49 protein-coding genes and 2 pseudogenes (2 of these 51 cut by a window edge) are annotated in these 56,128 nt (G+C 65.1%); 31 read left to right on the top strand and 20 right to left on the bottom strand.

Annotation, left to right across the window (positions count from 1 at the left end; genetic code table 11):
* Positions 1-1,354, bottom strand: the 5' portion of a protein-coding gene (locus BLR94_RS00495) for an MATE family efflux transporter (protein WP_084306478.1). 47 nt of this gene lie to the left of the window's left edge; only the first 1,354 of its 1,401 coding nucleotides appear in the window; it begins with the start codon at positions 1,352-1,354; its stop codon lies off the left edge, out of view.
* 169 nt (positions 1,355-1,523) lie between these two features.
* On the opposite strand from BLR94_RS00495, the gene pdxB reads away from it, so the two are divergent.
* Positions 1,524-2,675, top strand: coding sequence for a 4-phosphoerythronate dehydrogenase PdxB (pdxB, locus tag BLR94_RS00490; protein ID WP_084306563.1), 1,152 nt, complete (start codon positions 1,524-1,526; stop codon positions 2,673-2,675).
* 13 nt (positions 2,676-2,688) lie between these two features.
* Here pdxB and BLR94_RS27440 read toward each other — a convergent pair whose 3' ends face one another.
* A complete protein-coding gene (locus BLR94_RS27440; protein ID WP_167359689.1) occupies positions 2,689-2,865 on the bottom strand; it encodes a PA1571 family protein in 177 nt (58 codons plus the stop codon).
* A gap of 66 nt (positions 2,866-2,931) precedes the next feature.
* On the opposite strand from BLR94_RS27440, the gene BLR94_RS00485 reads away from it, so the two are divergent.
* Positions 2,932-3,618, top strand: a complete 687-nt coding sequence (locus tag BLR94_RS00485) for a DUF1287 domain-containing protein (protein ID WP_084306477.1) — start codon at positions 2,932-2,934, stop codon at positions 3,616-3,618.
* Positions 3,619-3,677: 59 nt separating this feature from the next.
* Here BLR94_RS00485 and BLR94_RS00480 read toward each other — a convergent pair whose 3' ends face one another.
* Both BLR94_RS00480 and BLR94_RS00475 read right to left on the bottom strand, forming a co-directional pair.
* A complete protein-coding gene (locus BLR94_RS00480) occupies positions 3,678-3,965 on the bottom strand; it encodes a DUF3509 domain-containing protein (RefSeq protein ID WP_084306476.1) in 288 nt (95 codons plus the stop codon).
* 117 nt (positions 3,966-4,082) lie between these two features.
* Positions 4,083-4,304, bottom strand: a complete 222-nt coding sequence (locus BLR94_RS00475) for a hypothetical protein (RefSeq protein ID WP_084306475.1) — start codon at positions 4,302-4,304, stop codon at positions 4,083-4,085.
* Positions 4,305-4,752: 448 nt separating this feature from the next.
* Between BLR94_RS00475 and dnaX the strand changes: the two genes are divergently transcribed.
* The 6 genes from dnaX to BLR94_RS00445 all read left to right on the top strand — a co-directional run bounded on the left by dnaX (position 4,753) and on the right by BLR94_RS00445 (position 12,205).
* A complete protein-coding gene (gene dnaX / locus BLR94_RS00470; RefSeq protein WP_084306474.1) occupies positions 4,753-6,849 on the top strand; it encodes a DNA polymerase III subunit gamma/tau in 2,097 nt (698 codons plus the stop codon).
* Between the two features lie 17 nt (positions 6,850-6,866).
* Positions 6,867-7,193, top strand: coding sequence for a YbaB/EbfC family nucleoid-associated protein (locus BLR94_RS00465; RefSeq protein ID WP_042555660.1), 327 nt, complete (start codon positions 6,867-6,869; stop codon positions 7,191-7,193).
* Positions 7,194-7,377: 184 nt separating this feature from the next.
* Entirely contained in the window at positions 7,378-7,977 is a 600-nt protein-coding gene (recR, locus tag BLR94_RS00460; RefSeq protein ID WP_084306473.1) for a recombination mediator RecR, read from the top strand.
* 113 nt (positions 7,978-8,090) lie between these two features.
* A complete protein-coding gene (locus BLR94_RS00455; protein WP_244158039.1) occupies positions 8,091-8,597 on the top strand; it encodes a sigma-70 family RNA polymerase sigma factor in 507 nt (168 codons plus the stop codon).
* A gap of 3 nt (positions 8,598-8,600) precedes the next feature.
* On the top strand, positions 8,601-9,548 hold the full coding sequence (locus BLR94_RS00450; RefSeq protein ID WP_084306471.1) for a FecR domain-containing protein: 948 nt from the start codon (positions 8,601-8,603) through the stop codon (positions 9,546-9,548).
* 128 nt (positions 9,549-9,676) lie between these two features.
* Positions 9,677-12,205, top strand: coding sequence for a TonB-dependent siderophore receptor (locus tag BLR94_RS00445; RefSeq protein ID WP_084306470.1), 2,529 nt, complete (start codon positions 9,677-9,679; stop codon positions 12,203-12,205).
* Positions 12,206-12,396: 191 nt separating this feature from the next.
* Here the strand turns inward: BLR94_RS00445 and BLR94_RS00440 are convergent, their stop codons facing one another.
* A complete protein-coding gene (locus BLR94_RS00440) occupies positions 12,397-13,308 on the bottom strand; it encodes an AraC family transcriptional regulator (RefSeq protein ID WP_084306561.1) in 912 nt (303 codons plus the stop codon).
* Positions 13,309-13,656: 348 nt separating this feature from the next.
* Here BLR94_RS00440 and BLR94_RS00435 point away from each other — a divergent pair, with 348 nt between their 5' ends.
* Positions 13,657-13,932 carry a putative quinol monooxygenase gene (locus tag BLR94_RS00435; RefSeq protein ID WP_084306469.1) on the top strand — a complete coding sequence of 92 codons (276 nt, stop codon included), beginning with the start codon at positions 13,657-13,659 and terminating at the stop codon, positions 13,930-13,932.
* Positions 13,933-13,995: 63 nt separating this feature from the next.
* On the opposite strand, the gene BLR94_RS00430 is transcribed toward BLR94_RS00435, so the two are convergent.
* Together BLR94_RS00430 and BLR94_RS00425 are read right to left on the bottom strand one after the other, a co-directional pair.
* The gene (locus BLR94_RS00430; protein ID WP_084306468.1) at positions 13,996-14,424 is read right to left on the bottom strand and encodes an organic hydroperoxide resistance protein; all 429 of its coding nucleotides are present in this window, start codon (positions 14,422-14,424) and stop codon (positions 13,996-13,998) included.
* A 207-nt stretch (positions 14,425-14,631) separates the two neighbouring features.
* Complete coding sequence (locus tag BLR94_RS00425) at positions 14,632-15,081, bottom strand: MarR family winged helix-turn-helix transcriptional regulator (protein ID WP_084306467.1); 450 nt, start codon at positions 15,079-15,081, stop codon at positions 14,632-14,634.
* A 196-nt stretch (positions 15,082-15,277) separates the two neighbouring features.
* Between BLR94_RS00425 and BLR94_RS00420 the strand changes: the two genes are divergently transcribed.
* Positions 15,278-15,667: a flagellar basal body L-ring protein FlgH gene (locus BLR94_RS00420; protein ID WP_084306466.1), complete on the top strand. Its 390-nt coding sequence runs from the start codon at positions 15,278-15,280 to the stop codon at positions 15,665-15,667.
* A gap of 49 nt (positions 15,668-15,716) precedes the next feature.
* On the opposite strand, the gene BLR94_RS00415 is transcribed toward BLR94_RS00420, so the two are convergent.
* Both BLR94_RS00415 and BLR94_RS00410 read right to left on the bottom strand, forming a co-directional pair.
* Positions 15,717-15,983: a YgaP-like transmembrane domain gene (locus BLR94_RS00415; RefSeq protein WP_084306465.1), complete on the bottom strand. Its 267-nt coding sequence runs from the start codon at positions 15,981-15,983 to the stop codon at positions 15,717-15,719.
* A gap of 28 nt (positions 15,984-16,011) precedes the next feature.
* Complete coding sequence (locus tag BLR94_RS00410) at positions 16,012-16,389, bottom strand: Rho termination factor N-terminal domain-containing protein (RefSeq protein ID WP_084306464.1); 378 nt, start codon at positions 16,387-16,389, stop codon at positions 16,012-16,014.
* A 229-nt stretch (positions 16,390-16,618) separates the two neighbouring features.
* Between BLR94_RS00410 and BLR94_RS00405 the strand changes: the two genes are divergently transcribed.
* Both BLR94_RS00405 and BLR94_RS00400 read left to right on the top strand, forming a co-directional pair.
* On the top strand, positions 16,619-17,017 hold the full coding sequence (locus tag BLR94_RS00405; protein ID WP_084306463.1) for a DUF2513 domain-containing protein: 399 nt from the start codon (positions 16,619-16,621) through the stop codon (positions 17,015-17,017).
* A gap of 20 nt (positions 17,018-17,037) precedes the next feature.
* Positions 17,038-19,494, top strand: coding sequence for a glycogen/starch/alpha-glucan phosphorylase (locus tag BLR94_RS00400; protein ID WP_084306462.1), 2,457 nt, complete (start codon positions 17,038-17,040; stop codon positions 19,492-19,494).
* Positions 19,495-19,664: 170 nt separating this feature from the next.
* On the opposite strand, the gene BLR94_RS00395 is transcribed toward BLR94_RS00400, so the two are convergent.
* The 3 genes from BLR94_RS00395 to BLR94_RS00385 are packed head-to-tail and all read right to left on the bottom strand — an operon-like array spanning position 19,665 to position 20,803.
* Positions 19,665-19,958: a hypothetical protein gene (locus tag BLR94_RS00395; protein WP_084306461.1), complete on the bottom strand. Its 294-nt coding sequence runs from the start codon at positions 19,956-19,958 to the stop codon at positions 19,665-19,667.
* Positions 19,955-20,575: an NAD(P)H-binding protein gene (locus BLR94_RS00390; protein WP_084306460.1), complete on the bottom strand. Its 621-nt coding sequence runs from the start codon at positions 20,573-20,575 to the stop codon at positions 19,955-19,957. Before BLR94_RS00390 ends, BLR94_RS00395 begins: the two co-directional genes overlap by 4 nt.
* A gap of 9 nt (positions 20,576-20,584) precedes the next feature.
* Positions 20,585-20,803, bottom strand: coding sequence for a hypothetical protein (locus BLR94_RS00385; RefSeq protein WP_084306459.1), 219 nt, complete (start codon positions 20,801-20,803; stop codon positions 20,585-20,587).
* A 274-nt stretch (positions 20,804-21,077) separates the two neighbouring features.
* Here BLR94_RS00385 and BLR94_RS00380 point away from each other — a divergent pair, with 274 nt between their 5' ends.
* The 7 genes from BLR94_RS00380 to glgB all read left to right on the top strand — a co-directional run bounded on the left by BLR94_RS00380 (position 21,078) and on the right by glgB (position 33,301).
* Positions 21,078-21,569: an MgtC/SapB family protein gene (locus BLR94_RS00380; RefSeq protein ID WP_084306559.1), complete on the top strand. Its 492-nt coding sequence runs from the start codon at positions 21,078-21,080 to the stop codon at positions 21,567-21,569.
* 80 nt (positions 21,570-21,649) lie between these two features.
* On the top strand, positions 21,650-21,892 hold the full coding sequence (locus BLR94_RS00375; protein ID WP_042555677.1) for a hypothetical protein: 243 nt from the start codon (positions 21,650-21,652) through the stop codon (positions 21,890-21,892).
* A 168-nt stretch (positions 21,893-22,060) separates the two neighbouring features.
* Positions 22,061-22,888 carry a non-homologous end joining protein Ku gene (ku, locus tag BLR94_RS00370; RefSeq protein WP_084306458.1) on the top strand — a complete coding sequence of 276 codons (828 nt, stop codon included), beginning with the start codon at positions 22,061-22,063 and terminating at the stop codon, positions 22,886-22,888.
* Between the two features lie 11 nt (positions 22,889-22,899).
* Entirely contained in the window at positions 22,900-25,443 is a 2,544-nt protein-coding gene (gene ligD, locus BLR94_RS00365; RefSeq protein ID WP_084306457.1) for a DNA ligase D, read from the top strand.
* 286 nt (positions 25,444-25,729) lie between these two features.
* On the top strand, positions 25,730-27,754 hold the full coding sequence (locus tag BLR94_RS00360) for an alpha-1,4-glucan--maltose-1-phosphate maltosyltransferase (protein WP_084306456.1): 2,025 nt from the start codon (positions 25,730-25,732) through the stop codon (positions 27,752-27,754).
* 13 nt (positions 27,755-27,767) lie between these two features.
* Complete coding sequence (gene treS, locus BLR94_RS00355) at positions 27,768-31,100, top strand: maltose alpha-D-glucosyltransferase (RefSeq protein WP_084306455.1); 3,333 nt, start codon at positions 27,768-27,770, stop codon at positions 31,098-31,100.
* Entirely contained in the window at positions 31,097-33,301 is a 2,205-nt protein-coding gene (gene glgB / locus BLR94_RS00350; RefSeq protein ID WP_084306454.1) for a 1,4-alpha-glucan branching protein GlgB, read from the top strand. Before treS ends, glgB begins: the two co-directional genes overlap by 4 nt.
* A gap of 38 nt (positions 33,302-33,339) precedes the next feature.
* Here the strand turns inward: glgB and BLR94_RS00345 are convergent, their stop codons facing one another.
* Positions 33,340-33,624 (bottom strand): hypothetical protein, encoded by a 285-nt coding sequence (locus tag BLR94_RS00345; protein WP_084306453.1) that lies wholly within the window; start codon positions 33,622-33,624, stop codon positions 33,340-33,342.
* A 191-nt stretch (positions 33,625-33,815) separates the two neighbouring features.
* Between BLR94_RS00345 and BLR94_RS00340 the strand changes: the two genes are divergently transcribed.
* From BLR94_RS00340 to BLR94_RS00330, 3 genes and pseudogenes are all read left to right on the top strand, one after another.
* The gene (locus BLR94_RS00340) at positions 33,816-34,904 is read left to right on the top strand and encodes a DUF1615 domain-containing protein (RefSeq protein WP_090423632.1); all 1,089 of its coding nucleotides are present in this window, start codon (positions 33,816-33,818) and stop codon (positions 34,902-34,904) included.
* A gap of 434 nt (positions 34,905-35,338) precedes the next feature.
* Positions 35,339-36,088 (top strand): annotated as a pseudogene (locus tag BLR94_RS00335) (AraC family transcriptional regulator); the annotation flags it as partial.
* Positions 36,089-36,134: 46 nt separating this feature from the next.
* Positions 36,135-36,747: pseudogene (locus BLR94_RS00330) on the top strand (LysE family translocator).
* A gap of 34 nt (positions 36,748-36,781) precedes the next feature.
* On the opposite strand, the gene codA reads toward BLR94_RS00330, so the two are convergent.
* The 4 genes from codA to BLR94_RS00310 all read right to left on the bottom strand — a co-directional run bounded on the left by codA (position 36,782) and on the right by BLR94_RS00310 (position 41,346).
* The gene (codA, locus tag BLR94_RS00325) at positions 36,782-38,017 is read right to left on the bottom strand and encodes a cytosine deaminase (RefSeq protein ID WP_084306451.1); all 1,236 of its coding nucleotides are present in this window, start codon (positions 38,015-38,017) and stop codon (positions 36,782-36,784) included.
* Entirely contained in the window at positions 38,014-39,255 is a 1,242-nt protein-coding gene (locus BLR94_RS00320; RefSeq protein ID WP_084306450.1) for a PucR family transcriptional regulator, read from the bottom strand. The genes codA and BLR94_RS00320 overlap by 4 nt, the downstream gene beginning before the upstream one ends.
* Positions 39,252-40,514 carry a cytosine permease gene (codB, locus tag BLR94_RS00315; protein WP_084306449.1) on the bottom strand — a complete coding sequence of 421 codons (1,263 nt, stop codon included), beginning with the start codon at positions 40,512-40,514 and terminating at the stop codon, positions 39,252-39,254. The genes BLR94_RS00320 and codB overlap by 4 nt, the downstream gene beginning before the upstream one ends.
* A gap of 361 nt (positions 40,515-40,875) precedes the next feature.
* Positions 40,876-41,346: a MaoC family dehydratase gene (locus BLR94_RS00310; RefSeq protein WP_084306448.1), complete on the bottom strand. Its 471-nt coding sequence runs from the start codon at positions 41,344-41,346 to the stop codon at positions 40,876-40,878.
* Between the two features lie 325 nt (positions 41,347-41,671).
* On the opposite strand from BLR94_RS00310, the gene fadD2 reads away from it, so the two are divergent.
* The 6 genes from fadD2 (at position 41,672) to BLR94_RS00280 (ending at position 50,499) form a co-directional block, all read left to right on the top strand.
* Complete coding sequence (fadD2, locus tag BLR94_RS00305) at positions 41,672-43,360, top strand: long-chain-fatty-acid--CoA ligase FadD2 (RefSeq protein WP_084306447.1); 1,689 nt, start codon at positions 41,672-41,674, stop codon at positions 43,358-43,360.
* Between the two features lie 235 nt (positions 43,361-43,595).
* A complete protein-coding gene (gene fadD1 / locus BLR94_RS00300) occupies positions 43,596-45,284 on the top strand; it encodes a long-chain-fatty-acid--CoA ligase FadD1 (RefSeq protein ID WP_084306446.1) in 1,689 nt (562 codons plus the stop codon).
* A 103-nt stretch (positions 45,285-45,387) separates the two neighbouring features.
* A complete protein-coding gene (locus tag BLR94_RS00295; RefSeq protein WP_084306445.1) occupies positions 45,388-46,299 on the top strand; it encodes a LysR family transcriptional regulator in 912 nt (303 codons plus the stop codon).
* Positions 46,300-46,455: 156 nt separating this feature from the next.
* Complete coding sequence (locus BLR94_RS00290) at positions 46,456-47,988, top strand: MFS transporter (protein WP_084306444.1); 1,533 nt, start codon at positions 46,456-46,458, stop codon at positions 47,986-47,988.
* Positions 47,989-48,002: 14 nt separating this feature from the next.
* Entirely contained in the window at positions 48,003-49,061 is a 1,059-nt protein-coding gene (locus tag BLR94_RS00285) for an HlyD family secretion protein (protein WP_084306553.1), read from the top strand.
* 1 nt (position 49,062) lies between these two features.
* Positions 49,063-50,499: an efflux transporter outer membrane subunit gene (locus BLR94_RS00280; RefSeq protein WP_084306443.1), complete on the top strand. Its 1,437-nt coding sequence runs from the start codon at positions 49,063-49,065 to the stop codon at positions 50,497-50,499.
* A gap of 90 nt (positions 50,500-50,589) precedes the next feature.
* On the opposite strand, the gene BLR94_RS00275 is transcribed toward BLR94_RS00280, so the two are convergent.
* The 3 genes from BLR94_RS00275 to BLR94_RS00265 form a co-directional block, all read right to left on the bottom strand.
* Positions 50,590-51,615: an apurinic/apyrimidinic endonuclease family protein gene (locus BLR94_RS00275; RefSeq protein ID WP_084306442.1), complete on the bottom strand. Its 1,026-nt coding sequence runs from the start codon at positions 51,613-51,615 to the stop codon at positions 50,590-50,592.
* Positions 51,616-51,685: 70 nt separating this feature from the next.
* Positions 51,686-52,837: an MFS transporter gene (locus BLR94_RS00270; RefSeq protein ID WP_084306441.1), complete on the bottom strand. Its 1,152-nt coding sequence runs from the start codon at positions 52,835-52,837 to the stop codon at positions 51,686-51,688.
* Positions 52,834-53,736, bottom strand: a complete 903-nt coding sequence (locus tag BLR94_RS00265) for a DMT family transporter (RefSeq protein WP_084306440.1) — start codon at positions 53,734-53,736, stop codon at positions 52,834-52,836. Before BLR94_RS00265 ends, BLR94_RS00270 begins: the two co-directional genes overlap by 4 nt.
* An 83-nt stretch (positions 53,737-53,819) precedes the next feature.
* Between BLR94_RS00265 and BLR94_RS00260 the strand changes: the two genes are divergently transcribed.
* The 3 genes from BLR94_RS00260 to BLR94_RS28135 form a co-directional block, all read left to right on the top strand.
* Positions 53,820-54,320: a MarR family winged helix-turn-helix transcriptional regulator gene (locus BLR94_RS00260; protein ID WP_084306439.1), complete on the top strand. Its 501-nt coding sequence runs from the start codon at positions 53,820-53,822 to the stop codon at positions 54,318-54,320.
* Between the two features lie 103 nt (positions 54,321-54,423).
* Positions 54,424-54,639, top strand: a complete 216-nt coding sequence (locus BLR94_RS00255; RefSeq protein WP_084306438.1) for a hypothetical protein — start codon at positions 54,424-54,426, stop codon at positions 54,637-54,639.
* Positions 54,640-54,858: 219 nt separating this feature from the next.
* On the top strand, positions 54,859-56,128 hold the 5' portion of the coding sequence (locus BLR94_RS28135) for a methyl-accepting chemotaxis protein (protein WP_084306437.1). The gene runs 38 nt beyond the window's last position; 1,270 of the gene's 1,308 nt are visible here — the first part of the coding sequence; it begins with the start codon at positions 54,859-54,861; the stop codon falls past the right edge of the window.

Here is a 56,128-nt window from a genome sequence, read left to right as displayed (position 1 = left end):
GCCGCTTGGCGCTGCTTTTCAGGCGCAGGGTCAGCATCAGGGCGGCGCAGGTCAGGCCGACGATCAATCCTTCCCAGAGTCCAGCCGGGCCGCTGGCCGTGCCGAACAGGTCGGTCAGGCCCAGCAGGTAGCCCACCGGCAGGCCAATGCCCCAGTAGGCGAACAGGGTCATGACCATGGTCGCCCGGGTGTCCTGATAACCGCGCAGTGCGCCTGCGGCGGTGACCTGCAGGGCGTCGGAGAACTGAAACAGAGCGGCGTAGACGATCAGGCTCGCGGCCAGGGCGATCACTTCAGGTGCGGGGGTGTAGATCTGTGCGATCTGCTCGCGCATCAGCAGCATGCAACTGGCCGACACACAGGCATAAGCCAGCGCGGTAACCATGCTAACCCCGGCGGCGAAACGCGCCTCACGCGGCTCGCCACGGCCGAGGGCCTGGCCCACGCGCACCGTGGCGGCCATGCCGATGGAGTAGGGGATCATGAACACCAGCGAGGCGAAGTTCAGGGCGATCTGATGCCCGGCGACCACCGTGGCGCCCAGCCCACCGATCAGCAACGCAATCACCGCGAAGATGCTCGATTCAGCGAATACCGAGATGCCGATTGGCAAGCCGATACCCAGCAGGCGCTTGATCAGCGGCCAGCTCGGCGGGTCGAAGCGCTGTAGCGGCGTGGTGTCTCGATAGGCCGCTGCGCGGCGAATCCACCAGATCATGCCCGACAGCATGAACAGCATCACCAGTGCCGTGGCCCAGCCGCAGCCGATGCTGCCCAGTGGCGGCAAGCCAAGCTTGCCGTAGATGAGTACGTAGTTCAGGGGGATGTTCAGCAACAGTCCGAACAAGCCCACCACCATGGCCGGGCGGGTACGGCCCAGGCCGTCGCTGTAGCAGCGCAGCACATGGAACAGCGCCACGCAGGGGAAGCCGAACGCCACGCCGTGCAGGTAGCCCATGGCAGGCTCGATCAGGTCCGGATCGACCTTCATCAGGCGCAGGACGAACTCCGCATTCCACAGCACGATGCCAGCGATGCAGCCCACCGCGAGGGCCAGCCACAGTGCCTGGCGCACCAGCGGGCCGATCTCCCCGTGCTGCCCGGCGCCAAAGCGTTGCGCCACCTTCGGCGTGGTGGCCAGCAGGATGCCGGTCATCAGCAGGAACACCGGCACCCAAATCGAGTTGCCCAATGCCACTGCAGCCAGATCGCGGGCACTGAAGCGGCCGGACATCACCGTATCGACGAAGCCGATGGAGGTGTACGCCAGTTGCGCGATGATGATCGGGGTGGCCAGGGCCAGCAGCGTGCGCAACTCGGTGCGCACGCGCTGCAGGCGGGAAGGGACAGGCATCGGGGTTCCGTGATCCATGGAAAACCGCACAGTCTACGCGTTGACGGTTCGGTCAGGAAAGGCGCCGGAGCACTGTTTCCGGCGCTGCACAGCCGAAGCCCGGTTGTTTTTCATGCAGAGCCCGGGCAGTGCATCCGGTTATAATGCCTGCCTGATTGCGGAGATTCCCATGCGCATAGTCGCCGACGAAAACATACCCCTGCTCGATGAGTTCTTCGCCGGTTTCGGCGAGATTCGCCGCTTTCCCGGTCGTGCCATCGACCGTGCCGCCCTTGGCGATGCCGAGCTGTTGCTGGTGCGTTCGGTGACCAACGTCGACCGCGCGCTGCTGGAAGGCAGCCAGGTGTGCTTCGTCGGCACCTGCACCATCGGCACCGACCATCTGGATCTGCAGTATTTGGCCGAAGCCGGCATCGCCTGGAGCAGCGCACCGGGTTGCAACGCCCGTGGCGTGGTGGACTACGTGCTGGGCAGCCTGCTGGTGCTCGCCGAACGCCTGGGCGCCGACCTGGCGCAGCGCACCTACGGGGTGGTCGGCGCAGGCCAGGTCGGCGAGCGGCTGGTGCGTGTGCTGCGCGGCCTGGGCTGGCGGGTGCTGGTCTGCGATCCGCCACGCCAGCGCGCCGAAGGCGGGGGCTTCGTCGACCTGCAGCAGATCGTCGAGCAATGCGACGTGATCAGCCTGCATACGCCGTTGACGCGCGACGCTGAGTTCGCCACCCGGCATCTGATCGATGCGCACTGCTTGCGGCGGCTGCGCCCCGGCGCCTGGCTGATCAACGCGAGTCGCGGTGCGGTGGTGGATACCGCTGCGTTGCGTGAGCATCTGCAGCAAGGGGCCGATCTGCACGTGGTGCTGGACGTCTGGGAAGGCGAGCCGCTGGTGGAGCCAGCCCTGGCTGCGCTGTGCCATATCGCCACCCCGCACATCGCCGGTTACAGCCTGGACGGCAAGCTGCGTGGCACTGCGCAGATCCATGACGCGTTCTGCCGACACCAGGGCATCTCGCCGCAGGTGCAACTGGACGCCCTGACGCCCGGGCGCTGGTTGCCGCGCCTCAGCATCGGCGCCGGAAGCGAACCGGCCTGGGCGTTGGCGACGCTGTGCCGTGCGGTCTACGACCCACGCCGCGATGACGCTGACCTGCGTCGCAGCCTGGTCGCCGACGTGCAGGCACGCAAGGCCGGCTTCGATCTGCTGCGCAAGCAGTATCCGATGCGGCGCGAAATACAAGGGTTGGAAGTGGAGCTACGTGGCAGTGACCAGGGGCTGCACGCGCTGATCACGGCGCTGGGGGCGCGCGTGATCAGCACGCGTTGACAGGCGGAGGTGGTCAGGAAGGATTTTCGTCCCCAGGCTTGACCCACTGCTTGTCCAGCTCGCTGCAGGCTTGCTGGATCATGCTTTCGGTGATCGGGATTTCCCGGCCGCGAAGGTCGATCACCGCACCATGGGTATTCTCCGGCTCTGCACTGGCTCGATTGGCGTGTTGCTCGTCAGGGCTGCTCATCGTGGTTTCCTCATCAGGTGTTCGCACTGTCTACCGGGCATCTACGCTTGGCGACGTTATCTGGTGATGTGGGCATCCCGATATGGCTTCAACCTTGCCCACCCATACTGTCGCAAAAAATTACCGGATAAAGAAGAGAGTCCGGCGAACGGTTTCAGCTTGAGAGGGGAGCATGGCGTGCCGAGATCATCCTTATTGCTGCTGAGCTGCCTGCTGAGCCTGCACGTATTTGCCGTGGAGCCGGCGAAGTTGGCGGATGGGGCTCGTCAGCAGGTCGGTGTGACCCTTGCCTACGATCCCGTTTACCGGCACATCGACTACCCCGGCGGTGATGTGCCGATGGAGACCGGTGTCTGCACCGATGTGGTGATCCGCGCACTGCGTTTGCAGGGCCTGGATCTGCAGAAAGCGGTGCATGTGGACATGGCGGCGAATTTTTCCGCATATCCGAAGCATTGGGGGCTAAGCCGCCCCGATCGCAATATCGACCATCGCCGGGTGCCCAATCTGATGACCTGGTTCCGGCGCCAGGGCATGGCGTTGCAGGTCAGTCGGGACGCCCGGGACTATCGGTCGGGCGATATCGTCACCTGGGATCTGGGGCGCGGCCTCACCCATATCGGCATCGTTTCCGATCGCCTCTCGGCCGCGGGAGAGCCGTTGATCCTGCACAACATTGGCGCTGGCACCCGGGAGGAGGCCATCCTGTTTCGCTTTACCATCACGGGTCACTACCGCTTTCCGGCTGGCTAATCCCAGAAACGACGAAGCCCCGTGCCGGTCAGGCTGCGGGGCTTCGTTTCGGACACCTGTCAGGCGTGGTGATAGTTGATCACGCTGTCCTGTTCCTTGAGCATCTTGCGCATTTCGGCCGGGATGTTGCCGGCTCTGACGGCGAGCTCGAGGCGGATGTCTTCGAGGCTTCGGGCGAAAGCGTTCGAGTCGTTCAGCTGCAGCTTCTGCAGCACCCGGCTGTAGGCGGTGGTATCGGCTTCATCGATCAGGGAAAGAACGATGCTGCCGTCCGGGCGAGGCCGACTGAAGGTGGCGCGTAGGGGGGCGAATAGCTGGTCGACGAGCTGTCGATTACTATTTTCCATTGACGAACTCCAGTTGAAGTATGAACACCTATGAGTGACCAGGATTCATTTAGTTCGACGATGGCTACTATTTCGCTCCCTTAATAGTGACGTTGTTTGCAAATTCGCCTGTCGGGATCAGCGACGCAGCGCCTGGCGGGCACGTTCGATCACACCTTTCAGGGAATCGTCGCAGTATTGGCCGGGGTAAAGGCGCTGGCTGTGCTGTGCGACACCGGTGTGGTCCACCACTGTAAAACTGAAGCTGCCCTTGCGCGCTGCCAGAATATGGCAGGCAAGCGGGGCGAAAGCGTTGGACAGGGTATGGATAGCGGTCTGGATTTGTTGGTTGGTATTCATATTTGGGTGTTTCCTGATACTACGGGCGCATGATCGCGCCATATAAAGAGGGCTCCGGGCACTGGCTTGGGCCAATGGGATTGTTTGTCGGAGCGGACTGCGCGCTTTTAAGTTCCACCTATTTGCTGAGGTGAAAGCTGGAGCGGGTCTGTACGTCGGAAGACTGGCGAAGGTCGACGCGTGAGCGGGACGGCCAGATCAGTCAGCGGAGGGGGTCTTGGCGGTTGTGCGTGCATCCTGTGGATGCCGATTGCCAGGAAACCATCGGGAAGGCCTTGAGGCCGGATGACTTGCAGCGTGGTACGAACGGGACGGACTATACGTGGCTGTATAAAATTTAGCCAGCCCTTTTTCCGATCTTTTTCATGTCCGCCAATCGGCGTCGCACTGATAGGCCGATTTAAGCTAGCATTAGGCCTCTTTTGCTTTCCTCTGGCGACGGTTTTCAATGAGTTATCAGGTTCTTGCACGCAAATGGCGCCCGCGTTCTTTTCGCGAAATGGTCGGGCAGACCCATGTGCTGAAAGCGCTGATCAACGCACTCGACAGCCAGCGCCTGCACCATGCCTACCTGTTCACCGGCACCCGGGGTGTGGGCAAGACCACCATCGCGCGGATCATCGCCAAGTGCCTGAACTGCGAAACCGGCATCAGCTCGACCCCCTGTGGCACCTGTTCGGTGTGCCGGGAGATCGATGAAGGCCGTTTCGTCGACCTGATCGAAGTGGACGCCGCCAGCCGCACCAAGGTCGAGGACACCCGCGAGCTGCTCGATAACGTGCAGTACTCGCCGAGCCGCGGACGCTTCAAGGTCTACCTGATCGACGAAGTGCACATGCTTTCCACCAGTTCCTTCAATGCCTTGCTCAAGACGCTCGAGGAGCCGCCGCCCCACGTCAAATTCCTGCTCGCCACCACCGACCCGCAGAAGCTGCCGGTTACCGTGCTGTCGCGCTGCCTGCAGTTCTCCCTGAAGAACATGCCGCCAGAGCGCGTGGTCGAGCACCTGACCCACGTGCTGGGCGCCGAGAACATTCCTTTCGAAGACGATGCCCTGTGGCTGCTCGGCCGCGCGGCCGACGGTTCCATGCGCGACGCCATGAGCCTGACCGACCAGGCCATCGCCTTCGGCGAGGGCAAGGTGCTCGCCGCCGACGTGCGTGCCATGCTCGGTACCCTCGACCATGGCCAGGTGTACGGTGTGTTGCATGCACTGATCGAAGGCGACGCCCGTGGCGTCATCGACGCGGTGCGCCAGCTGGCCGAGCAGGGCCCGGACTGGAGTGGCGTACTGGCGGAAATGCTCAATGTGCTGCACCGCGTGGCCATCGCCCAGGCGCTGCCGGATGCCGTGGACAACGGCCAGGGCGACCGTGACCGTGTTCTCGGCCTTGCTCAGGCGCTGCCGGCCGAAGACGTGCAGTTCTATTATCAGATGGGCCTGATCGGCCGACGCGACCTGCCGCTGGCGCCGGATCCGCGTGGTGGCTTCGAGATGGTGCTGCTGCGCATGCTGGCGTTCAGGCCGGCGGGTGAGGGCGATACGCCGAAGGTGGCGCTAAAGCCACTGGGGGTCAGCCAGGCCAAGGCTGATCCCCAGGCAACGCCGGTGGCCGACGCAGCGCCTGCTGCGTCAGCCCCTGTTGTCAGTGCCGCGCCTCAGGCCAGCGTCGCCCCCAGTGTGCCGACGCCGGCCGCAGCCGTGCCGCCGCCAGCAGCGCCACCTGTTGCCGCTGCCGTCACGCCACCGGCAGTTGCGCCCGTGGCCGTTGCTGCCCCTGCGCCTTTGGTCACTCCGCCGTGGGAAGAGGTGCCGGTCGAGGCCAAGGTCGCCGAACCCGCAGTACCGGTCGACGACACGCCTCCGCCGCCGGTCGCCGTGCAGGCGCAGCCTGAGCCGAAGGTCGAAGAGCCGGTCAAGGCGGTAGAGCCCGAGCCAGAAGTGGCGCTGCCCGTTCCCGAACTGGCCGATGTGCCGGTGATCGACAGCAACGATCTGAATCCACCGGACAGCGATGACGAGCCACCACCCGGTGACTACGACTACGTGGCGATGGATGCCGAGAATCTGGATTACGATTTCGCCGATGCGCTCTCCGACGAGCAGCCACAAGCCGAACCCGAGCCTGCCTCGCTGCCGGCTACCGGTCTGGCGGCGGACTGGCTCGAGCTGTTCCCGAAACTGGGTCTGGGCGGCATGACGGGCAGCATCGCCGCCAACTGCAGCCTGATCGCCGTCGAGGGTGACAGATGGCTGCTGCACCTGGATCCTGCCCATAGCGCACTGTTCAACGCGACCCAGCAGCGCCGCCTGAACGATTCGCTCAACGCCTACCATGGCCGTGAGCTGCAACTGGACATCGAGCTGATCAAGCCCGAACAGGAAACGCCTGCCCAGGCTGCCGCCCGCAAGCGCGCCAATCGCCAGCGCGAGGCTGAAGCGTCGATCCAGAACGATCCATTGATCCAACAGATGATTTCGCAGTTTGCCGCCTCCGTGCGTGCCGGCAGCATCGAACCCGTCGATACCGTCGTTAACCCCTGACTACCGAGGACAACATCATGATGAAAGGTGGCATGGCCGGCCTGATGAAGCAGGCACAGCAGATGCAGGAAAAAATGCAGAAGATGCAGGAAGAGTTGGCCAACGCCGAGGTGACCGGTCAGTCCGGCGCCGGCCTGGTCAGCGTGGTGATGACCGGTCGTCATGATGTCAAGCGCGTCAGCCTCGACGACAGCCTGATGCAGGAAGACAAGGAAATCCTCGAAGACCTGATCGCCGCCGCCGTCAACGACGCGGTGCGCAAGATCGAGGCCAACAGCCAGGACAAGATGTCCGGCATGACTTCCGGCATGCAGTTGCCGCCAGGCTTCAAGATGCCGTTCTGAGGCGGCTCCAGGGCGATAGCTGACATTCCCCGTAGGGTGGCAACGCTCTTTGGGTCCACCATTGCGATGGTAGTGCGGTGGACGGATGAAGCGTCGTCCACCCTACGGAAGACTTCTATAGCCTCGAAGCCTCCGTAAAGACGCTTTCCCTTATCTCTCCGCTTTCATCGTCGAGCCGCGCACCATGAGCTTCAGCCCCCTGATCCGCCAACTGATCGATTCCCTGCGCATCCTGCCCGGTGTCGGCCAGAAGACTGCCCAGCGCATGGCCCTGCAGTTGCTCGAGCGCGACCGCAACGGCGCCGTGCGGCTCGCCCAGGCGCTGAACCAGGCCATGGAGGGCGTCGGTTACTGCAAATCGTGCCGCAGCCTCAGTGAAGACGAGGTCTGCCAGATCTGCCTCGACCCGCGCCGGGACGACAGCCTGCTCTGCGTGGTGGAGGGGCCGATGGATGTCTATGCCGTGGAGCACACCGGTTTTCGCGGCCGTTATTTCGTACTCAAGGGCCACCTGTCGCCACTCGATGGCCTGGGCCCGGAGGCCATCGGCATTCCCGAGTTGCTGCTGCGCATCGATGCTGGCCAGTTCAGCGAGGTGATCCTGGCCACCAACCCGACCGTGGAGGGCGAAGCGACTGCCCACTATATCGCCCAGTTGCTGGCCGGCAAGGGGCTGGTGGCGTCGCGCATCGCCCATGGCATGCCCCTGGGCGGCGAGTTGGAACTGGTGGACGGCGGCACCCTGGCCCATGCGCTGGCCGGACGGCGCCCCATCAATCTCTGAGCCGATTGGCGATCTCGCTCGAAGCAGCAGTCAGCAAGCTACGAATTCCTGTAATTCGCTTCTGAGAAGCATTACCATTCATGCCTCATCCAGGTGCGGTCATGGTGTGCTCGATGTCGCTTGTTTCCTCCCAGCAGTCCCTGCAACAGTTGTATCGCGAGCACAGCAGCTGGTTGAATGGCTGGCTGCGCAGGCGGCTGGGCTGTGCCGAGAATGCCGCGGATCTGGCCCAGGACACCTTCCTGCGCGTGCTCAGCAAGGAGCGCGAGCTGCCGGCGTTGCGCGAGCCGCGGGCCTACCTGTCGACTATCGCCCATTCGCTGCTGGTCAATCACTGGCGGCGCCAGGCCATCGAACGTGCCTACCTCGACGCCCTGGCGTTGCAGCCGGAGCAGCATGCTCCCTCGCCGGAAGCGGCCGAACTGATCATCGAAACCCTGCTGGCCATCGACGCCATGCTGCTGCGCCTGCCGGTCAAGGTGCGCGAGGCGTTCCTGCTCTCGCAACTGGACGGCCTGACCTACGCGGCCATCGCCCTGCGCCTGCAGGTGTCCGAGCGCATGGTGAAGAAGTACATGGCCCAGGCGATGCTGCATTGCCTGATGCTGGTCGAGCACTGAGCGATGAATACCGATCATCGTACCCTGCAGGAGGCCGCCGAGTGGTTCGCGGTACTGACCGATCCACCCGTGAGCGAAGCCCAGCGGCAGGCGTGGAGTCAATGGCTGGCGGCGAGCCCCCGGCACGCCGTGGCCTGGCAACGGGTCGAGGCCATCAGCGGGCAGTTCAACCGGCTGCCCGGCGACGAGCGTCGTCAGGCCGCGGGGCAGGCATTGCGCAGTTCCGGCAGAAACCGGCGCCAGGTGCTCGGGCTGTTGCTGCTGGGCAGCGCCGGTGCCCTGACAGTCGATCTCGCTGGTCGCCTGCCGTGGCGCGCCTGGGTCGCCAGCGAGCGGACCGCAACCGGAGAGATCCGAGCCAGGCAACTGGCTGATGGCAGCCATCTGTGGTTGAGCAGTCGTACCGCACTGGATGTCGACTTTGGCGCGGCGTTGCGTCGTCTGCAGCTGTACCGGGGCGAGGTGCTGATCGAAACGGCTCGTGATCCGCGGCCACTGGTGGTCGATAGCGTGCATGGTCGCCTGAGGGCGCTGGGGACCCGCTTCAGCGTGCGCGAGGGCGAGGGCCATACGCAGCTCAGCGTGTTCGAGGGAGCGGTGCGTATCGACCCGTTCGGGCGCGCGCAGCCACAAGTGGTCAAGGCCGGGTTCCAGGTGCGCTTCGAACAGGACAGCAGCTCAGCGCAAGAACCCGTGGATCCGGCCAGGCAGGCCTGGAGCCGAGGGATTCTGCTGGCCGATGATCGACGCCTGGGGGATTTCGTCGAGGAACTGGCCGACCACGTGCCTGGTTACCTGGGGTGCGACCCGCGCGTGGCCGACCTCCGCCTGGTCGGTGCCTATCCCCTCGGCGACTTGCCGCGCATCCTCGATGCCTTGCAGAGCAGCCTGCCGATCCGGGTCAATCGGCGGTTGCCATGGTGGGTGACCCTGGAGCCTCTCGAAGGATAGGCCGGGAGCCTGGCGTGCACACGCGCGCCATTATTTTTCACCGCAGCGGTTCCCTTTTTCCGATCTCGCTTGGCTTCAGTGCATCCGGCCCGTGTGTCTTGCACGGCCCCCTGCAATGAGGACTATCCATGCACCCGAGTCGATCCCTTTTCAACGCGCCGCCGCTCTGCCTGCGTCGCTCGATCCGCCTGGCCGCGCTGGCACTGACTGCGTTGGCCCCGGTGCTGGCATCCGCCCAGTCGGTCGCCCCGAGCGGCACGGCTTACCAGCAGAGCGCACGTAGCTATCAGATTCCGGCTGGTCCGCTGTCGTCGGCGCTCAGCCGGTTCGCTGCGGAAGCCGGTGTGCTGCTGTCGGTCGATGCGCGCCTGACCGAAAACAAGACCAGTCCGGGCCTGGTGGGGCAGGTCGGGGTCGACGAGGGCTTCGTCCGCCTGCTGCGTGGCAGTGGGCTGCAGGCCGCTGCGGATGGCAAGGGTGGCTATTCCCTGCGTGCCGACCAGGCCGGCGGCCGCTCGCTGGAACTGGAAGGAACCGACATCAAGGCCTTCGCCCTGGGCAATGCGCTGGGCAGCATGGACGGTTATAACGCCACCCACAGCAGTGTGGCGACCAAGACCAGCATGCCGTTGCTGGAAACCTCGCAAACCGTTTCAGTGGTCACGCGCCAGCAGATGGATGATCAGGGATCGCGCAGCATTGCCCAGGCACTGCGCTACACGCCGGGTCTGATGAGCACCCCGTACGGGGCGACCACCCGCTACGACTATGTGGCGATGCGCGGCATCAATGACGGCTCGGTGGACAACTTGTTCCTCGACGGTCAGAAACTGCTGGGTGACAGCGGCACCTACAGCAGCCTGCAGGTCGATCCCTTCTTCGTCGAGCGGGTGGACGTGCTCAAGGGCCCATCCTCGGTGCTCTACGGGCGCAGCCAGCCGGGTGGCCTGGTGGCCCTGACCAGCAAGAAGCCGGAATACGAGACCCGCCGGCACATCCAGCTGTCCTACGGCTCGCATGACTACAAACAGACCGCCTTCGATTTCACCGGGCCGCTGGGCGACGAGAAGAACCTCGCTTATCGCCTGGCGGGTGTGGTCAAGGATGCCGGAACCCAGGTCGATGGGGTGGAGGAGCAGCGCTACGCGCTGATGCCGTCTCTGAGTATCGATTTCAGTGAAGACACCCGGCTGACGTTGTTGGCCATGCTCCAGCACGATCCCAAGAGCGGCTACCACGGCGGGCTGCCAGCCGCCGGTTCGGTGACCTCGTACAACGGCCAGCGTATCTCCCGCAGTTTCTTCGAGGGCGACGACGACCTGGAGAAGTTCGAGCGTGACCAGCAACTGTTCGGCTACCAGTTCGAGCATCGCTTCAACGATGTAGTCTCGGCCAGGCAGAATTTCCAGTACCTCGATTCGACGGTGAAGTCGGGGCAGGTCTATCAGTACGGCTACACCCTGGATCAATACGTGCCCTATGGCAGCGAGGGCGACCTGCACCGTCCGTTTTCCGGTGGCGACGAGGTGCTGCACGCCTGGAGCGTGGATAACCAGTTGCAGTTCGAGTTCGCCACCGGAGCGCTCGGCCACACCCTGGTCACCGGCCTGGATTACCAGCGACGCAAGGCCAAGGTTGCCTACAGTGGTGGCCTGGGCACCGAAAGCAGCCTGAGCAATCCCTACACTGGCCAGCGTCCGGCGGCGAGCTACGACTATTACCACCAGTACGACGAACTGCGGCGCCTGGAACAGACCGGCCTCTACCTTCAGGATCTGATCAGCCTGGACAACTGGCGCTTCTCCCTGGGCGTACGCCAGGACTGGGTCGAGGTGTCGTTCGATCATACCCAGGACCCGACCTACGGCGACCAGGCCGATGACGCCAAGCAGGAGCAGTTCACCGGCCGCGTCGGCGTGCTCTATGCCTTCGATAATGGCCTGTCGCCTTACGTCAGCTACTCGGAGTCGTTCAACCCCAATACCACCAGCGCCTACAACCTCAATGCCAGCGGCGGTTACGACATCAGCCTGCTCGACCCGACCAAGGGCAAGCAGACCGAGCTGGGCATCAAGTACCAGCCGCCTGGCACGGACAACCTGTTCACCTTGTCCTACTTCGATCTCACCCAGTCCAACCTGGCGAGCAAGGACTCCAACGAGTACTTCTTCCGCTCCGTCGGCGAGGTGAGCTCCCGAGGCGTCGAGCTGGAGGCGCGCTTCAAGCCTGAAGAGAACACCAATGTCCTGGCCAGCTACACCTATATGGACGTGGAATACAGCAAGGACGTGATCAACTCGTCCGGTGTCAATAACCGTGGCAACCGCCCCAACGTGGTGGCCCGCAACATGGCGACCCTATGGGCGGACTACAGCTTTCAGGACGGCCCGCTGGGCGGCTTGCAAGTCGGCGGCGGGGCCCATTACTTCGGCAAGAGCTGGGCCGATGCGGAAAACACCCTGAGCCTGCCGTCCTACACCGTGTTCGACGCCTCGGTGTCCTACGACATGGCGCGGGTCGGCCTGGACGGGGTCGGGCTGCGCCTGAACGTCAACAACCTGACCGACGAGAAGTACGTGGCGGCGTGCAACTCGCTGCTGCAGTGCTACTACGGTGAGGGGCGCAACGTGATGGGCACGGTTTCCTACGATTTCTGAACCTCAGGTATCGCACCATGCCTCAGCCGAGCGCATGGTGCGGTCATGGCGGGCAGAATGAAGCCAGTAGCGGCCGTCCACCTACGTCTGCTCCCGTCTTGGAACCGCCGCCTGGCATTCGCACGGTGCTGTTCATCGCGATCCGCGTTGGCGCGAGCAATGGCTCGTGCCGAGGCCTTTCAGGCCGCTGCTCAGCCCGCGTTGCGCAATCTGTGCAGGTCACGCAGCGGTGGCGCGCCGAACAGGCGGCTGTATTCACGGCTGAACTGCGACGGGCTTTCGTAGCCGACGCGGAAACTCGCCGACGCCGCTTCCAGGCCTTCGCTGAACATCAACCGACGGGCCTCCTGCAGGCGCAGCTGCTTCTGGTATTGCAGGGGGCTCAAGGCGGTGACGGCCTTGAAGCGGTGGTGCAGGGTCGAGGCGCTGAGGTTGACCTCGCGGGCCAGCTCCTCGATGCGCAGCGGTTGGTCGTAATGCTGGTTGATCCACTCGATTGCCCGGGCGATGCGATGGCTCTGGCTGTCGGCCATGACCAGCTCGCGCAAGCGCTGTCCCTGCGGGCTGTGCAGCAGCCGATAGAAGATCTCGCGTAGCGCCAGGGGCGCCAGCATGGCGGCATCGCGTGGAGCGTCGAGCAGGCGCAGCAGACGGATCACCGCATCGAGCATCGACGGGTCCAGGCGGTCGACGAACAGTGCACGGTTGGGGCCGGGATTGGGCAGGCCGATGGGACCGGCTTCGGCGAGCAGGCCGCTGATCAGCGCAGGATCGATATCCAGTTTCAGGCTCAGGTACGGCAGCTCGGCAGTCGCCTCGACCACTTGCCCGGTGACCGGCAGGGTAACCGAGGCCACCAGGTAGTTCAGCGGGTCGTAGAAATACCGCTCCGCACCGAGACGGATTTCCTTGCGGCCCTGGGCGATGATGCACAGGCACGGTCGGTAGAGCGTCGGCATCGGCAGGCTCGGCGCTGTCGTGCGGGCGAGGCTGAGGCCCTCGATGAAGGTATCGTGGATGCCTTCCGAGGACGTTTTGCGCTCGATCAGGCTGGATAGTTCACGTTGCCGGGTGGCCAGTTCATCGAGCTGGTCGGATTGCATCATGGGGTCACTCCTGAGTCTGGGCGCAGACTATCCGGGATTTGCCCCGACGTCCCGTGTGCCAGTCGTAGTTCGCAGGAATGGGCAATCATCATGGACTAATAGGCAATCGGGCAGCCGTGAAGCGATGTTAACCGGCGCGCTTGCCGTACATGGACAAGCGGCTTCGCAGAATCAGGCAAGAATGCTCCAGTAATCGACTAACGCGGGACTGGCTCGTTGCCCTAGTCTCTGCAGCTGTCGCGGCGCAGCCAGCCGCTCTCTCGAGGAGTGCGTCATGTCCACTGTCCAGGAAAAAGTCGGATTGATCACTGGCGCCAGCCGCGGTATTCATCGGTGAGCAGAGACATGCCCATGCAGACCCACATCACCGTGCTCGAAGCTCCACCTGGCCGTTGCGAGGAACTGGGCAGCTACCTGCGTGACCTGCTGGAACCGGTGCGTGGCCTGCAAGGCTGCGTGGCATTCGAGCTGCAGCAGGAGCGGCAGCGTTGGCAACTGCGCAGCAGCTGGCGTTCTTCAGCCGATCTGGATCGCTACTTCCGTACACCATTGCTACAAGAGGTGCTGGACAGCGCCTGGCGCAGCGGGGCGATCCAGTATCTGCACAGCCATGCGGTCTGAAACGACAACGCCCCGGATCATTGCGGGGCGTTGTCGTTCAACTGCAAGCATTCGCCCGGGCGATCACTCGACCAGCGTCAGGGTCACGTCGATGTTGCCCTGGGTGGCGTTCGAGTAAGGGCAGACGATATGCGCCTTGTCGATCAGCGCCTGGGCTTCTTCACGGTCCAGGCCCGGCAGGGTGATCTTCAATTCCACCTCGATGGCGAAACCGGTGGGCACTGCACCGATGCCAACGATGCCTTCGATCCAACTATCCGGCGAGACCTTGTGCTTGTCACGGGCAGCCACGAATTTGATTGCACCGAGGAAGCAGGCCGAGTAACCGGCCGCGAACAGCTGCTCCGGGTTGGTGCCCTGGCCACCTGCACCGCCCAGCTCCTTGGGAGTGACCAGGGCGACATCGAGCACGCCGTCGGAGGAAATGGCACGGCCTTCACGACCGCCAGTGGCTTCAGCGTAGGCGCGGTAGGCAACGGTTTCGATAGACATGGTGGAATCCTCTGATCGTGGGGTTTAGCTTTCGTGATAAATACTTGTGCGCAAGTTATTTGCCTGATTCGGACTCTATTCCTGATTTAGTTAGTGCGCAAGATATTTTCCGCGGCTCGCCGTATCTGGCTCGAAAGCTCCGTTCGTGGCCAGCAGACTGGTCTGAGTGTAGACCTGTGGTTGAGCGTGGCAATCCAGCCGTTGCTATCAGAGGCTTTCCTGCAACTGCCTGCGCAGCGCGGTGAGTTCGGCGGTCAGGCTGGCCAGGCGCCTGGCAGTCTGGGCACTGGCGTTGATGATGCAGCCGGGAATCTGCCGGGCTTCGGCATGCAGGGCGCGGCCCTTGTCGGTAAGCTGCAGGTGCACCACGCGCTCGTCGCTGCTGCTGCGCGTCCGGGTGATCAGGCCCTCGGCCTCCAGGCGCTTGAGCAACGGCGTGAGCGACCCAGGGTCGGTCAGCAGGCGAGCGCTGATCTCGCCCACGGTGATGCCGTCACGCTCCCACAGCACCAGCATGGCCAGGTACTGCGGGTAGGTGAGCCCGAGCTTCTTGAGCAGCGGCTTGTAGACCTTGGTCATCGCCAGGGAGGTCGAATGCAGGGCGAAGCACACCTGGTTGTCGAGCAGCAGATCGGCGCAGGTGTCGTCGGTGGTCATGAAAGCTCCGGGATGAGGGGGGCAGGGCGATTGGCGCAATTTATCGCGCCCGCAGCACCTGTACCAGCTGTTTGCGTGACCCCGCGCAGACGAGCTGCCCTGTATCCGTCATACAATGCCGCGTCGCTGACCAGCTTCCTGCAGCATGGGGCAGGCGTGCTGGCAGCCCTGATCGGATTTCACGGGAGTGAAGCGCATGAAAACCTTGATGGCCGGCCTCGCCACGGCATTGATATTGGCCGGTTGCAGCCACACCAGGCCGCCAGTGCCTCAAGTACCTGTCACCGGCAAGATCAACCCGACGCGCGTGCTGGTGACCCCGTCCGATGCCGACACCGAGGCGGCCAAGGCCAGCCTGTTCACGGCGATCGACCCGCGTGGCATCGGCTTCGACTCACTGTTCGGTACCGCCGCCAGCGCCGCCGGCGATGACCTGGCCGTATGCGGCTTCGCCAGCCGCGACGAGCAGCAGGGGGCCCTGTATTTCGCCTATTACAACGGTGAACTGCTGCTTTGGGACGAAGCTGCGCCCCATGGCACCAGCACCGAAAACCAGTTTCTGGCGATGATCTGTTCCTACCGTTGAACGCCCTGCGCTGACCGAAGCGGGCGCGCCCCTCGGCACGCTCGTCAGGTCAACGCTGCCCGAGCAGGCGCTGCGGCGCGGGTAGCTGCTTCAGCGTGCCGGCAGGCTTTCTTGCGGCGGCCATGCGCCGCTTCGCCGGGCAGATGCCCGTCACCCCGCGAAACAGGCCCAGCGCCCCTGCCGCGATGTCCACCAGGCCGATTACCCCGCGCACAGCCAGGCCCTTGCGTATCAGCAATACACCTCCGGCGATGGAAATCACCCGTTCCATAGGCGCCAGGTTGGTCGCAGCGTTGCGTTCGGTCGGTTCGGTCATGGGCTACTCCGTTTCAGGGGCTTGGTCATCAAGAGGCATTTTCCAGTGCGCTGATCAGTTCGGCTTTGCGCATCGTCGAGCGGCCGCCGATCTGCCGGGCGCGGGCCAGGTGCAGCAGTTCCTGTTTGCTCTGGCTTTGCAATGGCCGGTCGGCGCGTACCTCGCCGTGCCGGGTGGAAGCGGCCTGGCGGGCGGAGTCCTGGCGCGCGCGGGCTTTTTGCGCGGCGCTGGTGGTACGCCCCGAACCACCGGCCCGTTCGCCACCACCGGACTGCTTGTTCACCGTCGCCCAGGCCCGGGCGCTGGCCTCGTCCGCCGGTACGCCACGCTCTGCATAGGTGGCCTCGATGGCGGCCGCCTTGCGTTTCTGGGCCGGTGTGTACCTGTCTTTGCTTCCACGGGGCATGGGGGGCTCCTTTGGCGTTGGGCAGCAAAAGCCGGCCAAGAGCCGGTAGGGTTGTGAAGGGCGGTGCATGGGCTGAGTTCACGGTGATGGATGAGTGGTCGTCCACAAATCCATCTATGCATTGAACTCTGTCGCGCGTGGGGTACTCATTGCTTAGTGCTTGGCGGGCAGGGCGCTAGCCGCTCTGCAATGCCGGTGAGCCGCTGACAACTTGAGAGGAATCGACGACATGAAACGAGATTGGGAACTGATTCGTGAACTGCTGCTGCAGATCGAAGCACTGGAAAGCGGCCATCATTTCTATCCGCAGGGCATTGGCCGGCACTGCGCCGAAGCCGTCAGCTATCATATCCACCTGATGTGCCAGGCCAACCTGATCGAATGTTCCCAGCACAATCCGTGGAACGGCGCGCCAATCGCCATTGCCAATGGCCTGACCCTCACCGGTCATGACCTGCTTGACGGCATTCGCGAAGACGCGCTGTGGGAAGCCAAGAAGGCCTTTCTGCAGGCACGCGCCGGTGGCATCACCTATGAGGGCCTGAAGAACGCACCGACCGTCGATCCCATGCTGTTCGCCGCCAACCGCGGCACCGACGAGGGCCGCAACGGGCACGTCTATAACTGAATTCAGGGAGTGAACCTGCGATGGCCGAGGAAGCAGCGAAAGCAACAGACCACGTCGAGACTTTCAAACAACTGATCCTGGCCAAGCTCAGGTATTCGGTCGGCAAGGACCCGGGCAATGCCTGTGGTCATGACTGGTTCGAGGCGGTCGCCCTGGCCGCCCGCGACCACCTTATCGAGCACTGGGAAGATGCCTCGCTGCAGGTCGATCGCCAGGAGCAGAAGCGGGTCTATTACCTCTCCCTGGAGTTCCTGATCGGCCGCCTGCTGGTCGACAACCTCAGCAACCTGGGATTGCTCGACACCGCCCGAGAGGCCCTGGCTCAGCTGGATGTGGATTTCGAGCAGATCCGCAATATGGAACCGGACGCGGCACTCGGCAACGGCGGACTGGGGCGTCTGGCGGCCTGCTTCATGGAAAGCATGGCCTCACTGAACATCGCCGCCCACGGTTATGGTATCCGCTACGAGCACGGTCTTTTTCGCCAGGTGGTGGTCGATGGCTGGCAGCAGGAACACACCGAGACCTGGCTGGATTTCGGCAACCCCTGGGAGTTCGAGCGCCCCGAGGTCAGCTACCGGATCGGTTTCGGGGGCAGTGTCGCCGACCTCGCCGGATCCGGCGAAATGCCCCGCCACGAGTGGCTGCCCAACGAGCAGATTCGCGCCATCGCCTACGACACGCCCGTGGTCGGCTGGCGTCATTCCAGCGTCAATACCCTGCGGCTGTGGCGCGCCCGCGCCGAGGAAGACCTCAAGCTGGAACGCTTCAATGCCGGCGACCATTTCGGCGCGGTGGCCGACGTGGTCAAGGCCGAGAGCATTTCCCGGGTTCTCTATCCGGCGGACAGCACCGAGGCGGGTCAGGAGCTGCGGCTGCGCCAGGAGTTCTTTTTCGTGTCCGCGTCCCTGCAGGATCTTATCGCCCGGCACCTGGAACTGAACCTCGACATTCATTCCTTGCCCGACCGCGTCGCCATCCAGCTCAACGACACGCACCCGGCGATCGCCGTGGCCGAACTGATGCGCCTGCTCGTCGACGTGTACCGGCTGGAGTGGGTCGAGGCGTGGAAGCTGACGGTCGCCACCCTGTCCTACACCAATCACACGCTGCTGCCCGAGGCCCTGGAGACCTGGCCGGTGTCACTGATGGAGCGCCTGCTGCCCCGGCACATGCAGATCATCTACCTGATCAACGCGTATCACATCGATTCGCTGCGGGCCAAGGAGATCCATGATTTCGACCTGTTGCGCTCGATCTCCCTGATCGACGAGGACAACGGCCGTCGCGTGCGCATGGGCAACCTGGCGTTCCTCGGTTCGCACAGTATCAACGGGGTGTCCGCGCTGCACACCAACCTGATGCGCAAGAGCGTGTTCAGCGATTTCCACCGCCTTTACCCGGAACGCATCAACAACAAGACCAATGGCGTGACGTTCCGCCGCTGGTTGTACCAGTCCAACGCGCCACTGACCGAGCTGCTGGTCGGCGCGGTGGGCGACGAGTTGCTCGATGCGCCGGAGACCACCCTGCGCAAGCTCGAACCGTTCGCTGCCAAGGCGTCGTTCCGCAAGCAGTTCGCCGCCCAGCGTCAACACGCCAAGCGCGAGCTCGCCGAGCTGGTTCGCGAGCGCATGGGCATCAGCCTGGACACCCAGGCGATCTTCGACGTGCAGGTCAAGCGCATCCACGAGTACAAGCGACAACTGCTCAACCTGCTGCACACCGTGGCGCTGTACCAGGCGATGCGCAACGACCCGGCCACTGACTGGGCACCGCGGGTGAAGATCTTCGCCGGCAAGGCGGCGGCGAGCTACCACCAGGCCAAGCTGATCATCAAGCTGGCCAACGACATCAGCCGCACCATCAATGTCGACCCGACCCTGCGTGGTCTGCTCAAGGTGGTGTTCATCCCCAACTACAACGTCAGCCTGGCCGAGGTGATCATCCCGGCTGCCGACCTGTCCGAGCAGATTTCCACGGCGGGGCTCGAAGCTTCCGGTACCAGCAACATGAAGTTCGCCCTCAACGGCGCACTGACCATCGGCACCCTGGACGGCGCCAACGTGGAGATGGCCGAGCAGATCGGTCGCGAGAACATGTTCATCTTCGGCATGACCGCTCAACAGGTGGCGGCGCGTTCGCGTCGTGACCTGAACATGAGCGCCGAGGTGGCGGCGTCCGAGCGTCTGGCGGGTGCCCTGGAGGCGATCCGCTCCGGCGTATTCTCGCCGGACGATCCCGGGCGCTATACCGGGCTGATCGACGGGTTGCTGGCCCATGACCGCTTCCTGGTCTGCGCCGACTTCCAGTCCTACTGGGACGCGCAACGCAAGGTCGACATGCTCTGGCGTACTCCGGATCGCTGGTGGCAGGCGGCGGTGCTGAACACGGCACGTACCGGCTGGTTCTCGTCGGATCGCACCATCCGCGAATATGCCAAGGAGATCTGGAAGGTGTCAGGCGTCGGCGACTGATCGGAAGCTGGCTGAAGAACGCCCGTCATTGGCAACGAGACGGGCGTTTTTTTGTGCGCTGCGATCCTCTGCGGGGCCGTCGCGAGTCACGTCGTCACTCTCTCCCGGCGATTGTTTGTCGCTGGGCCCCTCGCGGGCGAGCGCGCTTCTGCCGAGCGCCAGGCCTGCGCTCAGGGCTGGCCCGACCGAGCCGCGCAGCGGTTCGCCGGCAGGTTGAAGGCGGCCAGCGCGTGCTGGTGCCGCTGGTAGCTGCGATAAGCCCGCTCGCGCAGCCGCGCCCGGCGCAGGGCATGGCGGCGGCGCCAGGTCTGGCTGGTCGGCGAAGTGGGCAGGGCAGGGAACGCCTCGGCCAACTGGGCTTCCAGCTGATAGCGGTTGACCAGGCGCAGCATGCCCCAGAGCATGGCGGCGGAGACCAGCAGCCAGCTCGAGACGACCAGCAGAATATAGCTTTCAGCGCTCATCGTGCCTCCTCGGCCGCTGTCCGGGAATCGACCCGTACCCGCTGCCTGGCGCCGGTCTCCTGCAGGCAATGATCCAGCACGCGGCCGGCATACTGCTGCAGGTCGTCGATGAGTGCGGCATGTTCGCCACCAGCGGCGGCGAGGTGGCTGTCGCCGCCCGGTGCTTCCACCATCGTCCAGGCCAGTGGAGACTTGTGCAGGCTGTGCTGCAGGTGCTCGACCTTCTCCGCCGGTAACGCCTCGGGGTGGTCGAGCCAGGCATGATCACCGACCAGCAGCAGGCGCTGCACCCGGGCAGCGGGCAGCCCTTCGAGCAATGCGATGATCGCCCCGTAGGTGCGTTCGAAGCCATGGGTATCGCTGCCGGCGCGCAGGTGCCGACTGCTCAGGACGGCAATCACCGCATCCACGCCGGCAACGCTGCGTGCCACCCTGGCCGCGTCGAACGGATCACCACTCTTGGCGCTCATGGCCGGGCGTGCCGCAATGTCGGTCGGATCGTCGACAATCACGATGGCCCGCAACCCCCTGCTCGACATGGCGTCGAGCAGGGCGTCGGTGATCCTCTCGGGGGCGCCGTACAGGGCGATTTTCTCGATCAGATGGGGTGTGCTCATGATGCCTGCTCAGCTCTGTCTGACGTGCCCAGGTTCCTGATGGCCGGTGTCGCCCAGGGGCTTCACGTCGATATCGGTAATCTCGCTGGGCAGCTCGTTGCCGTGCAGCGACTCGATATGGTGGCGCGCCTGCTCGGGTGTCAATGCCGGTGCCGTGGCCTGGATCTCGGTCGATTTCTTTTGCTTGCCAAGGGTGTAGCTGACGAGAAAGTAATGGTTTCTGGACATTCGAACCTCCTGTCAACGGGCAGCGTGGCGAGTCGCGATCACGCTGGGGCTGGTAAAGCAGCAGACTGGACGGCGTTCGCCCACGTTCAGGTTTTTCGCCAGACGGTCGGCGGCGAAAGCGATTTCTGGCGTCGCTCGCCAGGGTCCGCAGGATGGCCGCCAGGGGACGGCAGGGCGCAGAAAAGCCAAACCTATCGCTGCCCGCAGGGTCGATAGCCAGGCCAAGCGCCAAGTCGGGTGCGTGGGTCTGGATCAGTGTGGTTTGGGAGCGATCATCTTGAGTTTCTGGGACGAAGTACTGGCCACGCTGGCCAACGAGTTTTCCGATCTGAACACCCCCGAGCAGTTCACCCAGGTCACCCTGCGCCTGCTGCTGGCGGCGCTGCTGGGTGGCCTGTTGGGGCTTGAGCGGGAAACCAGTGGCAAGGCAGCGGGCATTCGCACTCATATGCTGGTGGCCATGGGCTCGGCGCTGTTCGTGCTGGTGCCGGCGCAGATGGGCGCCGAGAGCGATGCGATGAGCCGGGTGATCCAGGGCCTGGTGGCCGGTATCGGCTTTCTCTGCGCCGGTACCATCATCAAGGGCGACTCCATGGCCGAAGTGAAGGGCCTGACCACCGCCGCCGGTATCTGGTTGACCGCCGCCATCGGCATCACCGTGGGTATGGGCCGGGAGGCCACGGCAGTGCTGGGAACGCTGCTGGCGCTGTTCATTTTCAACACCGTACCGCACTTCATCGGTTGGCTGGAAAGACGGGCCCGTTGAACGCGCTGGAACGCCTGGACGCGCAAGCACTCTGATAGGGGTAGGTGTCATCAGGTGTCGAGCCAGACGCGGAGGCTGGTATGTTCAGAAACTTCAAAGGGTGCATCGCCTGGACGGATGCCATGAAGGATGGCCAGCAGTACGTTGGCCTGATCGAGTACCAGCCCAAGTGCGCCGGCGCAGCCGTGCAGATGCTCTGGGTGGCCGCTCCCGGCAGCATCTGCGAGAGCGAGGCGGAAACCGCGGCTGACAACATGCTGCGTGAGATCCGCGACATCACCATCGACGGCAGCGTGATCTACCGCGACGGCGTCGCCCTGTAGCGAGCGCCGTTCGCTGCGCCATTGCCGCAGCGCGTCTCCATGGGGCCGTGCATCGCCCCGTGGGCGTCCTGCCGACCGCGGCCAATGCCGCCCCTCTGGCGGATGATTGAAACTTTTGTTTTCGCGCTCGAGTCACCCGTTGACCTTCATACGGCGGGGACTGAGTTCATGGCGCGTGCAATCTGGAAGGGGGCGATCAGCTTCGGGCTGGTGCATATCCCGGTTTCGCTGCTATCGGCGACCGAGACCCAGGGCATCGATTTCGATTGGCTGGATTCGCGCAGCATGCAGCCGATCGGTTACAAGCGCGTCAACAAGGCCACCGGCAAGGAAGTCGACAAGGCGCATATCGCCAAGGGCGTGCAGGTGGAGAAGGGCCGCTACGTGATCATCGGCGAGGACGAGATCCGCGCCGCGCACCCCGAGTCCACCCAGACCATCGACATCTTCGGCTTCCTCGATGCCGAGGCCATTCCGCTGCAGCATATCGAGCGCCCCTATTACCTGGCGCCGGACAAGCGCGGCGAGAAGGTCTATGCCCTGCTGCAACAGACCCTCAAGGACACCGGCAAGGTCGCCCTGGCCCACGTCGTGCTGCACGTCAAACAGCACCTCGCCGCGCTGATGGTCGACGACTCGGCCTTGCTGCTGGTGATGCTGCGCTGGCCCGACGAGGTGCGTGGCACCGATACCCTGGAGCTCGGCGAGGCGGTGACCGGCGCCAAGCTGAGCAAGGGTGAACGTGACATGGCCAAGCGCCTGGTGCGCGACATGGCAGTGGACTGGGAACCCGAGCAGTACCACGACACCTTTCGCGACAAGATCGTCGCGCTGGTGGAGAAGAAGGCCAAGGCCGGCAAGATCGAGGCGGTCGATGACAGCGGCGAGCGCAAGCCGCCAAGCAAGGGCGCCGATGTCATCGACCTGACCGATCTGCTCAAGCGCAGCCTGGAAGGTAACGCGGCCAGGCCGGCGCGCAAGCGCACGTCGAAGTGAGGTGAGCGGAGATGGCCAGGGCCACCAGCGTCTACAACCAGAAGCGCAACTTCGAGTCCACCAGCGAGCCCCGCGAAACGACGACGCACCGCCGCGCCCAGGCCGGGGCCCTGCGTTTCGTGGTGCAAAAGCACGATGCCCGCCACCTGCACTACGATTTTCGCCTGGAGTTGCAGGGCACCCTGAAGAGCTGGGCAGTGCCCAAGGGCCCGAGCCTGGATCCCACCCAGAAGCGCCTGGCCGTGCACGTCGAGGATCACCCCCTGGAATACGCCGGCTTCGAGGGCAGCATTGCCGAGGGCAATTATGGCGCGGGCGACGTGATCGTCTGGGATCAGGGGCTCTGGCAACCCGAGGGCGACCCCGTCGCGGCCTACCAGGCAGGCAAGCTCAAGTTCACCCTGGTCGGCGAAAAGCTCACGGGGGCCTGGACGCTGGTGCGCACCCGCCTGAAGGGCAGTGGCGACAAGCAACAGTGGCTGCTGATCAAGGAACGCGACGAGGTGGCCAGGCCGGCGGGCGACTACGACATCCTCGCCGCGCTGCCGGCCAGCGTGATCAGCGGCAATCTGGTCGGCGGTATGCACAAGCCTGCGGCCAACCAATCGCCGCCGGCGGCGGCCAAGACAAGGCGCGCGACCAAGGGCAAACCGGTGAGCGCCAAGGGCGAAGCCATGCCCGAGTTGCTGTCGCCACAGCTGGCCACCCTGGTCAGCGATGCTCCAGCAGGCGACTGGAGCTACGAGATCAAGTACGACGGCTACCGCATCATGGCGCGTATCGCGGGCGGTGAGGTGACGCTGTTCAGCCGCAACGGCCACGACTGGACCCGGCACATGACGCCCCAGGCCGCCGCGTTGGCCAAGCTAGGGCTGGGCGACAGCTGGCTGGATGGCGAAGCGGTGGTGCTCGACGATCAGGGCATGCCGGATTTCCAGGCCCTGCAGAATGCCTTCGAGGAACAGCGCAGTGGCGACATCCTGTATGTCCTCTTCGATGCACCGTGGCTCGCTGGCCGGGATCAGCGCAGCCTGCCGGTGCAGGAGCGGCGTGCGGCCCTGCTCGACAGATTGCCGGCGAAGCGCGGTCTGCTGCGCTTTTCCGACGCCTTCGAGGTCGACCCTCGGAGTGTGCTGGAGAGCGCCTGCGCGCTGGGGCTGGAGGGCGTGATCGGCAAGCGTGTCGGCAGCCCGTACCGATCCGCGCGCAGTGGCGACTGGATCAAGCTCAAGTGCCGGCAGCGTCAGGAGTTCGTGGTGGTTGGCTTCACCCGGCCGCAAGGCAGTCGCTCCGGCTTCGGCGCGCTGTTGCTGGCGGTCAACGATGCCGCTGGGCTGCGCTACGCCGGGCGCGTCGGCAGCGGCTTCAACGATGCGCTGCTGAGCGGCCTGCACAAGCGCATGAAGGCACTCGGTCGTGATGATTCGCCTCTGAGCAAACAACCGAGCGCCGCCCTGCGCCGCGGGGTGCAGTGGGTCGAACCGCGGTTGGTCGTCGAGGTGGCATTCGCCGGCTGGACCCATGACGGCCTGGTTCGTCAGGGCGCCTTCATCGCCGAACGCGGCGACAAAACCGTCGAGCAGATCGTCGAGGAGCGGCCAGTGCCCGCCGAGGCGCTCGATGAGGAGCCCGCGCCCGGCGCCCAGCGCCGCAATGGTCGGCAAGAGGTTGGCGAGGTGTCGATCAGCAACCCGGATCGGGTCATCGACGGGCAGAGCGGGGCGACCAAGGTCGAGCTCGCGCGGTTCTACGCGGGGATCGCCGACTGGCTGCTGCCGGACCTGCGCAACCGCCCGGTATCGCTGTTGCGCGCGCCGGATGGCGTGGACGGTGAGCAATTCTTCCAGAAGCATGCCGAGCGCCTGGCCATCCCCAATATCCGCCAGCTCGATCCGGCGCTGGACCCTGGTCACGACCGGTTGATGGCCATCGACAGCGTGCCGGCGCTGGTCGGTGCGGTGCAGATGGGCGCCATCGAGCTGCACTCCTGGAATGCCGGGTACGCCAGCATCGAGCGCCCGGATCGGCTGATCCTCGACCTCGACCCCGATCCGGCATTGCCCTGGCGCGCGGTGGTCGACGCCACGCGTTTGAGCCTGGCGGTGCTCGACGAGCTGGGGCTCGAGACGTTTCTCAAGACCAGCGGCGGCAGGGGCATGCACCTGGTGGTACCGCTGGCCCGGCATGTCGGCTGGGAGACCCTGAAGGCCTTCGGCAAGGCCCTTTCGCAGTTCATGGCCGATGAGTTGCCTGATCGTTTCAGTGCCCGCATGGGCGCGAAGAACCGTGTCGGCAAGGTTTACCTGGATTACCTGCGCAATGGCCGTGGTGCCAGCACGGTGGCCGCCTATTCGGTGCGCGCGCGGCCGGGGCTGCCGGTATCGGTGCCGATCCGCCGCGACGAACTGGCGCAGTTGCATGGCTCGGCGCAGTGGCATATCGGCAACCTTCAGCAGCGGCTGTCGCGCTTGCAGGCCGACCCCTGGGCGGGCTACGCCAACCGTCAGCGGATTAGCCGGGACATGTGGAAGAAGCTGGGTGCGGATGCCCCCTGATAGCTTGTTGCCAGTCCGATCCAAGGCCGCTTCCAGCACTTCGGAAACTCTGAACTTTGCCAGAGCCGGCAGGTTCGGAAGTAGACAGGTCATGGCGCCTGGGAACGTTTCACGCGCGTGCACGCCAGCGCCGCCGCTGCGCTGCGGCAGGTCGAGGCAAACGCTGCGGAAATGCCGCCAGAAGTCGTGGCAAACCCGCATTAGGTACGCACCTTCGCGTACGGCCCGTGGCGACTGCCAAGGGGCAACAGCTTATACGCCTGCCAGGCGTGAGGAGCCCGTTTCGATGCCGTCTGCTCATCTGCAAACCCCTTATCTGCAAGAGCCTGCCCGACTGGGCCATGGCCAATTGTCCCTCGAACAGGCACTCGAACTGCCGCGCCTGGCCATCGAGGACGTGCAGCCGCAGATCGAGCAGGGCCGCTTCGCGGTCAAGGCGATAGCCGGTGATCAGCTGACGGTCAGCGCGCTGATCTTCGCCGACGGCCATGACAAGCTGGCCGGCGAGGTGTTGTGGCGCGACGTCGGCAGCGAGGACTGGCACCGTGAACCGCTGCACTTCATCGGCAACGACCGCTGGCAGGCGCAGATCACCCCGCAGCGGGTCGCCGAGGTGGAGTTTCTCATCGAGGCCTGGTGGGACATCTACGCCAGTTACTGCTACGAGTTGTCGAAGAAGTTCGGCGCCGGTGTCACCATCAACCTGGAGTTGCAGGAGGGTGAGCTGCTGCTGCGCCAGGCTGCCGAGCGCGTCCAGGGCGAGCTGGCCGCGGCCCTGAACGCGCTGCTCGACGAACTGCAGGATGCGCAGAGCCTCGACGAGCGCGTGGCGCTGTTGCTGGCATCGCAGACCCAGGATCTGTTGCGCCGTGCCGAAGGGCATCCGCATCGCACCCGCAGCGCCGTCTACTTGCTCGACGTGGAGCGCCCGCTGGCGCGTTTCGCCAGTTGGTATGAGCTGTTCCCGCGCTCGGTGACCGATGATGCGGCCCGCCACGGCACCCTGCTCGACGTCGTGGACCGGCTGCCGACCATCCAGGCCATGGGCTTCGATGTGCTGTATTTCCCGCCCATCCACCCGATCGGCACCACCCACCGCAAGGGCCGCAACAACTCCCTGAGCGCCGGCCCGGATGACCCTGGCAGCCCCTACGCCATCGGCAGCCATGAGGGGGGGCACGAAGCGATTCATCCGCAACTCGGCACCCGCGAGGATTTCGTCGCCTTGGTCGAGGCAGCGCGTGAGCACGACCTGGAGATCGCCCTGGATTTCGCCATCCAGTGTTCGCCGGATCATCCCTGGCTGCAGCAGCACCCCGGTTGGTTCAGCTGGCGCCCGGATGGCAGCATCCGCCATGCGGAAAACCCGCCGAAGAAGTACGAGGACATCGTCAACGTCGACTTTTATGCCAGGGACGCCGTGCCCGAGCTGTGGCTGGCATTGCGTGACGTGGTGCGCGGCTGGGTCGAACTGGGCGTCTATCAGTTCCGCGTCGATAACCCGCACACCAAGCCACTGCCGTTCTGGGAATGGCTGATCGCCGATATCCGCAGCACCCACCCGCAGGTGATGTTCCTCGCCGAGGCGTTCACCCGCCCGGCGATGATGGCACGCCTCGGTAAACTGGGCTTCACCCAGAGCTACACCTATTTCACCTGGCGCAATAACAAGGCCGAGCTGGAGAGCTACCTGACCGAGCTCAACGAGGCGCCATGGCGCGACTGCTACCGGCCGAACTTCTTCGTCAATACGCCGGACATCAACCCCTACTTCCTGCACCACAACGGTCGTGCCGGCTTCCTGATCCGTGCCGCGCTGGCGACCATGGGATCCGGGTTGTGGGGCATGTATTCGGGCTTCGAGATCTGCGAATCCCTGCCGGTACCGGGCAAGGAAGAGTACCTGGATTCGGAGAAGTACGAGATCCGCCCGCGTGACTACCAGGCAGCCGGCAATATCGTCGCCGAGATCGCCCAGCTCAACCGCATCCGCCGCCAGAACCCGGCGTTGCAGACGCACCTGGGGTTCCAGGCCTACACCTGCTGGAACGACAATATCCTGTACTTCGGCAAGCGCACCGCCGACCGTGAGAACTTCATCCTGGTAGCCGTCAGCCTCGACCCGCACAATGCCCAGGAGGCGAACTTCGAGTTGCCGCTGTGGGAGCTGGGCCTGGACGACGACGCCACCACCCTGGGCGAGGATCTGATGACCGGGCATACCTGGCAGTGGCACGGCAAGGTGCAATGGATGCGTATCGAGCCCTGGCACCAGCCATTCGGTATCTGGCGCATCCGCGTGGCTGGCTGAGGGGGGGGTACCGATGGCACGCAAGGTTCGCCGCGGGGCGTTTCTCGAGGACCCCCAGTGGTACAAGGACGCGATCATCTACCAGGTGCACGTGAAGTCGTTCTTCGACGCCAACGACGATGGCATCGGCGATTTCCCAGGGCTGATCGACAAGCTCGATTACATCGCGGATCTCGGCGTCAACACCCTGTGGTTGTTGCCGTTCTATCCATCGCCGCGTCGCGATGACGGCTACGACATCGCCGAGTACCGGGGCGTGCACCCGGACTACGGCAGCATGGCCGACGCCCGGCGCTTCATCGCCGAAGCCCATGCGCGCGGCTTGCGGGTGATCACCGAGCTGGTGATCAACCACACCTCCGATCAGCATCCCTGGTTCAAGCGCGCCCGGGCAGCCAAGCCTGGCAGCAAGGCGCGGGACTTCTACGTGTGGTCCGACAGCGACCAGAAGTACGACGGTACGCGGATCATTTTCCTGGATACCGAAAAGTCCAACTGGACCTGGGACGCCGAGGCCGGGCAGTACTACTGGCATCGCTTCTACTCGCACCAGCCGGATCTCAACTTCGACAACCCCCAGGTGCTCAAGGAAGTGCTGGGGGTGATGCGTTTCTGGCTGGACATGGGCGTCGACGGCCTGCGCCTCGATGCCATCCCGTACCTGATCGAGCGTGACGGCACCAACAACGAGAACCTGCCGGAAACCCACGAGGTGTTGAAGAAAATCCGTGCAGAGCTGGACGCCCATTACCCGGATCGCATGCTGCTGGCCGAAGCCAACCAGTGGCCCGAGGACACCCAGCTGTATTTCGGTGGCCATGAGGGCGGCCCCGGCGACGAATGCCACATGGCCTTCCATTTTCCGCTGATGCCGCGCATGTACATGGCCATCGCCCAGGAGGATCGCTTTCCGATCACGGATATCCTGCGCCAGACGCCGGACATCCCGGACAATTGCCAGTGGGCGATCTTCCTGCGCAACCATGATGAGCTGACCCTGGAAATGGTCACCGACCACGAGCGCGACTACCTGTGGAACTACTACGCCGCCGACCGCCGCGCACGCATCAACCTGGGCATCCGCCGCCGCCTGGCGCCACTGGTTGAGCGCGATCGGCGTCGGGTCGAACTGCTCAACAGCCTGCTGCTGTCGATGCCGGGAACCCCGACCCTGTATTACGGCGACGAGATCGGCATGGGTGACAACATCTTCCTCGGCGACCGCGACGGCGTGCGCACGCCGATGCAGTGGTCGCCGGATCGCAACGGTGGGTTCTCCCGCGCCGATCCCGCCAGCCTGGTGCTGCCGCCGGTGATGGACCCGCTGTATGGTTTCCAGAGCGTCAACGTGGAAACCCAATCCCGCGATCCGCACTCGCTGCTCAACTGGACGCGGCGCATGCTGAGCATTCGCAAGCAGCACAAGGCCTTTGGCCGTGGCACCCTGAAGATGCTCACGCCGAACAATCGCCGGGTACTGGCCTACCTGCGCGAGGCGAGCGATGCCGACGGCAACCCGGAACTGGTTCTCTGCGTGGCCAACCTGTCCCGCGCCGCCCAGGCCGTGGAGCTGGAACTGTCGGCCCACGATGGCAAGGTGCCTGTGGAAATGGTCGGCGGCTCGTCGTTCCCGCCCATCGGTCAACTCAATTACCTGCTGACCCTGCCACCCTATGGCTTTTACTGGTTTCTGCTCGCCGAGGAGGCGCAAATGCCCAGCTGGCACGTACCACCGGTCGACCGCCTGCCGGAGCTGACCACCCTGGTGATCAAGAACGAACTGGGCGAGCTGTTGCAGCTGCCGGCCCGGGCGACCCTGGAGCAGGAGTCGTTGCCGGCTTACCTGCCCAAGCGTCGTTGGTTCTCCGGGCAGCGCGAGGACCTGCGTCAGGTCGAGCTGCTCTACGCGATTCCCTTTGGCACCGCCGACGAGCTCTATGTGCTCAGTGAAGTGGCAGTCAGCCGTGCATCCGGGGCCAACGAGCATTATCAGGTGCCGCTGGGTTTCGTCGGCGAACATGAGGCGGGCAGCAGCGTGCCGCAGCAACTGGCCCTGGCACGTTTGCGTCGCGGCCGGCAGGTGGGCTTGCTGACCGATGGCTTCACCCTCGCCGGGTTCGTGCGACAGGTGATGCACCACCTGCGCGAGCGCAGCGTGCTGGGCTGGCAGGGCAGCGAGATCCAGTTCGTGCCGACACCACGCCTGGAAGCCCTGGGCGACCTGGCTGCCGCCGATGTGCAACTGATCTCTGCCGAGCAGTCCAACAGTTCGGCGATCATCGCCGAGCAGGCGGTGCTCAAGTTGATCCGCCGCGTGCTGCCCGGCATCCATCCGGAAGCGGAAGTGGGCGGTTACCTGACCGCCGCCGGCTTCGAGCACATCGCGCCGCTGCTGGGCGAAGTGCGTCGGGTCGACGAGCAGGGCGTAGCGCATACCCTGATGATTCTTCAGGGCTACCTGAACAATCAGGGCGACGCCTGGCAGTGGACGCAGAACAACCTGGAGCGGGCCATCCGCGATGAACTGGCGGGCGGTCATTCCGAGCAGGAGAACCAGCACTCGGCGCTGGCCGAGCTGGAATCCTTCGCCGGGCTGCTGGGGCAACGCCTCGGCGAAATGCACGTGGCGCTCGGCCAGGCCAGCGACAACCCGGACTTCGGTTACCGGCAGACCAGCGAAGCGGACGTGGCCGAGTGGTCGCAGCACATCGCTGCCCAGGTACGCGAGGCGCTGGAAGTGGTGGCCGACGGCAGAGGGCACCTGCCGGGCGAGGCGGCCAACCAGGCCGACTGGCTGGCTGCCCGCCACGAGCAGATCATCGCCCTGGTGGACGACCTGGCGCGGCGTTCGGCGGGCGGTATCCGCATGCGCGTGCACGGCGACCTGCACCTCGGCCAGGTGCTGGTGGTGCAGGGCGATGCCTACCTGATCGACTTCGAGGGTGAGCCGACCCGCACGCTGGACCAGCGCCGCGGGTTCTACAGCCCGCTCAAGGATGTCGCCGGTATGTTGCGCTCCTTCGACTATGCCGCCGCCATGGCCATGCGCAATGCCCAGAGCGCCGACGTGACAGCCGAGGCCGAGCGGGCGCGCCAGCATATCGCCGGGCTCTATCGCAGCCAGGCCAGAACGGCGTTCAACGAAGCCTATCGGCTGGCGGCGGCCGATCTGCCCCATGCCTGGCACGACCGTGAAGGTGAGGTGGCGGCGCTGGCGCTGTTCTGCATCGAGAAAGCGGCCTACGAAATTCTGTACGAAGCGCGCTATCGTCCCGATTGGCTGGAGGTTCCGGTACAAGGGCTGATAGAGCTGACCAAATACCTTCTGGGGAGCGGCAAACGATGATCAATGGAGAAACCGATCGCCAGGTGGCGGGTGTTGACCGCGCTGCCATCGAGGCCCTGATCAGGGGTGAGCATGGCGACCCGTTTTCGATTCTCGGTCCACACGAGTTCGCTCACGGCCTGACGATTCGCACCTACCTGCCCGGCGCCCTTGGCGTCGAACTGATCGACGCCGTCAGTGGTGAAGCCCTTGGCTCTCTGCAGCAATCGAGTGTCCCAGGGCTGTTCAGCATCCGAATGGATCAACGCGTTCCCTATCGCTACCGCATCACCTGGAGCGCTGGCGTCCAGGAAACCGAAGACCCCTATGCCTTCGGGCAACTGCTCGGCGAAATGGACCTGTACCTGTTCGCCGAGGGCAATCACCGTGAGCTCGGCAAGAGCCTCGGCGCCCAACTGGCCAGCCATGAAGGCGTGCAGGGCGTGCGCTTCTCGGTATGGGCGCCGAATGCCCGGCGTGTGTCGGTGGTCGGCGGCTTCAACGGCTGGGACGGTCGCCGCCACCCGATGCGCCTGCGCCAGCCGAGCGGGGTCTGGGAGCTGTTCATTCCGCGCCTCGGACCGAGCGAGGTCTACAAGTTCGAGATTCTCGGTCGTGATGGCCTGCTGCCGCTCAAGGCCGACCCCATGGCGCTGGCCAGCGAACTGCCGCCGGCCACCGGCTCGGTGGTTTCCGCGCCGCTGCAGTTCGACTGGCGCGACGCGGACTGGATGCAGCGTCGCCAGTCCCACCAGGGTTACCAGGCGCCCCTGTCGATCTACGAAGTGCATGCCGGTTCGTGGCGGCGTGATGGCGGCGAGGAGGGGCGGCTGCTGAGCTGGAGAGAGCTTGGCGAACAATTGATTCCCTACGTGCAACAGCTGGGTTTCACCCACATCGAACTGATGCCGATCATGGAGCACCCGTTCGGAGGGTCGTGGGGCTACCAGCTGCTTTCGCAGTTCGCGCCGACCTCGCGCTATGGCAGCCCGGCGGATTTCGCCGCCTTCGTCGACGCCTGCCACCAGGCGGGGATCGGCGTGATCCTCGACTGGGTGCCGGCGCATTTCCCCACCGATGCCCATGGCCTCGGCCAGTTCGACGGCACGGCCCTGTACGAGTATGCGCACCCTTTCGAAGGCTTCCACCAGGACTGGGACACTTACATCTACAACCTCGGTCGCAACGAAGTCCACGGTTTCATGCTCGCTTCGGCGCTGCACTGGCTGCGCACCTATCACATCGACGGCCTGCGCGTGGATGCGGTGGCGTCGATGCTCTATCGCGATTACTCGCGCAAGCAGGGCGAATGGATTCCCAACCGCCATGGCGGGCGCGAGAACCTGGAGAGCATCGACTTTCTCCGTCACCTCAACGACGTCGTCGCGCAGGAGGTGCCCGGGGCCTTGGTGATCGCCGAGGAATCCACCGCCTGGCCTGGTGTCAGCCAGCCGACCCAGGAAGGCGGCCTGGGCTTTGCCTATAAATGGAACATGGGCTGGATGCATGACAGCCTCAAGTACGTCGCCGAGGATCCGCTGCACCGTCAGCATCACCATCACCAACTGACGTTCGGCTTGCTGTATGCGTTCTCCGAGCACTTCGTGCTGCCGATTTCCCACGACGAAGTGGTGCATGGCAAACGCTCACTGCTCGACAAGATGCCCGGCGACCGCTGGCAGAAGTTCGCCAACCTGCGTCTGTACCTGAGCTTCATGTGGAGCCACCCGGGCAAGAAGCTGCTGTTCATGGGCTGCGAGTTCGGCCAGTGGCGTGAGTGGAACCACGATCATGAACTGGACTGGTACCTGCTGCGCTACAGCGAGCACAAGGGCGTGCAGCAACTGGTCAGCGACCTCAACGCGCTGTACCGCCACGAACCGGCGTTGCACCGTCTGGATGGACAGCCCGAAGGCTTCGCCTGGCTGATCGGCGACGATGCCGGCAACAGCGTGTTCGCCTGGCTGCGCCAGGACGAGAGCGGTGCGCCGCTGCTGGTGGTGCACAACTTCACGCCACAACCGCGCAACGGCTATCGCATCGGGGTACCGTGCGAAGGCATCTGGCATGTGTTGCTCAACAGCGATGCCGAGCGCTACGCAGGGTCGGCCGCGGGTAGCCAGGGTGGCTTGCACACCGAGGCGCTGGCCAGCCACGGTCAGCCGCACTCGCTGTTGCTGGACCTGCCGCCGCTCGCCACGCTGGTGATCAAACCGCAGTAGGCGCCGCTACGGCGCCGGGCGAGGCCGCCAGGGGGCAGTCAGACGTAGGGCTGTCCGGCGAAGCCACGTGGCAGGCGGTTGCTGCCCGGCAGCGCGGCGAGGCGCTGCTGCCATGCGCCACGCCAGTCGCGGGACGGCGTCGCACTCGCGGTCTGCCGAGCGGACCGTCGGGCTGCATTGCGCCTGTCACGGCGGGCTTGCTTGTAGGCGTCGGTGTTACGGCAATTGCGGCATTTCACCCGATTCAGCTCGTTGCTGGCGGTGAGGTTCTCGCCGTGGGTGCCGCAGGCCAGGTGGCCATCGACCTGGTAATGGGTAACCATGGATGGATCTCCTTGCGTATGTCGATCCAGGAGCAACGGGCGCTCCACGTCCGCAGGCCCGTCGATTCAGGCCGTAGGTGCCCGGTAGACCGCCATGCCGGTGCGTCGGTTCGAACAGTTGGCGATATTGCGGATAGGCTGCGCCTTGGCGTTGTCTGAGCAGCCTGGTGTCTGTCTATCGAGGTTTCGGCTTGAAGTCATTTTTCCTGCATGTGCCCTGTGCGCTGTTGATCCTGCTGCTGGCCGGCTGTTCCAGTCAGCCCCGGGTGCCTGCGCCCAAGCCGGCCGAGGTACGCGCACAGATCGTCCGCCTGCTGCCGGCGCAGACCGCTGATCGCCAGGGCTGGGCGACCGACATCTACGCGGCGTTCGCCGCCCAGCAGATCGCGCCGACCACCGAGAACATCTGCGCGGTACTGGCGGTGACCGAGCAGGAGTCGACCTTCCAGGCCGACCCGCAGGTACCGGGCCTGGCGAAGATCGCCCGGGCGGAAATCGACCGTCGTGCAGCCGGCCTGCATATTCCCCGCTTTCTGGTCAACGCCGCGCTGAACATCGAGTCGCCCACCGGCAAGACCTACCAGCAACGCCTGGATGGCGTGCGCACGGAAAAGCAACTGAGCGCCATCTTCGACGACTTCACCGGCATGGTCCCTCTCGGCCGGCAACTGTTCGGCACCCTCAACCCGGTACGCACCGGCGGGCCGATGCAGGTCAGCATCGCCTTCGCCCAGGCCAATGCCGAGGGCTACCCCTATGCGCCCGACGGCTCTATTCGCCGCGAAGTGTTCAGCCGTCGTGGCGGCATGTACTTCGGCATCGCCCACCTGCTGGGCTACCCCGCCAACTACCCGGCACCGCTCTATCGCTTCGCCGACTTCAATGCCGGTTGGTACGCCAGCCGCAACGCGGCCTTCCAGCATGCGGTGAGCACCGCGTCGGGCATTGCCCTGGCGCTGGACGGCGACCTGATCATTCATGGCAGCAGCAAGGCCGGCTCCACGGAGCTGGCCGTGCGCTCCCTGGGCAAGCGCCTGGACATGAGCGAGCGGGCGATCCGCCGCGCGCTGGAAGAGGGCGATACCCTGGCGTTCGAGGAAAGCCGCCTGTACGAGCGGGTCTTCGCCCTGGCCGACGAGGCCGAAGGCAAGCCGCTGCCGCGGGCGCTGCTGCCGGGCATCGTGCTGAAAAGCCCGAAGATCACCCGTCGCCTGACCACCGCCTGGTTCGCCGAGCGCGTGGACACGCGCCACCAGCGTTGCATGGCGCGAGCCAGATAACGGGCTGCACAAAACTTCCAGAATGCGTCTCGCGGCTCGGCTAGCATGACAGCTCCGTAGAGCGTGGCGCTGGAGCAGGCATGAGCGCGCAGAGTTGGGTCGACCTGGCCCAGGACACAGACACCGGTATCGAGACCATCCGCGCGCATTTTTGCGGGCATGCCGAGGGTCTGTTGCCGTTTCAGCGCAAGCCGCGTTGCCGCGAAAAATCTCGCCAGGCTAGGCGGAGGACGCAGGGAATGGTCGTTCCCTTGCCAAGTCCTCCAACAACGCATGGCGAGATTTCCCGCGCAACCCGAAGGGCCGGGCCCGTTTTGCCGCGATGCGGCGTTTCTCGCCGGCTCATTTGGCCCGCCAAACCTCGCGGCTCGTGCCTTGCCTCGCGGCAAAACGGGCTCCGGCGCGGTCGTGCTGAAACGGCAACAGACCCTGTGCCCCATTGGCACGACGCCTACCTGGTCGGGTTCACCGAACAGGGCGTGCAGCAGTTCCATTGCCGCAAGCGACTGAACAGCAGCCTGGCCGGCCAGGTGTTTCTGCTCGAACCCGGCGAGCTTCATGACGGCCATGCACCGGAGCCGGAAGGCTTCACCTATTCGATGCTGTACCTAGATGCCCAGTGGCTGGAGCGCGAGTTGCGCGGCCTGTTCGAGCAGGCGCCCGCTGACTGCCTGCCCGGTTTCAGCGTCACCCTGGCCAATGACCCGCACCTGCTGGCTTCGGTGGTCGAAGCGTTCGGCGCCCTGCATCGCCAGGAGCTGCGCATGGTCAGGCAATCTGCCCTGGACGGGCTGCTGGCGCGCCTCACCGAGTACCTGCACTGGCGCAGGCGACTCGACCCGGATCCACGCTTGCCGCTGGTGGCGCAACGGGCGCGGGATTTCCTGCATGATCAGCACAGCCGCGATATCGGCCTGGATGATCTGGCCGCTGTCTGCGGGGTGGACCGGTTTCGGCTGAGCCGCGCCTTCAAGGCGGCCTTCGGCCTGGCACCCCATGCCTATCTGGTGCAGTTGCGCCTGGCCCGTGCCCGGCATCTGCTGGCCTGCGGCGAGCCGCCCGCGCAGGTGGCGGCTGTGCTCGGCTTCGCCGACCAGAGCCATCTGGGGCGCTGGTTCCGACGTGCCTATGGGATCACCCCGGCCCATTACCAGCGACGCTGCTCAAACCTTCCAGACGGCTGAGACTGTCCGGCCGATCCTCCACGTTCGGTCTGTCTGGAGCCTGTTCATGAGTCAGTTGTTGCCCTTCATGCTGTTCGCCTTCGTCGCATCCATCACCCCGGGCCCGACCAATCTGCTGGTGCTTGGCAGCAGTGCCCGCCATGGCCTGGCGGCGACCCTGCCGCTGGTTCTCGGTGCCTGCAGCGGCGCGGCGGCCATCGTCGTGGCGGTGGGCCTGGGCCTGGGCCTGGGCGAGTTGCTGCAACGCCAGCCACGTCTGCAATGGGCGATGGCCTGGCTCGGCGTGTTGTGGCTGAGTTACCTGGCGTGGCGCATCTTCAGCAGCCCGTCTGCCGCCCTGGAAACCGCGGACCTGCGAGCGGCCGAGCGGCGGTTGGGGCTGGTCGCCGGCGCTGCGCTGCAACTGGTCAACCCCAAGACCTGGATGATGGCCCTGGCGGTGGTTGGCGTGTTCGCCAGCCCGGGCCCGGGGCAGGCCATGCGGGTTACCCTGCTGGCGACGATCTTCCTGACCATTTCGCTGCCCTGCCTGGGCTGCTGGGCCGTGCTCGGGCGCGGTGCCGCCAGGCTGTTCAGCTCGGCCCGGGGCCATGGGTCGCTTCAATCGAGCCATGGCGCTGCTGTTGCTGGTGTCGGCCTGGCTTGGCGCCCCTCTGTAGCAGCACCTAGGGTTTTTTCGATGGCGCTCGCCGATCAGCCACGCTGCACGCTTGCCGGGGTCCTGCGCATCAGCACCTCGCCGTGGCGTACCGATACCAGGGCGTAGCCCTGGGTGCGGATCATCTCGTAATCGTCGGGTGCCGAGAGGATCAGCAGGTTGGCCGGGCGGCCCACTTCCAGGCCATAGCGCTCGCCGAGGTTGAGGGTGCGGGCGCTGTTGTCGGTGATCAGGTCGAGGCTGCGTTGCAGGTCGGCGTAGCCGAGCATGTGGCAGATATGCAGGCCGGCTTCGAGGATGCGCAGGATGTTGCCGTTACCCAGCGGATACCAGGGGTCGACGATGGAGTCCTGGCCGAAGCAGACGTTCATCCCGGCCCGGTCGATCTCTGCCACGCGGGTCAGACCACGGCGTTTCGGGTAGCTGTCGAAGCGCCCCTGCAGGTGGATGCTTTCGGTCGGGCAGGAGACGAAATTGATCTTCGACATTTTCAGCAGGCGGAACAGCTTCGAGCAGTAGGCATTGTCGTAGGAGCCCATGGCCACGGTGTGGCTGGCGGTCACCCGTTCGCCCATGCCACGCACCCGGGCTTCTTCGGCCAGCACTTCGAGAAAACGCGATTGCGGGTCGTCGGTTTCGTCGCAGTGCACGTCCACCAGGCAGCCCGTGCGTTCGGCCAGGTCCATCAGAAACTTGATCGAGCTGACGCCCTGATCGCGGGTGTTCTCGAAATGCGGGATGCCGCCGACCACGTCGGCACCCAGTTCCACGGCCTGCTCCATGAGCGCGCGGCCATTGGCGTAGGACTCGATGCCCTCCTGGGGAAAGGCGACGATCTGCAGGTCGATCAGCTGGCGGGTTTCCTCGCGTACCTCGACCATCGCCTTTAGCGCCGCCAGGGTCGGGTCGGTGACGTCGACGTGGGTGCGCACGTGCTGGATGCCATGGTCGACCAGCATATCGATGGTCTTCTTCGCCCGGGTCTTGGTGTCCTCATGGGTGACCAGCGCCTTGCGCTCGGCCCAGCGCTCGATGCCTTCGAACAGCGTGCCGCTCATGTTCCAGGCCGGCTCACCGGCGGTCAGCGTCGCGTCGAGGTGGATGTGTGGCTCGACGAAGGGCGCCACCACCAGATTGCCGGCGGCATCCAGATCGCCTTCTGCGGCGCCGAGGCTGTCCGGCTGTGCAGCGATGGCGGCGATGCTCTGGCCGTCCAGGGCTATGCGGTAGAGGCCTTCGCGGCCACGCAGGCGGGCGTTGACGATGTTCATGGGGTACTCCTTGGCAGGCTATGGGACGACAGGCGGCGGATCAGCAGGGCGATGCTGATATCGAGCCGGTCGTGGGGATCATCGAAGGAACAGCCGGTCAGCGCTTCGATACGCTGCATACGGTAGCTCAGGGTGTTGCGGTGCACGCCCAGGCGTTGCGCGGCCAGGGCCAGGTTGGCGTTCTCGTGGAACCAGGCTTCCAGGGTCGGCATGAGCACCGGTTCATGGCGCGAATCATCGCCGATCAGTGGCCCCAGGGTACGCTCGACGAAACGTTCGAGCAGGCTGCGATCGCCGATGGCGGCGAGCAGTTCGATCACCCCCAGCTCCTTGAAACTGCACAGCCCCAGCCGTTCGGGAAAGGCCTGGGCGGCGACCAGCGCCTGACGGGCCTGGCCCAGGGCATGGGAGAAGCGCTCGGGGCGATGGCTGCCGTTGCTCAGGCCGAGCACGGCGGATTGTGGCTGCAAGCGTTGTTGCAGCTCGCCGAGCAGCTCCATCAGCAGCCGGCGGTTGCGCTGTTCGTCCTGATTGCTGGCACAGGGCAGCAGGGCGATCCAGTGCTCGCCCTGGACGATCAGTGGCAGGGCGTCGCCGAGGCGCTGCAGGCACTGCTCCAGGTGTTGCTGCAGGCACTGGCGGTTGTCGCGCAGCAGGCGCTCGCCGCTGTCGGCAGCCTCGCCGTCGAACAGGCGCTCGCCGTGCTGCAGGCGCAGCAGGGCGATCTGGCGCGGCACGCCCAGCGGCAGGTCGAGGCTGGCGGCGCGCTGCAGGAGGATATCCAGGGACTGATAGTCGCCTTCCAGCAACTGCTCCAGTACGTGCTGACGCGAGCTGCCGAGCATCTGTTGCTGCACCAGCGCGGTACCGATGGCCTGGGTCACCACCACCATCTTCAACTGGTAGGGCTGTTCCAGCAGCGGCAGGCCAAGGCGCTCGGCTTCGGCCACCACCCTTGCCGGGATGCTCTGGATGTACTCGGCACCGGTGAGAATCACCAGGCCGGCAGTGGCGCGCTCGACCGCCTGGCGCACCAGAAGCAGCAGGTTGGCTTCGTCACGGGGATGGTTTATCCCGGTGACGAAGACCAGCTCGCCGCCCATCACCCAGTCGGCGATCTCCGCGTTCTCGGCCACGTACGGCCAGCGCACCGGGTTGCCCAGTGCCGGCTGGCCGGCGCGCAGGCGCAGCTCATGCAGGCCGGGCAGGGCCAGTACATCGGCAACGCTCAGGCTCATGCGCGAGCGACCTGACCGCGGGCGGCGAACAGTTTCTTCGCCTCGAACAGGCTGACGTACACCAGCGCCGCGACGGCGATACCGACCAGCGGCGCGACCCAGGGCGAGAAGTAGGCGCACAGCGAACCGACGGCATAGGCGCCCAGGCCGACCCAGTTGAAGGCGGGCAGGCGGGTGTCGGCGAGCAGTGGGTACTTGCCTTTATGGCCATAGAAGTAGTCCGCCATGATCACCCCGCCAATCGGCGGGATGATCGAGCCGAGCAGGATCAGGAAGGGAATCAGCAGCTCGTACATGCCGCCGATGGCCAGCAGGGTGCCGATCCCGGCGCCGATCACGGTCACCGTCTTGCGGCGCCCGGTGCGCAGCAGGTTGCAGCCGGCTGCGGCGAAGTTGTAGATGGTGTTGTCCTGGGTAGTCCACAGGTTGAGGAACAGCATCACCACCGCCGCCATGGACAGCCCCTGTAAAACCAGCACTTCGACGACGTCCGGTTGCTGGTAGACGATGGCGCCATAGGCACCGGCAACGATCATCAGGCCATTGCCGAGAAAGAACCCGACCATGCTGGCGATCACCGCGATACGCCCGGTGCGGGCGAAGCGCGTCCAGTTGGTGGCCTGGGTGGCGCCGCTGACGAAGGTGCCGAAGACCAGGGTGATGGCGGCGCTGAGGGTCATGCTCTGGGTCGGTTCGATGGCCATCAGCGCACTCAGGCCGCCGATGTCGTCGGTGGCGATCCACAGTGAGCAAAGCAGCAGGACGAGCATCGCCGGTACCGAGATCCGTGACAGGATGTCCAGGCCCTTGTAGCCGATGAACGCAGTGATGCAGAAGGCGAAGCCGAACAGCACCATCAGCGGGATGGTCAGGCTTTCCGATAGGCCGAGAATCTTCACCAGCACGATGGCGACCGTCGCGGTGCCCCAGGCGTACCAGCCGATCTGGGTGAAGCCCAGCAGCACGTCGGACAGCTTGCTGCCCGCTTCGCCGAAGCAGAAACGGCCCATCAGTACCGAGTTCAGGCCGCTGCGGCAGGCGATCAGGCCGAGTACCGCGGCATAGGCGCCGAGCAGCAGATTGCCGATGACGGCCGCCCAGATCAGGGTGGTGAAATCGAAGGCCATGCCGATCTTGCCGCCGGCGAACATGGTGGCGGTGAAGAAGGTGAAGGAGAACAGCATGATCGAGGTGGAGAACAGACCCTTGCGGGCGCCTGCGGGCACCTCGCTGAGGGGGTAGTCGCTGTCTTGGGTCATGGTCTGGCTCTACGTGGGAGGGTAAGGCCCAGTGCATAGCAGGCGGCGTGCCAGGTGCGCCTGTGGCCGATCTGCTGTCCGAACTCACAAGGGCGATTGTGCGTTATGCACAAGCATCAGGGCCTTTTCGGTCGCCTGCAGGCCTTTTCATTGTGCCTGATGAATGAATCGCGGGCCGACCTGGTGCACTGTGCCCCGTGTTGGCGCGCGGCCCGTTGCCAGCCCTGCAGGGAGGGTCGGGGCGCGCAACCGAGGCTCTTTTCATCCACCGTTGCGGTTGCCGATGGTGGACGGACCAAGCGTCGTCCACCCCCGAATCTGTCAACAGACCCCAGGCTGGCGGCGCGTCGTGGGCGTGGCTTCAGCCGAAGCTGATCGCCGGCAGGGTGGCGAGTTCGACGGTCAGCGCCTTGCGTGGGGCGATGATTTCCGCTTCCCCGTCGACCACCAGTTCATCGTTCTGGTTGAACACGCGGGTGGCGATGCGCACGCGGAATTTCGGCAGTTTTTCGAGGATTTCCAGGCGCACGGTGAGCGTGTCGCCGAGCCGCACCGGTTTCTGGAAGCTCATTTGCTGGCCGACGTAGATGGTGCCCGGGCCGGGCAGGGTGCAGGCCACTGCCGCACTGATCAGCGCGCCGCTGAACATGCCGTGGGCGATGCGTTCGCGGAACAGGGTGGTGGCCGCATATTCGGCATCCAGGTGCACCGGATTGTGGTCGCCTGATACGGCGGCGAACAGCAGAATGTCGCGTTCTTCCACGGTCCTGCTGTAGGTGGCGGTCTGGCCGACGGCGAGGCTGTCGTAAGGGGTGTTGCTGCTTTGCGTCATGTTCTCGGTTCCTGGGCAAGGGCGCTCGCCGGCGGACTGCTGCAGGGCGCGTTCCTGCCTGGCGATCGAATCACGGTTCAGCGCGTTGCGTGGCTATGGGGCATGTTATTGACGGGCAGCGACCTGGCCGGCCCGCCTGGCCCGGCGGTTTCAGTGGTGGTCGCACAGGGCGCCCGGTGCCTTGGCGGCGGCCGCTCCTGCGCAGGCTGCGCATTGTAGCCCAGGGACTGAAATTCACGGTATTGATTGTGGATTTGCGAGGTGCCTGGCGGCTGCTAAGTTGGAAAAGGCTGTTATCGAACCAGACGCTGAAGGAATAACAACAATGCAGGCTGATTTCTGGAACGACAAGCGCGCCCCCGGCGTGCCCAATGACATAGATAGCGGGCGCTACCAGTCGGTGGTCGAGGTCTTCGAACACGCCTGCCGGGCCTTCGCCGAGCGGCCAGCGTTCAGCAACCTGGGCAGGACGATGAGCTATCGCGAGCTCGATGCCTACTCTGCGGCCTTCGCCGCCTGGCTGCAGCAGCACACCGATCTGCAACCTGGCGAGCGCATCGCCGTGCAGATGCCCAACGTGCTGCAGTACCCCATCGCGGTGTTCGGCGCGCTGCGGGCCGGGCTGGTCGTGGTCAACACCAACCCGCTGTATACCGCCCGGGAAATGCGCCACCAGTTCAAGGACGCCGGGGTGCGCGCCCTGGTGTACCTGAACCTGTTCGGCAAGCTGGTGCAGGAGGTGCTGCCCGACAGCGACATCGACTACCTGATCGAAGCGCGCCTGGGCGATATGCTACCCGCCGTGAAGGGCTGGCTGGTCAATACGCTGGTGAAGACGGTCAAGAAGAAAGTACCCGACTACCAGTTGCCCCAGGCGCTGTCGTTCAGGCAGGTGCTTCGCGACGGTGCCAGCCTCTCGGCTCGCCCGGTCACCGCCACCCAGGACGATATCGCCGTGCTGCAATACACCGGCGGCACCACGGGGGTCGCCAAGGGCACCATGCTCAGCCATGGCAACCTGGTCGCCAACATGCTGCAGGCCGATGCCTGCATGGCCCAGCACGGCGCCGACGGCACACCGCTGATGAAGCGCGGCCAGGAGGTGATGATCGCGCCGCTGCCGCTCTACCACATCTATGCCTTCACCGTGAATTGCATGTGCATGATGGTCAACGGCAACCACAACGTGCTGATCACCAATCCCCGTGATATCCCCGCGTTCATCAAGGAGCTGGGCAAGTGGGAGTTCTCCGCGTTGCTGGGGCTCAACACCCTGTTCGTGGCGCTGATGGATCACCCTGATTTCAAGAAGCTCGACTTCAGCCACCTCAAGGTCACCAATTCGGGCGGCACCGCGCTGGTCAAGGCCACTGCCGAGCGCTGGCAGAGCCTCACGGGCTGTGCGGTGGTCGAAGGCTATGGCCTGACCGAAACCTCGCCGATCGTCAGTGCCAATCCTTATGGCGAGCGCGCGCGGCTGGGTACTGTGGGCATTCCGGTACCGGCCACCGCCCTCAAGGTCATCGACGACGACGGCCAGGAATTGCCGTTGGGCGAGCGTGGCGAGCTGTGCATCAAGGGCCCGCAGGTGATGAAGGGCTACTGGAATCGACCGGAGGCCAGCGCCGAGGTGCTCGATGCCGAAGGCTGGTTCAAGTCCGGCGATATCGCGGTGATCGACGAGCAGGGCTTCGTCAGCATCGTCGACCGCAAGAAGGACATGATCATCGTCTCCGGCTTCAACGTGTACCCGAACGAGGTCGAGGATGTGGTGATGGCCCACGGCAAGGTGGCCAGTTGCGCGGCCATCGGCGTGCCGGATGAGAAGTCAGGGGAGGCGGTCAAGCTGTTCGTGGTCAAGCGCGACGCCAGCCTGACGGCCGAGGAACTGAAGGCGTACTGCAAGGACAACCTCACGGGCTACAAGGTACCGCGGCATATCGCGTTCCGCGACTCGCTGCCCATGACGCCCGTGGGCAAGATCCTCCGACGCGAGCTGCGCGACGCGCCATGACGGCGCCAGCGGATGCGGCGTCACTGGCCGGAGTCAGCGGCCAGGAGCGATTCGTGACTATTTGTGGTTTATGGTCACTTTCTGAGCTTGATGGGCTTTGCGGGCTCTGGCCGCTATCTGGCAACTCTGCTACTCTCGGCCCGCTTCGCGCCTCTCTGGGGCGAACACGCAGGCACACAGACAACAAACAACCGCATAGCGGTGAAGACAAGCAGTTGCTTAGGAGTGGGTGTCCATGACCGAAAACTTCTGGACGGACAAGTATCCCGAGGGGGTCGCGGCAGAGATCGATCCCGATCAGTACCCCAACGTTCAGGCGGTGCTGAAGCAGTCCTGCCAGCGTTTCGCCGACAAGCCCGCTTTCACCAACCTGGGCAAGACCCTGACCTACGGCGAGCTGTTCGAGCTCTCCGGTCACTTCGCTGCCTATCTGCAGCAGCACACGGATCTGCAGCCTGGCGACCGCATCGCCGTGCAACTGCCCAACGTTCTGCAATACCCGGTGGTGGTGTTCGGCGCGCTGCGTGCCGGGCTGGTGGTGGTCAACACCAACCCGCTGTACACCGCCCGTGAAATGGAACACCAGTTCAAGGATTCCGGCGCCAAGGCGCTGGTCTGCCTGGCCAACATGGCCCATCTGGCCGAGCAGGTGGTACCCAAGACCGGCGTGAAGACGGTGATCATCACCGAGGTCGGCGACATGCTGTCGCCACTCAAGCGCCTGCTGGTCAACGCGGTGGTCAAGTACGTGAAGAAGATGGTGCCGGCCTACAGCCTGCCTGCCGCCATCAAGCTCACCGATGCCCTGGGCCGGGGGCGTGGCAAAGCAGTCAGCGAAGCCAACCCCGCTGCCCAGGAAATCGCCGTGCTGCAATACACCGGCGGCACCACCGGCGTGGCCAAGGGGGCGATGCTGACCCACCGCAACCTGATCGCCAACATGCTGCAGTGCCGCGAGCTGATGGGCTCAAACCTCAACGAAGGCAACGAGATCCTGGTCGCGCCGCTGCCGCTGTACCACATCTACGCCTTCACCTTTCACTGCATGGCGATGATGCACTGTGGCAACCACAACCTGCTGATCACCAACCCGCGTGATCTGCCGAGCATGATCAAGGACCTGTCCAGGTTCAAGTTCAGCGGCTTCGTCGGCCTCAACACCCTGTTCGTGGCGCTGAGCAACAACGAAGGCTTCCACAAGCTCGACTTCTCCAGGCTGAAGGTCACCCTGTCCGGAGGGATGGCGCTGCAGCAGGCGGCCGCCGAGCGCTGGAAGCAGGTAACCGGCTGTGCCATCTGCGAAGGCTACGGCCTGACGGAAACCAGTCCGGTGGCCTCGGTGAACCCGATTACCAATATCCAGATGGGCAGCATCGGCATTCCGGTACCCTCCACCCAGTTCAAGGCCATCGACGACCAGGGCAACGACCTGGCACTGGGCGAGACCGGCGAGCTGTGCATCAAGGGCCCGCAGGTGATGAGGGGCTACTGGCAGCGCCAGGACGCCACCGACGAAGTGCTCGACGCCAATGGCTGGCTCAAGACCGGCGATATCGGCATCATCCAGCCGGATGGCTACATCCGCATCGTCGACCGCAAGAAGGACATGATTCTGGTGTCCGGCTTCAACGTCTATCCGAACGAGCTGGAAGAGGTGCTGGTGGGCCTGCCGGGCGTGCTGCAGTGTGCCGCCATCGGTGTGCCGGACGAGCGTTCCGGTGAGCTGATCAAGGTGTTCGTGGTGGTCAAGCCGGGTATGACCCTGACCAAGGAGCACGTTCTGCAGCACATGCACGACAACCTCACCGGCTACAAGCGACCCAAGCAGGTCGAGTTCCGCGACAGCCTGCCGACCACCAACGTCGGCAAGATCCTGCGCCGCGAGCTGCGTGACGAGGAACTCAAGAAACTCGGCAAGAAGTAACCCTACGCGCTGTAACGAAAGGCCCTGCACTGCGGGGCCTTTTTCGTCCCGGCTTGGCCTACACTTGCGCCTCATGCACCGATCCGCCGGAGGCGTACCACAGATGCAATTGCCTGATCTGAATCTTCTCGTCGCGCTCGATGTCCTGCTCGAGGAGGGCAGCGTGGTCGGCGCCGCACGGCGCATGCACCTCAGCCCACCTGCCATGAGCCGTACCCTGACGCGCATTCGCGAGGCGGTGGGTGATCCGATTCTGGTGCGCGCCGGCCGCGGTCTGGTGCCGACGCCACGGGCGCTGGAGCTGCGCGAGCAGGTGCGCGATCTGGTCGAACAGGCCAGTGGCGTGTTCCGCTCCCGGGACGTGGAACTGGCCAGCCTCAATCGTGCGTTCAATATCCGCACCAACGACATCTTCATGGTTTGTTACGGCGGGCAACTGGTCGAGTTGATCCGCCAGCAGGCGCCCAACGTGATGCTGCGCTTCGTACCGGAAATCGATGGCGACGACGATGCCATGCGTGCCGGGCGTATCGACCTGGCGATCGGCGCTTCGGCCCAGTTGCCGCCCGAGATCAAGCACCAGGGCCTGTTCATGAGCCGCTTCGTGGGCATGGCACGGGTCGATCACCCGATCTTCGCCGAAATGATCAACGCCGAGCGTTTCGCCGCCTATGACCAGATCAGCGTGTCGCGTCGCGGCCTGGCGCGCGGCCCCATCGATCAGGTGCTCGAGCAGCAGCGCCTGTCGCGCCGCGTGGTAGCCGTCTCCCCCAGCTTTTTCTCGGCGCTGCTGGCGCTGCGTGATTCGGATTTGATCCTGCCGATGCCCAATCCCGTGGTCGCGGTCTGCAAGCAGCTTGGTCTGGCCCTGCGCAGTTTCGAGATTCCCTTGCCGCTGTCACCGGTGCGGGTGCACCAGTCCTGGCATCCGCGCTTCGACAACGACCCGGCGCATCGTTGGCTGCGGGGGCTGGTCAAGGGTTGCTGCGAAGAGCATCCCCCGGGTGGCTTATAGTTGCGCTGAGCGCAATCATTAATTAGAAACATTGCAGTTTTCTGCAATCGTCGTTTTCCCTAGACTGCCCCCGGTCAAGCACGTTACCGGATATTCCCGCATGCCTTCCCCTTGCTACTCGGGTAGCGGCGCATCTTCATGAATGCGCCGACGCTCATGCCTTCGCCCCTCTGCGCTGCACCCGCTCCGCAAGCTGCCCCGATGCAGGCAACCCCTTTCGGGCTGCGCATCGTCGTCGGCCTGTTGGGCGTGCTGCTGGCGGTGCTGGTCTCGGGTTTCAACGAGAACGTCACCAAGATCGCCCTGGTCGACATCCGCGGCGCCATGGGCATCGGGCACGATGAAGGCAGCTGGTTGCTGGCGCTCTATGCGGCCGCCTCGGTAAGCGCCATGGCGTTCGCCCCCTGGTTCGCGGTGACCTTGTCGCTGCGCCGTTTCACCCTCTGCGCCATCGCCGCCTTCATGCTGCTGGGGCTGCTCTCGCCGCTGGCGCCCAACGAGCGTGCGCTGATGCTGTTGCGTGCCCTGCAGGGGCTGGCCGGCGGCGCGCTGCCGCCGATGCTGATGACCGTCGCCCTGCGTTTTCTACCGCCCCACATCAAGCTCTACGGCCTGGCAGCCTTCGCCATGACAGCCACCTTCGGCCCCAGCCTGGGGACTCCTCTGGCAGCTTTCTGGGTGGAGTACGCGGGCTGGCAATGGGCGTTCTGGCAGATCATCCCCGGCAGCCTGCTGGCCATGCTCGCCGTGGGCTGGGGGTTGCCTCAGGACCCACTGCGTCTGCAGCGTTTCGAGCAGTTCAACTGGCGCGGGCTGTTGCTTGGCTTGCCCGCCATCTGCCTGCTGGTGATCGGCCTGTTGCAGGGCGAGCGGCTGAACTGGCTGCACTCGCCGCTGATCGTCAGCCTGCTGGCCGGTGGCAGCCTGTTGATGGTGCTGTTCCTGATCAACGAGTGGCAGCACCCGCTGCCGTTCTTCAAGCTGCAACTGCTCAAGCTGCGCAACCTCAGCTTCGCGCTGTTCACCCTGACCGGTGTGCTGCTGGTGATGCTGGCGTCGATTCTGATCCCGTCTTCCTACCTGGCCCAGGTGCAGGGCTATCGCCCCCTGCAGACCGCCCCCATGCTGCTCTGGGTGGCCTTGCCACAGTTGCTCGCGCTGCCCCTGGTGGCGGCGCTGTGCAACCTGCGCCAGGTCGACTGCCGGTATGTCCTCGCTGCGGGGCTGGGCATGATGGGGCTGTCGTGCCTGCTGGGTTCGCAGCTGACCTCGGCGTGGATCCGTGACGACTTTCTGGTCATCCAACTGCTGCAGATCTTCGCCCAACCGCTGTCGGTGCTGCCGCTGCTGATGCTTGCCACCGGCAGCATCGCGCCGATCCAGGGGCCGTTCGCCTCGGCCTGGTTCAATACCGTCAAGGGCCTTTCGGCAGTGGTCGCCACGGCGGTGCTGGACCTGCTCACCACCGCGCGCCTGCACCTGCATTCCAGCAATCTGGTGGATCGCCTGGGCAACCAGCCGCTGCTCCCCGACGAGCAGCACGCGCACCTGGCGACGCGTCTGCATCAGCAGGCGCTGGTACTCACCTATGCCGACCTTTACCTGTGCGTGGCCGTCGTGGCCTTCGCCCTGATCCTGATCATTCCCTTCGTGCCCACGCGCATCTATCCGCCGCGTGCCGCCACCTGACGATGGACGAGACCATGAACATCCTTCGCAAACCCGTTCTGTCGATTGGCCTGCCCGTCACCGTCCTGTTGCTCTGGGGCACCTGGCAGGTGCTGTTCGCCGAGCGTTTCGAGCAGCGCACCAACGATGCCTTCATCAGCGCCGACTACACCCTGGTCGCACCCAAGGTCGCCGGTTTCATCAACGAACTGCTGGCCGAAGACAACCAGCGGGTGAGCGCCGGCCAATTGCTGGCACGCATCGACGACCGTGATTATCGCGCGGCGCTCGACGTGGCCCGCGCCGGCGTCGCCAGTGCCGAAGCGCAGTTGGCCAACGCCGAAGCCAGCGTCGACCGCCAGCAGTCGCTGATCGATCAGGCCGCCGCTACGGTGAAGGCCGATCAGGCCGAAGTGCTGTTCGCCGAGCGCGAGCTGCAGCGCTACCAGCACCTGGCCGGGCAGGGCGCTGGCACCCTGCAGAATGCCCAGCAGGCGCAGAGCCGTTTCGATACCGCCCAGGCCCGCAAGCTGCAGAACCACGCAGCGCTGGAAGCGACCCGCCAGCAGACCGCGATTCTGCATGCCCAGCGCGACAGCGCCCGGGCGGCAGTGCAGCGCGCCCGGGCGGAGCTGCAACGGGCCGAGCTGGACCTGTCGCATACCGAGCTGCGCGCGCCCATGGATGGCATGGTCGGGCGCCGGGCCGTGCGCATCGGCGCCTATGTCAGCCCTGGCGACCAGTTGCTCGCCGTGGTGCCCCTGGAGCGTGCCTTCGTGGTTGCCAACTTCCAGGAAACCCAGCTCGATCGCGTACGCCCCGGACAGCCGGTGAGCATCAGCGTCGACAGCTACCCGGACCTGCAACTGCGCGGGCACGTCGAGAGCCTGGCGCCCGCCACCGGGGTGACCTTCGCCGCCGTGGCGCCGGACAACGCCACCGGCAACTTCACCAAGGTGGTGCAGCGTATTCCGGTGAAGATCGTGCTCGATGCCGATCAGCCGGTGGTGGGTTACCTGCGCGTGGGGATGTCGGTGGAGGCGCGCATCGACACCCACGAGCTCGACGATCACAAGCTGGCGCAGGCGCACTGAGATGAACCGAATCCTTCGTGTCGGCCTGATCGGCAGCGGGTTGCTGCTCGGCGCCTGCACCCTCGGCCCCAACTTCCAGGCGCCCAGGGCGCAGCTGCCCGAACGCTGGCCGAAGGCGAGCGAGGCCGCCGCACGCAGCCTGCCAGTTGCCGGCGCGGTCGATGCGCATTGGTGGGACAGCTTCGCCGACCCGCAACTGAGTGCGCTGGTGAGGCGGGCGCTGGCGGGCAACCTGGATCTGCAGCTCGCCGCCAGCCGCGTGCAGCAAAGCCGCGCGATGCGCCAGAGTACCGCCGCGGCTACCGGGCCGAAGCTCGATGGCAATGGCGGCTACAGCCGTTCGCGCAATAGCGAGGAGGGGCTCAACGACCCGTCCGGCAATGCCGGCAAGGAAAACTACAGCCTCTGGCAGGCGGGCCTGGGCGCGACCTGGGAGCTCGACCTGTGGGGCCGGGTGCGCCGCGAGGTAGAAGCCGCCGATGCCCGGTTGCAAGGTGTCGAAGCCCTGCGCGACGGCGCCGCCCTCGCGGTGATGGCGGAGACCGCTACGGGTTACATCCAGCTGCGTTCGGCGCAGCAGGTGCGGGTGATTACCGAGCAGAACCTGCAGATCGCCCGGCGTAGCCTGGAGCTCAACAGAACCCGCCTGGCCGACGGCGTGGCCACGCGCCTCGAAGTGGCCGAGGCCGCTGCCAGGGTCGCTTCCCTCGAGGCCCGCCTGGAGCCCCTGCAATGGCGTGAGCGACAACTGATCAACGCACTCGGCCTGTTGCTCGGCCAGGGACCCGGTGGCCTGCCGGAGCTCGCCGAGCCGGCGGCGATTCCCCAGGGACCGCTGCGCGTGCCGGTCGGGCTGCCCAGCGAACTGGCCAGCCGTCGCCCGGACATTCGTCAGGCCGAAGCGCAACTGCATGGCGCGACCGCCAGCATCGGCGTGGCCCAGGCGGATTTCTATCCACGCATCACCCTGTCCGGTGACCTCGGCCTGCAGGCCCTGCAGTTGAGCGATCTGGATGGCTGGTCGGCGCACCGTTTCGCCATCGGCCCGTCCGTCAGCGTGCCATTGTTCGATGGCGGCCGACGGCAAGGCGTGCTGCAGTTGCGCGAGGCGCAGCAGCAGGAGGCGGCCATCGCCTATCAGCGCACGGTACTCGGCGCCTGGCACGAAGTGGACGACGCCATGGCTGCCTACCAGGCCCAGCAACGCCGTCACGATCACCTGCACGAAGCCGTCGCGCAAAGCCGCGAAGCCCTGGACAACGCCGAGCAGCAATACGCCCAGGGCACCGTGGACTACCTCAACGTGCTATCGGTGCAGCACGCCTTGCTCGTCAACGAAGAGGAACTGGTGGATAGCAGCCAGGCCACCTCGCTGGCGTTGGTGACGCTTTACCGCGCCCTGGGCGGCGGCTGGCAGGGGGATGAAAACCCGACGTAGCCTGGCGTTGAACGCAGCGATACCCAGGAAAAAGCCCCGGGTGTCGCTGCGCTCGACCGAGGCTATGTGAAGCGGCTTAAGCGCATTCGGCTAGTCGGCGTTCAGGTACCGCTCATGAAATTCCAGGGTCGCCAGGTTCTTGTCCTTGGACTCGAACATGATGTCGAAGCGGTCGAGGAATTGCAGGACGTAGGCGTTCGTCCACTGGTTCCACATGCGTGCACTGTGGCCGTAGAGCTCGCGTTTCGGCACGACCTTGAGTACCTCGGGCATTTGCAGCTTGCGCTCGGCGCTCAGCCCCAGCTCCTGCAAGCGTTCCTGCGGCTGCGAGAGGTGCATGGTCGGCCGCACGCCACGCCAGCTGTCGATGATGCGCGCCACCCGCTCGGCGTGCGGGTCGATGTAGTCGTCCTCATGGATCCAGCAGTGGTGCACGTCCAGCACCACCGGCGCCAGGTCGGCGAGGGCCAGGCAGGCGTCGACGCCATAGGTCTTTTCGTCGTTCTCGAAGGTGATGCAGTGGCGCGCTTCCTCTGACAGACGCGGCCACACCGCGCGGATACCCTCACCGCCCAGCTTGCCGGCGATGTGCAGGTTGCATTTGAAATCCTGGAAACGCCTGCCGTAGCCCATCATGCGAATCATGTCGGCGTGGTACTCGAACTCGGCGATGCTGTTCTCCACCACGTCCGGCCGGTCGGAGCCGAGCACGCAGTACTGGCCGGGGTGCATGGACAGCCGGATATCCGCCTCGCGGGCAGCCGCGCCTATCGCCGCGAAGCCTTCGATCAGGCGCCGCTGGATCGTCGGGGCGCGGTAGAAGGCGCTGACCTTCGGGTGGCTGTAGAACGGCAGCAGGTCGCTGCTCAGACGCAGCATCTGCAACGGCTTCGGCAGGCTGGCGACATAGGCGAGCAGGCGCAGCTGGGCCTGCAGATTGTGCTCGACGATCTCGATCAGCTTGGCGTGCGCGAGCGGCTGGGCGACGCTGTCCATCCAGCGCAGGGTCGTGGTGCGCGGGTTGAACGCTGCCTCGATGATTTTCAACTCGCCTGCCGGCAGGCTGCGATCAGGGTGGCGGTATTGGCAGGCGAAGCCGACGCGGGGTGACGACATGTGGAACCTCGGAAACAGGAGAGCGCTGCGCGCTCAGACCGGCGTGGCGGTGGATCACTCAGTGTTTCGATTATGCCGTGGATGAAGCTCGACCGCCTCGCGTATGAAAATGCCCGCTACCCGGCTTGAAGCGCGTCGCCATGGCCATCAGCGCCAGGGTGGCCACCGCCATGGCCAGCCAGCTTAGGCGCAGGTCGTCGGTGTACTGGCGCAGCAGGCCCGCCAGCAGCGGGGCGCAAGCGGCGATCAGGTAGCCGCCGCCCTGCACGAAGGCCAGCAGGTCGCCAGTCTGGCGTGGGTCGTCGAGATGATCCTGGGCCACCACCAGCGACAGCGGGAACAGCGCACCGATGCCGATACCCACGAGGATGCAGATCGGCACGACCCACTGCAGCGGCGCGATCAGCAAACCAAGCAGCCCCGCCAGCAGTGACGCCAGCACCACGGCGAGCAGGATGCGGCGGTCCGCGAAGCGCGCCAGCAGGCTCGATACCAACAGCCCGGCGGTCACCTCGCAGAGCGTCAGCGCCGCCAGCAGCAGGCCGCTGGACTGGGCGCTCCAGCCCAGGGCGGTGTAGTAGGGCGGCAACCAGGCCAGCACCAGGGTGTAGCCAGCGGTGCCCACCCCGAAGAAACTCAGCAGCAGCCAGGCGCGCGGCGAGCGCCAGAGATCCAGATGCGGCAGGTTGGCCGTTGTCGCAGGCGCTTCGCCAGGTGCGGCGCGCCACCACAACGCGGCGGCTGCAAGGGCAGGCAGGCCCCAGGCCGCCAGCGCCCAGGACCACCCCAGCCATTGCGCCAACAAGGGGGTGAGCGCCGCACCGAAGGCCGCACCGCCCATGATCGCGCAACTGTAGAAACCGATCAGGCGGCTGCTGTCCGCGGCGAAGCGCGCCTTGATCAACCCTGGCAACAACGCCTGCACGAAGGCGATACCGGCGCCGGCCAGCAACGCGCTGGCGATCAGCGGCGTTGCCTCAGGCAGCAGCCCGCCGAGGAAGATGCCAGTGCGCTCGCCGAGGTAGCGGCGCAGGGCGCTGGCCGCCAGGGCACCCAGGCCCATGATCACCACGGGCAAGCTGGTCAGCAGGCTGGCGCCAATATGGCCCAGGCCGCTGTCGAGCTGGAGGCGGTCGAGCAACGGGCCCACCGCCGCCAGTACCGGGCGCAGGTTGAGGCCGAGCAGCACGATGGCGAACAACAGCAATGACTGGCGTTTCATGGTTTGTTCTCCTGGGCACCACGCCAGGCCACCAGCAGCACGCCGCCGACGATGCACAATGCTGCCAGCAGCATGGGGAGGCTGCCGCGTTCGCCCAGCAGCGTCACCGCCATGGCCGCCCCGAGCATCGCCGCCACCGAGCCGATCTGGCTGAGGTACACCGCGCCAGCGAGTTTCTGCAGCACGAAGTACAGGGCGTAGACGATGGCGAACAGCGCCATCTGCGCCACCAGCAGGCTGATCGCCAGCACGCTGTCCAGGGTCGGGGCGAGGCTGACCTCGAACAGGGCCAGCGGCAGCAGGAGCAGCGCGCCACCGAACAGCATGCCGGGCGCCAGCGACAGCGGGCTGGCACCCGCCGGCCAATAGCGCGAACGGTAAATATTGCCCAGGCCGAGGAACACCGGCACGGCCAGCGCGGCGGCGATCCACAGCAGCGGGCTGTCGCCACTGCGCAGCTTGTCGAGTGCCAGCAGCAGGCTGCCGCCCAGGCCAATGCAGATACCCAGCAGGCGCACGCGGCTCAGCGGCTCCATGCGCAGCGCCAGGGCCAGCAGGTAGGTGATCAGCGGCGGAAACGCCAGGCACATGGAGGCGAAGCCGGCGCCGACCTGGGGAATCGAACTGAACAGCAGGCCATTGGGCAGGGCGATGCTGAGCAGGCCGGAGGCCAGGTAGTAGCGTTGCAGGCGGGGACTCAGGCCTGGGGGCTCGCCCCGCAGGCGGGTGAACGCCAGCAGCAGCAGGCCGCCCCCCAGCAGGCTCCACAACAGGTAGGCCAGCGGCGCCCAGCCGGCTGCACTGGCCAGCTTCACCAGATTGCTGGTCAGCCCCATCAGCGCGCCGATGGCGAGCAACAGCATGAGTGCCAGTAGCGGGCGTGAATTGGCAGGTGGCATGGCTGGTCTCATCCGGTGAATACGCTAAGATGGCAACATTCTTTTTGAAAAGTATCTTGATAGCAAGATAAATCGAGGGCGACATGCAAGATCGTGCACAACTGGCCGCCGAGCAGTGGCAACGGCAACGCCCGGATCTGGACGGCTTCTCCATGGCGGTGATCGGTCGGCTGGGCGAACTGTCCCAGGTGATCAGCCGTGATCATCTGCTGCCGTTCTTCGCCGAGCACGGCTTGCAGGCCGGCGAGTTCGACCTGCTCGCGACCTTGCGCCGTTCCGGCGAGCCCTACGCGTTGATGCCCACCGCGCTGTACGAAAGCGCGATGATCTCCTCCGGCGGCATGACCAGCCGTATCGACCGCCTGGAAAAGGCCGGCCTGATCGAGCGACGTAGCCACCCGAGCGACCGCCGTGGCATCCTGGTGGCCCTGACCCCAGCGGGTTTCGAACTGATCGACGGCCTGCTCGCGGCCCATGTCGGCAACCTGCAGCGGGTGCTGGCAGCGCTGACCGTCGCTGAACAGCAGCAGCTGCACAGGCTGACCGGCAAGCTGCTGGCTGGCTTGGAGCAGGGGGGGCGATAGGGCGTTGTCGTCGGGCCGAAACCCCGTCAGGCGTGCTCATCGCACGCCGCGCACAGCGTGGGTGACAGGCCGAGCCCCGTCAGCGCGGTGAGCAGGAGATGTCATGGAAGTGCTGTCCACTATCACCGGTTTCATCGTCGAGGTTGTTTTCAGGGCACTGGGGTTATGGGTGCTGAAATGCCTCACCGGCGGGCGCTACAACGACACCAACAGCTACCTGTATTTTTTTCCAGGCTTCGTCGGTTTCCTGTTGCTGGTGGTGCTGATCGTCCTGGTGGTGGCTGCTGCCTCGTGGATCCGCCAGGTGATCGGGCCGTGATCCGCAGGCTGCCGACGGCGATCCGACGGGCGTCACGCTACAGCCCCCATGACAGATGTCACAATGATGTCAGAAAAACCGCAACCTTTCCCGGGCTGCGCCGGTCGAACCGTCTGCGCTGGCTGCTCGCCTACGGTGGCCCCTGCGTAGCCAGCTGCCTGCCAAGTACTTTGTTGCCATGGATTCGGCATCTTCCGTCTTCACTCCGAGTATCGAACCATGCTGCATCTATTACGCAAACGCAGTGAGCTTCAGGCTCTCAAGCAACTGACCGCCTCGCTTCCAGGCCCCTCCCACGGCGCTGCCGGCCGTGGCCCGGCCAACTGGGCAGAGGTGCAACGTGAATGGATCTCACGGGAACAGAAAGCAGCACGAAACGAGGCACGGCTCGCCGAGCTGGAGCGCGAACTGGAGTCTGCGCGCCTGTTGCTGGCTGAAGCCGACGCCAGCTCCAAGGCCTCGGAAACCCGCTTCGACCTCGTCAACCGCGCCTCGAGTGAAGGCCTCTGGGATATGGAGGTGGTCGCGGGAGACCCGGTGAACCCTCGTAACCGGTTCTGGTGGTCGCAACAGTTCAGGGAGATGCTCGGCTTTCGCAACGAGCAGGACTTCCCCAATGTGCTGGCCAGCTGGGCTGATCGCCTGCACCCGGACGACAAGGCCGCCACGCTCGACGCGTTCGCCCGCCACTTGAACGACAAGTCCGGCATGACCCCTTACCGGGTCAGGAATCGCCTGGCCATGAAGGACGGCAGCTATCGCTGGTTCTTTGCCCAGGGCGAAACCCTGCGCGATGGGCGCGGCATGCCGCTGCGCGTCGCCGGGGCACTGCGCGACATCCACGATGAGCTGGAACGCGAGCAGCAGCACGATGTGATCATCACCCGCTTCGAACTGGCCCGGGAGATGCTGTCGGACGGCTTGTGGGATATGGAGGTGATTGCGGGCGATCCGGTCAACCCGAAGAACCCGTTCTGGTGGTCTCCGCAGTTCCGCCGTCTGCTGGGCTTCGAGACCGTCGAGGAATTCCCCGACGTGCTCGACAGCTGGGCGTCGCGCCTGCATCCCGAGGACAAGGCCTACAGCATCGAAGCGTTCCAGGCACACCTGGGTGACCGCTCCGGCAAGACCCCATTCGACATCGAGTATCGCTTGAAGATGAAGAGCGGCGAGTACCGGTGGTTCAGGGCACGCGGCCAGACCAAACGCGATGCCCATGGAGCACCGCTGCGGGTGGTCGGGGCGCTCGTGGATATCGACCTGCAGCACCAGCAGAACGCCATGCGCGAGGTCGAGGCGGCTCACCAGCGCACGCTGGAGTCGAACATCGCCAAGCTGACCCAGATCGTCGGCACCATCCAGAGCATTGCCAGCCAGACCAACCTGCTGGCACTGAACGCCGCGATCGAGGCTGCCCGCGCGGGTGAAGCGGGGAGAGGGTTCGCGGTGGTCGCCGATGAGGTGCGCAAGCTGGCGACACGAACCACCG

Source organism: Phytopseudomonas flavescens (assembly GCF_900100535.1).
Classification (GTDB): Bacteria; Pseudomonadota; Gammaproteobacteria; order Pseudomonadales; family Pseudomonadaceae; genus Aquipseudomonas; species Aquipseudomonas flavescens.
Note: the sequence above shows the minus strand (reverse complement) of the source record. Positions and strands in the feature narration are given on the sequence as shown.

Excerpts from the sequence above, each read along its gene's own strand:
- BLR94_RS00255 (WP_084306438.1), top strand. The coding sequence starts at position 54,424 with ATGGAAGTGCTGTCCACTATCACCGGTTTCATCGTCGAGGTTGTTTTC.
- BLR94_RS00450 (WP_084306471.1), top strand. The coding sequence starts at position 8,601 with ATGAATACCGATCATCGTACCCTGCAGGAGGCCGCCGAGTGGTTCGCG.
- BLR94_RS00390 (WP_084306460.1), bottom strand. The coding sequence starts at position 20,575 with ATGAGCACACCCCATCTGATCGAGAAAATCGCCCTGTACGGCGCCCCC.
- BLR94_RS00430 (WP_084306468.1), bottom strand. The coding sequence starts at position 14,424 with ATGTCTATCGAAACCGTTGCCTACCGCGCCTACGCTGAAGCCACTGGC.
- BLR94_RS27440 (WP_167359689.1), bottom strand. The coding sequence starts at position 2,865 with ATGAGCAGCCCTGACGAGCAACACGCCAATCGAGCCAGTGCAGAGCCG.
- pdxB (WP_084306563.1), top strand. The coding sequence starts at position 1,524 with ATGCGCATAGTCGCCGACGAAAACATACCCCTGCTCGATGAGTTCTTC.
- BLR94_RS00290 (WP_084306444.1), top strand. The coding sequence starts at position 46,456 with ATGCCTTCGCCCCTCTGCGCTGCACCCGCTCCGCAAGCTGCCCCGATG.
- BLR94_RS00475 (WP_084306475.1), bottom strand. The coding sequence starts at position 4,304 with ATGAATACCAACCAACAAATCCAGACCGCTATCCATACCCTGTCCAAC.
- BLR94_RS00485 (WP_084306477.1), top strand. The coding sequence starts at position 2,932 with ATGTGGGCATCCCGATATGGCTTCAACCTTGCCCACCCATACTGTCGC.
- BLR94_RS00480 (WP_084306476.1), bottom strand. The coding sequence starts at position 3,965 with ATGGAAAATAGTAATCGACAGCTCGTCGACCAGCTATTCGCCCCCCTA.
- dnaX (WP_084306474.1), top strand. The coding sequence starts at position 4,753 with ATGAGTTATCAGGTTCTTGCACGCAAATGGCGCCCGCGTTCTTTTCGC.
- BLR94_RS00395 (WP_084306461.1), bottom strand. The coding sequence starts at position 19,958 with ATGAGCGCTGAAAGCTATATTCTGCTGGTCGTCTCGAGCTGGCTGCTG.
- BLR94_RS00425 (WP_084306467.1), bottom strand. The coding sequence starts at position 15,081 with ATGACCACCGACGACACCTGCGCCGATCTGCTGCTCGACAACCAGGTG.
- BLR94_RS00375 (WP_042555677.1), top strand. The coding sequence starts at position 21,650 with ATGTTCAGAAACTTCAAAGGGTGCATCGCCTGGACGGATGCCATGAAG.
- BLR94_RS00275 (WP_084306442.1), bottom strand. The coding sequence starts at position 51,615 with ATGTCGTCACCCCGCGTCGGCTTCGCCTGCCAATACCGCCACCCTGAT.
- BLR94_RS00310 (WP_084306448.1), bottom strand. The coding sequence starts at position 41,346 with ATGACGCAAAGCAGCAACACCCCTTACGACAGCCTCGCCGTCGGCCAG.
- BLR94_RS00285 (WP_084306553.1), top strand. The coding sequence starts at position 48,003 with ATGAACATCCTTCGCAAACCCGTTCTGTCGATTGGCCTGCCCGTCACC.
- BLR94_RS00405 (WP_084306463.1), top strand. The coding sequence starts at position 16,619 with ATGAAACGAGATTGGGAACTGATTCGTGAACTGCTGCTGCAGATCGAA.
- treS (WP_084306455.1), top strand. The coding sequence starts at position 27,768 with ATGGCACGCAAGGTTCGCCGCGGGGCGTTTCTCGAGGACCCCCAGTGG.
- ligD (WP_084306457.1), top strand. The coding sequence starts at position 22,900 with ATGGCCAGGGCCACCAGCGTCTACAACCAGAAGCGCAACTTCGAGTCC.
- BLR94_RS00265 (WP_084306440.1), bottom strand. The coding sequence starts at position 53,736 with ATGCCACCTGCCAATTCACGCCCGCTACTGGCACTCATGCTGTTGCTC.
- codA (WP_084306451.1), bottom strand. The coding sequence starts at position 38,017 with ATGAACATCGTCAACGCCCGCCTGCGTGGCCGCGAAGGCCTCTACCGC.
- BLR94_RS00295 (WP_084306445.1), top strand. The coding sequence starts at position 45,388 with ATGCAATTGCCTGATCTGAATCTTCTCGTCGCGCTCGATGTCCTGCTC.
- BLR94_RS00345 (WP_084306453.1), bottom strand. The coding sequence starts at position 33,624 with ATGGTTACCCATTACCAGGTCGATGGCCACCTGGCCTGCGGCACCCAC.
- fadD1 (WP_084306446.1), top strand. The coding sequence starts at position 43,596 with ATGACCGAAAACTTCTGGACGGACAAGTATCCCGAGGGGGTCGCGGCA.
- BLR94_RS00420 (WP_084306466.1), top strand. The coding sequence starts at position 15,278 with ATGAAAACCTTGATGGCCGGCCTCGCCACGGCATTGATATTGGCCGGT.
- BLR94_RS00435 (WP_084306469.1), top strand. The coding sequence starts at position 13,657 with ATGCCCATGCAGACCCACATCACCGTGCTCGAAGCTCCACCTGGCCGT.
- BLR94_RS00410 (WP_084306464.1), bottom strand. The coding sequence starts at position 16,389 with ATGCCCCGTGGAAGCAAAGACAGGTACACACCGGCCCAGAAACGCAAG.
- BLR94_RS00260 (WP_084306439.1), top strand. The coding sequence starts at position 53,820 with ATGCAAGATCGTGCACAACTGGCCGCCGAGCAGTGGCAACGGCAACGC.
- BLR94_RS00455 (WP_244158039.1), top strand. The coding sequence starts at position 8,091 with ATGTCGCTTGTTTCCTCCCAGCAGTCCCTGCAACAGTTGTATCGCGAG.
- BLR94_RS00440 (WP_084306561.1), bottom strand. The coding sequence starts at position 13,308 with ATGCAATCCGACCAGCTCGATGAACTGGCCACCCGGCAACGTGAACTA.
- BLR94_RS00400 (WP_084306462.1), top strand. The coding sequence starts at position 17,038 with ATGGCCGAGGAAGCAGCGAAAGCAACAGACCACGTCGAGACTTTCAAA.
- BLR94_RS00415 (WP_084306465.1), bottom strand. The coding sequence starts at position 15,983 with ATGACCGAACCGACCGAACGCAACGCTGCGACCAACCTGGCGCCTATG.
- BLR94_RS00320 (WP_084306450.1), bottom strand. The coding sequence starts at position 39,255 with ATGAGCCTGAGCGTTGCCGATGTACTGGCCCTGCCCGGCCTGCATGAG.
- fadD2 (WP_084306447.1), top strand. The coding sequence starts at position 41,672 with ATGCAGGCTGATTTCTGGAACGACAAGCGCGCCCCCGGCGTGCCCAAT.
- recR (WP_084306473.1), top strand. The coding sequence starts at position 7,378 with ATGAGCTTCAGCCCCCTGATCCGCCAACTGATCGATTCCCTGCGCATC.
- BLR94_RS00445 (WP_084306470.1), top strand. The coding sequence starts at position 9,677 with ATGCACCCGAGTCGATCCCTTTTCAACGCGCCGCCGCTCTGCCTGCGT.
- ku (WP_084306458.1), top strand. The coding sequence starts at position 22,061 with ATGGCGCGTGCAATCTGGAAGGGGGCGATCAGCTTCGGGCTGGTGCAT.
- glgB (WP_084306454.1), top strand. The coding sequence starts at position 31,097 with ATGATCAATGGAGAAACCGATCGCCAGGTGGCGGGTGTTGACCGCGCT.
- BLR94_RS00360 (WP_084306456.1), top strand. The coding sequence starts at position 25,730 with ATGCCGTCTGCTCATCTGCAAACCCCTTATCTGCAAGAGCCTGCCCGA.
- BLR94_RS00270 (WP_084306441.1), bottom strand. The coding sequence starts at position 52,837 with ATGAAACGCCAGTCATTGCTGTTGTTCGCCATCGTGCTGCTCGGCCTC.
- codB (WP_084306449.1), bottom strand. The coding sequence starts at position 40,514 with ATGACCCAAGACAGCGACTACCCCCTCAGCGAGGTGCCCGCAGGCGCC.
- BLR94_RS00385 (WP_084306459.1), bottom strand. The coding sequence starts at position 20,803 with ATGTCCAGAAACCATTACTTTCTCGTCAGCTACACCCTTGGCAAGCAA.
- BLR94_RS00465 (WP_042555660.1), top strand. The coding sequence starts at position 6,867 with ATGATGAAAGGTGGCATGGCCGGCCTGATGAAGCAGGCACAGCAGATG.
- BLR94_RS00280 (WP_084306443.1), top strand. The coding sequence starts at position 49,063 with ATGAACCGAATCCTTCGTGTCGGCCTGATCGGCAGCGGGTTGCTGCTC.